Raw genomic sequence first — 43,208 nt, forward strand, 5'->3', positions numbered from 1 at the left:
TGTTCCGTGGAGGAAGGATGATGAATATGAAAAAGAAGATCGTCCTCGGTCTGGGGATCGTGCTGCTGGGGTCTTCGCCCGCATGGGCGGGCAAGCCATGGCATGGTAAAGCTCATGGCCGTCCGGACGTGGTGGTGATCGAACGCCATGACCATGGGCGTCATGTCGGTTGGCGACATCATCGGGATTACCGGCCGGTGACGGTGGTGCGTGAGAAAACGGTGGTCCATCACCATTGGGCCCCGCCGCCTCGGGTAGTCGAATACCGCTATGCCCGACCCTACTATGGGCCGGGCGTGACGATCGACGTCTCGCCGATCTTCATTCCGTTCCGGTGAGGGGTGTCTCGGCCGAGCGTTCGGCCCAATCGCGCGGCTCGAGTACCTCGTAGAGCGCCGCCTCGGGGCTGCCGGGCTCGGGGTGCCAGTCGTAGCGCCAGCGCGCGAGCGGCGGCAGCGACATGAGGATGGCTTCGGTGCGCCCGCCGCTTTGCAGGCCGAAATGGGTGCCGCGGTCCCACACGAGGTTGAATTCCACGTAGCGACCGCGGCGATAGGCTTGGAAGTCGCGCTCGCGCTCGCCGTAAGGGTGGGCGAGCCGCCGCTCGAGGATGGGGAGATAGGCCGGAAGGAAGGCGTCTCCCACGGCTTGGGTGAGTCGCCAGGCCGATTCGAAGGGGATGGTGCCGTCGGCCCCCAGATCGTCGAAGAAGAGCCCGCCCACGCCGCGCGGCTCTTCGCGATGTTTCAGGTAGAAGTACTCATCGCACCAGCGTTTGTAGTGCCGGTACTGCGTTTCGTCGAAGCCCGCGCCCAGCACCGCGTCGCGGCAGGTGCGGTGAAAGTGCACGATGTCTTCGACGAAGGGGTAGTAGGGCGTGAGATCCATGCCGCCGCCGAACCACCACACGGGCGGCAGCCCTTCGGCGGTGGCGACGAAGGCACGCACGTTGAGGTGTACGGTGGGGCAGTAAGGATTGCGGGGGTGCAGCACGAGCGACACGCCCAGCGCCTCGAAGGCGCGCCCGGCGAGCTCGGGGCGCCGTGCGCTCGCCGAAGGCGGCAGGCTCGCGCCGCGCACATGGGAGAAATTGACGCCGCCGCGCTCGAGCACCGGGCCGTCTTCGGTGATGCAGCTCACTCCGTCGCCCACGAGCGCTTCGCCCTCGGGCCGTTGCCAACGATCTTCGCGAAACGGGCGGCCGTCGATTCTGGCGAGCGCCGCCACGATGCGCGCCTGCAGCGCGAGGAAATGATGCCGGATCGCGGCGGTGTCGGGCGTCATGGGTGGTGGCGGTTGAGCGCCCGGTGGCCGATGTCGCGGCGCATCTGTTTGCCGGCGAACTCGATGCGGTCGGCCATGGCGTAGGCGCGCGCGATCGCCTCGCGCAAGGTTTCGCCGAGGGCGGTGACGCACACTACGCGCCCGCCGTTGGTGACGATCTGTCCTTCGCGCTCGGCAGTACCGGCATGAAAGACGAGCACCGGTTCCTTGGGTTCGAGGGGGGTGCATTCCTCGGGCAGCCCCGTGATGACGTCGCCTTTGCGCGGGGCTTCCGGATAGCCGGCGGCAGCGAGCACCATACCCACCGCCGGACGACGGTCCCATTGCGCTTCGATTTCGAGCAGGGAGCCGGCGAGCGCCGCTTCGATGAGCTCGACCAGGTCGGTCTTGAGCCGCGCGAGCAGCGGCTGCGCCTCGGGGTCGCCCAGGCGGCAGTTGAATTCGACCACCCGCGGTTCGCCCTGCGGCGAGATCATGAGGCCCGCGTAGAGAAAGCCGGCGTAGGGCGTGCCCTCGGCGGCCATGCCGGCGAGCGTGGGCTGGATGATCTCGCGCATGACGCGGGCGTGCACGTCGGGGGTGACCACCGGCGCGGGGCTGTAGGCGCCCATGCCGCCGGTGTTGGGGCCATGGTCGCCGTCGAGCAGGCGCTTGTGGTCCTGGCTGGTGGCCAAGGCCAAGGCGTTGCGCCCGTCGGCGATGACGATGAAGCTCGCCTCTTCGCCTTCCATGAATTCCTCGATGACCACGCGCGCGCCGGCGTCCCCCATGGCGTTGGCCACGAGCATGCGGTCGATCGCCTCGTGGGCCTCGGCAAGGGTCTGCGCTACCACCACCCCTTTGCCGGCGGCGAGCCCGTCGGCCTTGACGACGATGGGGGCTCCTTTGGCCTCGACCCAGGCGTGCGCCTGCGCGGCGTCGGCGAAGGTCTGGTACGCGGCGGTGGGAATTCCGTGGCGCTGCATGAAACGCTTGGCGAAATCCTTGCTCGCTTCGAGCTGGGCAGCGGCCTGGGTCGGGCCGAAGATCGCAAGCCCCGCTTCGCGGAAAGCGTCGACGATACCGGCGGCCAAAGGCGCTTCCGGTCCGACGACGGTGAGATCGACGTGTTCTTGGCGGGCGGCGTCGAGCCATTGTTCGATCGTGCTCGCCGGCACGTTGCGGCATTTCTCCGTGCGGGCGGTGCCGGGGTTGCCCGGGGCGACGAGGACGTGCTGCACGCGCGGCGATTGGGCAAGCTTCCAGGCGAGCGCGTGTTCGCGCCCGCCGCTGCCGATGACCATCACGGTGAGGCCGTGTTTATTCATAGGGGGTTTGCTCATTCTGTTCGGACGGTCAATGACGGAAATGGCGGATGCCGGTGAAGACCATGGCCAGGCCATGCTCGTCGGCTGCGGCGATCACCTCTTCGTCGCGCACCGACCCGCCGGGTTGGATGACGGCGGTGGCGCCGGCTTCGGCGAGTACGTCGAGCCCGTCGCGGAAGGGGAAGAAGGCGTCGGAAGCGACCACGCTGCCGCGCACCTCCAGACCGGCGTTGCGCGCCTTGATTACGGCGATGCGCGAGGAGTCGACCCGGCTCATTTGACCCGCGCCGATGCCGACGGTGCGCCGTTCCTTGCCATAGACGATGGCGTTCGACTTGACGTACTTGGCCACGCGCCACACGAAGAGGAGATCGCGCATTTCTTCGGGTGTGGGCAGGCGGCGGGTGACGACGCGCAGCTGGTCCGGGTCGAAGGAGACGGCATCCGGCGTCTGCACCAGGAGCCCCCCGCCGATGCGCTTGTATTCCCATTGGGTGGGATCGACGCCCAGAGGGCAACGCAGCACGCGCACGTTCTTCTTCGCCGCCAGCACTTCGAGTGCCTCGGGGGTATAGCCCGGCGCGATGAGTACTTCGAGGAACTGCCCTGAGACGGCCTGCGCCGCTGCCTCGTCGACGGGTACGTTGAAGGCGATGATGCCGCCGAAGGCGGAGGTGGGGTCGGTGGCAAACGCCCGCTGATAGGCTTCGAGCGGGGTTTCCCCGAGCGCGACGCCGCAGGGATTGGCATGCTTGACGATGACGCAGGCGGGGCCGTCGGCATCCGCGGCGAAGCTCTTGACGCATTCCCAGGCGGCGTCGGCGTCGGCGAGGTTGTTGTAGGAGAGTTCCTTGCCTTGCAATTGCTGCGCCTGGGCGATGCCACCCGCAGCCGCCCTCGGGTCACGATAGAAAGCGGCGCTCTGATGCGGGTTCTCGCCGTAGCGCAGGTCCTGCACCTTGTCGAAGGCCGGCTGGAAGGCGGTGGGAAATGGGCTCGTCTCGCCCGCCGGGGTGCGGGCGGTGAGGTAGTGGGAAATGGCGGCATCGTAGCGCGCCGTGTGCGTGAAGGCTTTGGCGGCGAGGCGGTAACGGGTGGCATGGCTCACACGCCCGCCATTGGCGTGCATCTCGTCGAGCAGCGGCGCATAGTCGGCCGGATCGGTGAGCACGGCCACGCCCCCTTGCTCGTTGCCGTGATTCTTGGCCGCGGCGCGTACCATGGCCGGACCGCCGATGTCGATGTTCTCGATCGCCTCTTCGAGGGTGCAGCCCGGGCGCGCCACGGTCTGCTCGAAGGGGTAGAGGTTGACGGCCACGACGTCGATGAGGGGGATGCCGTGGGCGGCGAGTGCGGCCAGATGGGCTTCGTCGTCGCGCCGCGCGAGGATGCCGCCGTGCACGCGGGGGTGCAGGGTCTTGACGCGACCGTCTAGCATCTCGGGAAATCCCGTGTGTTCGGCCACGTCGGTGACGTTCAACCCGGCTTCACGCAGCACCTGGGCCGTACCGCCGGTGGAGAGCAGCCGCAGGCCCAGCCGTTCGAGCCCTCGGGCGAATTCGACGATGCCGGTCTTGTCCGAGACGCTGAGGAGTGCGTATCTTTCCGTCATGATGATTTCCGTGCGTGAAGGTCAGCCGAGATGGTATTGCTGGATCTTGCGCCGTAGCGTGTTGCGGTTGATGCCGAGCATCTGTGCCGCCAGCGTCTGGTTGCCGTCGGCGCGGGCGAGGATGTAGCGGATGAGTTCGCTCTCGACCCGGTCCATCACCAGCGCGTACAGACCCGTGGGCGTCTGGCCCTCGAGGTCGTGGAAATAGCGCTCGAGCGTGGCGAGCACCGCCCGGCCGAGCTCGTTGCGGCATTCGGGCATCGGTTTCATGCGCAGACCTCGTCGGTCGTTTCCAGGGGTTCGATCCCCCGGCTGGCGAGTTCGCCGAAGAACTCGTCGATCGCCTCGCGCTGTTCGGCCACCATCTCGAGCTGGTTCATGCGCTGGCGGAAAGCCGCCGAGCCGACGAGGCCCTTGGTGTACCAGGAGATGTGCTTGCGCGCGACCTTCACGCCGGTCGTTTCACCGTAGAAGGCATAGAGGTCTTCGAGGTGCTCGAGCAGCAGGGCCCGGATCTCGGCCGGCGAGGGCGGCGGCAGGTGCTTTCCGGTGGCGAGGTAGTGTTCGATCTCGCGAAAGAGCCAGGGGCGCCCCTGGGCGGCGCGGCCGATCATCACACCGTCGGCGCCGGTGTAGTCCAGCACGGCGCGGGCCTTCTCGGGCGTGTTGATGTCGCCGTTGGCGATCACGGGAATGGAGACGAGGGTCTTCACCAGCGCGATGGTGTCGTATTCCGCTTCGCCCATGTATTGATCGGCCCGGGTGCGGCCGTGGATGGCGAGCGCCCGGATACCGCAGGATTCGGCGATGCGCGCCAGGCGCGGGGCGTTCTTGTTGGCGCGGTTCCAGCCGGTGCGCATCTTGAGCGTCACTGGGGTGTCGGGCACGGCGCGCACCACGGCTTCCAGGATGCGGGCGGCGAGCGCTTCGTCTTGCATGAGCGCGGAACCCGCATAGACGTTGCACACTTTCTTCGCCGGGCAGCCCATGTTGATGTCGATGATCTGCGCCCCGCGCTCGACGTTGTAGCGCGCCGCCTGCGCCATCATTTCGGGGTCGGCGCCGGCGATCTGCACGACGATGGGTTCGACTTCGCCCGTGTGGTCGGCCCGGCGCAGGGTCTTGGCGCTGCCATAGAGGAGCGAATTGGAGGTGACCATCTCGGAGACCGCCAATCCCGCGCCCAGGCGTTTGCACAGCTGCCGAAAGGGGCGGTCCGTGACCCCTGCCATCGGGGCGACGAAGAGGTTGTTGCGCAGGCGAAAGCCGAGATAATCCATCGCGGTGGGGTGGGTGTCGATCGTCGGGAACGGGCAAGTATACCGCAGCGCTCGCTGCTTGCCGCTACGCTACGTATAGGAAATCGATGGTTCGCGTCGCTGCAAGGTCGCGGCGTGCGCCAAGGCGTCCTCGAAGGTGCGTCGCACGTTCTCACGGCCGATTTCGTCGAGGAATCCCGCCTTGCGCAGCGTGCGGAACGTTTCGCGGCTCGGTTCGGCGAGCACCAGAGGGATGCCGCGTTTGTCGAGTTCGCGGGCGATGGCGCGTAGGGTGTCCAGGCCCGAAGCGTCGATGCTCACGAGTTTACCCAGGTCGAGCACGACCACGTCGGGCCAATCCTGCGTGTCGAGAATTTCATCGAGCTTGTGGATGGCGCCGAAAAAGAGTGCTCCGGAGATGCGGTAGGCAGCCACGCGCAGGGAGCCGTCGGGGCGAAGGAAACGCGCGGCGTCGGGGCGACGCTCGAGCGGCAAGCGATCCACGTGGGTGAAACGCGCCATCTGGTAGATGAAGGCGAGGCTCGCGAGCACCATGCCGACCTCGACGGCGATGGTGAGGTCGAAGAGCACGGTGAGCGCGAAGGTGGTGAGCAGTATCACGCGGTATTTGGTGCTGAAACGCTTGAGTGCGGTGGGCGACATTTCGTGCCAGTCGCCCATATTGACTGCGACCACCAAGACGATGGCGGCGAGCGTGGTGAGCGGCACGTGCGCGGCGAGCGGCGCGAGCACGAGCACGACGGCGAGCAGGGTGAGTGCATGCACCATGCCGGCCACGGGTGTGCGTCCGCCGGCGCGCACGTTGGTGGCGGTGCGGGCGATGGCGCCGGTGGCGGCGAAGCCGCCGAAGAGCGGGGCGACGACGTTGGCGATGCCCTGCGCCATCAATTCCTGGTTCGGGTCGTGTCGATCATCGATCATGCTGTCGGCCACCCGCGCCGAGAGCAGGCTCTCGATCGCGCCGAGCAGCGCAATGGCGATCGCCGGCGGCAGCAGTTGCCCCAATTTGGTGAGATCGAACGCCGGGAAACTCGGTGTCGGGATCGTTTGCGGAATGCCGCCGAAGCGCGTGCCGATCGTCTCTAGGGGTAAGGAGAAGAGCATGTTGACGGCGGTGGCGACGATCAGCACCGCTAACGGCCCTGGAATGCGACCGAGCCAGGCATGGCGCTTGGCGTAGCGGTTCCAGGTGAGGAGAAAGGCGAGCGAGGCAAGCCCGAAGGTGAGGGTAGGCCAGTGCGCCGTGGGCAGCGCCGTGGCGAGCGCATGCATCTTGCCGAAGAACTCGGCGGGGACTTTCTCGATCGCTAGCCCGAGGAAGTCCTTGATCTGGGAGAGGAAGATCACCACCGCGATGCCGTTGGTGAATCCGATGACCACGGGCAGAGGAATGAAACGCACCAGCGTGCCGAGTCGGGCGGCGCCCAGCGCGAAGAGCATCAGACCGGCGAGCATGGTCGCCACCAGCAGGTTCGCCTCTCCGTGTATGGCGACGATGCCATAGACGATGGGGATGAAGGCGCCGGTGGGGCCGCCGATCTGCACGCGCGAGCCGCCCAGCGCCGAAATGAGGAATCCGGCGACGATGGCCGTCCAGATGCCGGCCGAAGGGGACATGCCGCTGGCGATCGCAAAGGCCATCGCGAGCGGCAGCGCCAGCACGCCGACCGTTAGGCCAGCGGAGACGTCTGCGATCAGTTGTCCGCGGTCATAAGCACGTAGCGTATCGACGAGGCGCGGTTTGAAAAAGATCATTTGATCCTCATGCCGGGGAGGGCGCCCTCGTCGGGGGAAACCAGATAGATTCCTGGATGCGTACCATCCGGGTCGGAAGCGGCGAGCACCATGCCTTCCGAGACGCCGAACTTCATTTTGCGCGGTGCGAGATTGGCCACCAGTACGACCAGGCGGCCGACGAGCGCGGCGGGGTCGTAGGCGGATTTGATGCCGGCGAAGACTTGTCGTACCCGGGCGCTGCCGTCTTCCTCGCGTTCGCCCGCGTCGAGCAAGAGCCGCAGCAGTTTGTCGGCCCCCTCGACCGGCTCGGCGGCGATGACGCGCGCTACGCGCAGGTCGACACCGAGGAACTGCTCGAGCGTGATCGGTGCGGCCGATTCGGGCTTCGCCGCAGCGGGTTTGGTGGGAGGGGTGATCGGGGCGAGCGCTTCGCGGTTGGCTTCGATGAGCGCGTCGATCGCCTTGCGTTCGATACGGGTGAGGAGGTGCTCGTAGGGTTCGATCCGATGCCCGGCCGGCAGCGGCGCCCAGTCTTCCTTCCAGCACAGCGGTTCGATGGCGAGGAATCGCTCGACGCGCGCCGCGGTGCGCGGCAGGACGGGTTTGAGGAGGCGGGTGAGATCGCGAAACATGGTGAGCGCCGTGGAGCAGACGCGGTGCAGCCGATCGAGTTCACCGGTTTTCGCCAGTTCCCAGGGCTTGTGCTCGTTGATGTAGTGGTTGGCGGCGTCGGCGAGCGCCATCGCCTCGCGCAGCGCCCGGCCGTAGTCGGCGTCTTCGAACGCACGATGTAGCCGCTCGTCGCGGTGGGCGGCCTTGAAAGGGGCGAGCGCTTCGGCGTCGACGGGTCCGAGCCGGCCGTCGAAGCGCTCACCGATGAAGCGGGCGGTACGGCTGGCGATGTTGACGTACTTGCCGACGAGGTCGCTATTGACCTTGGCGATGAGGTCGTCGAAGCTGAGATCGATGTCTTCGAAGGTGCCGTTCGATTTGGTGGCGAAGTAGTAGCGCAACCATTCCGGGTCGAGCCCGTGTTCGAGCCAGGAGCGGGCGGTGATGAAGGTGCCGCGGCTCTTGCTCATCTTGGCGCCGTCGACGGTGAGGAACCCATTGACGTACTCGCGCGTGGGCGTGCGATAGCCGGAAAAGTGCAGCATCGCCGGCCAGAAGAGGGCGTGGAAGTAGAGGATGTCCTTGCCGATGAAATGCACCATCTCGGTGCCGGCTTCGGCGGCGCGCCGTGCGTCGATGTACTCGGCCACGTCGATGTCGCCGCGGCGCTTGGCGAGCGCGAGGAAACTCGCCAGATAGCCGATGGGGGCATCCAGCCAGACATAGAAATACTTGCCGGGCGCGCCCGGGATCTCGAAGCCGAAGTAGGGGGCATCGCGCGTGATGTCCCAGTCCGAGAGGCGGTTCTCGCCTTCTTCGCCGAGCCATTCCCGGATCTTGTTGGCGGCCTCGAGGCTCAGGTGGGGTTCGCCGCGCGCGTTGGTGCCGCGCGTCCAGCGGCGCAGGAATTCGACGCAGCGGGGATCCGAGAGTTTGAAGAAGTAGTGCTCGCTCTTCTTGAGGACGGGCTTGGCGCCGGAGACGGCGGAATAGGGGTTCTTGAGTTCGGTGGGCGAGTAGGCCGCGCCGCACGCCTCGCAGTTGTCGCCGTATTGATCCGGCGCGCCGCAGCGAGGGCATTCCCCTTTGAGGAAACGATCCGGCAGGAACATGCCTTTGACCGGGTCGTAGAACTGCTCGATCTCGCGCGCTTCGATCAAGCCTGCCGCCTTGAGCTTGCGGTAGATGTCTTCGGCGAAAAAGCGGTTTTCCTCGCTGTGCGTGCTGTGGTAGTGATCGAAGGCGACGAGGAAATCGGCGAAATCGCGGGCGTGTTCCTGCTGGACGCGGGCGATCAGCGCTTCGGGCGTGATGCCTTCTTTTTCCGCGCGCAGCATCACGGGGGTGCCGTGCGTGTCGTCGGCGCAGACGTAATGGACCGTGTGCCCGCACATGCGTTGGTAGCGCACCCAGACGTCGGCCTGTACGTAGCCCACGAGGTGGCCGAGATGGATGTCGCCGTTGGCATAGGGCAGCGCGTTCGTGACGAGAATCTTGCGGGTCATCTCCGGTCCTGATCGTTGCGGCAGTGAGCTTGGATTATAATGGTTTGGTCAGCCCGGGTGGCGAAATTGGTAGACGCACCAGATTTAGGTTCTGGCGCCGCAAGGCGTGGGGGTTCGAGTCCCTTCCCGGGCACCAAGTCTTCCGATTTTTGCAAGATGCATTTTTGTGGTACGCTGCAACGATCGATCGGCGTTTCCCTTCCCCCAAGAGGAGTCATTCATGCAGACCATCTTCATCGTCGGTGCAGGAACGATGGGCAGCGGCATCGCTCAGGTCGCGGCCCAGAGCGGATTTTCGGTGCAGCTCTTTGACATTTCCGCGCAGCAGCTCGAACGGGCGCGCGCCACGATCTCTGGCAACCTCGACCGCCTCGTGAAAAAAGAGAAACTCACGGCGGCGGATAGAGACGCGGCGCTCGCGCGCATCGAAACGGTGACCCAGCTCGACGGTGTGGCTGCGGCCGACCTGGTGATCGAGGCGGCGAGCGAAAACGAGGCGCTCAAGCTCGAACTCTTCGCCAAACTCGACGCGCTTGCCAAGCCGGAGGCGATCCTCGCATCCAACACGTCTTCCATTTCCATCACCAAGATCGCTGCGGCCACCAAAAATCCGTCGCGCGTGATCGGCATGCACTTCTTCAACCCCGTGCCGGTAATGGCTCTCATTGAGCTCATCCGCGGTCTGCAGACGTCCGACGAGACCTACCAGAAGGCCGAGGCGATCGCCAAGGCGCTGGGCAAGACGCCGGTGGCGGTGAAAAACAGCCCGGGCTTCGTGGTCAATCGCCTGCTGTGCCCCATGATCAACGAGGCGATCTTCGCCCTGCAAGAGGGGCTCGCGAGCGCCGAGGGGATCGACGAGGCGATGAAACTGGGCTGCAATCACCCGATCGGTCCGCTGGCGTTGGCCGACCTGATCGGCCTGGACGTGGAGCTCGCGGTGATGCAGGTGCTCTACGAGGGGTTCAAGGATCCGAAATTCCGCCCGGCGCCGCTGCTCGTCGAGATGGTGGAGGCGGGCAAGCTCGGACGCAAGACGGGCGAAGGGTTCTACCGCTACGACAAGTGAGCGCGACCTTCGCCGAGGGTACATCGTAAAAAAACCGCGGCTCAACGCCGCGGTTTTTTTACGTCCAGGCAGGCAGCAGGGATTACCCTTGGATGCCTCCGCCAGGAATCAGGCCCGGCGCATGGCGTCGAAAAACTCGGCGTTGTTCTTCGTCGCCTTGAGCTTGTCGAGGAGGAATTCGGTGGCCTCCAGATCGTCCATGCCGTAGAGGAGCTTGCGCAGGATCCATACCTTTTGCAGGATGTCGGGTTTCATCAGGAGCTCTTCGCGCCGGGTGCCGGAGCGGTTGACGTTGATCGCCGGATAGACGCGCTTCTCCGCCATGCGCCGGTCGAGGTGCAGCTCCATGTTGCCCGTGCCCTTGAATTCCTCGTAGATCACGTCGTCCATGCGGCTGCCGGTGTCGATGAGCGCCGTGGCGATGATGGTGAGGCTGCCGCCTTCTTCGAGGTTGCGGGCCGCACCGAAGAAGCGCTTGGGCTTTTGCAGGGCGTTGGCATCCACCCCGCCGGTGAGCACCTTGCCCGAGGACGGGACGACGGTGTTGTAGGCGCGCGCCAGGCGCGTGAGCGAGTCGAGCAGCACCACCACGTCGCGCTTGTGCTCGGTGAGGCGCTTGGCCTTCTCGATGACGATCTCGGCGACCTGCACGTGGCGCGAGGCCGGCTCGTCGAAGGTGGAGGCGACCACTTCGCCGCGCACCGAGCGCTGCATTTCGGTGACTTCTTCGGGACGCTCGTCGATCAGGAGTACGATGAGCACGACGTCGGGATGGTTCGAGGTGATGGCATGCGCGATGTGCTGCAGCATCACCGTTTTCCCCGTCTTGGGCGGGGCGACGATGAGGCCACGCTGGCCTTTGCCGATCGGGGCGATGATGTCGATGACCCGACCGGTGAGGTTTTCCTCGCTGCGGATGTCGCGCTCGAGCTTGAAGGCTTCGTTCGGGTGCAGGGGGGTGAGGTTCTCGAAGAGGATCTTGTGCTTGCACTTCTCGGGTGCTTCGCCATTGATGCGATCGAGCTTCACCAGGGCGAAGTAACGCTCTCCTTCCTTGGGGATACGGATCTCACCCTCGATGGTGTCGCCCGTGTGCAGGTTGAAGCGACGGATCTGTGAGGGCGAGACGTAGATGTCGTCGGGGCTGGCGAGATAGGAGGTATCGGGCGAGCGCAGAAAGCCGTAGCCTTCCGGCAGGACCTCCAATACCCCTTCGCCAAAGATGGGTTCGCCTTTCTTGGCGCGGTTCTTCAGCATGGCGAACACGAGTTCGTGTTTGCGCAGGCGGTTGGCGCCTTCGATGCCTTGTTCGGTGGCTAGCGCCAGGAGCTGGCTGACGTGCAGCGACTTGAGCTCGGACAGATGCATGGTTTTTGGTCGATGAAGGTTCTGTAGTCAATGAGATCTGAGAAGGCACGCCGCGAAGATCGACGCGGGCCGCCAGACGGGGAAAGTCTGAAAGTGCGCCGGCACGAAAGGCCGGCCTGAAAAATACGCCGAAATTACGCCGGTCGCGCGGCCGGCGTCAAAGATTGCTGTCGATGAAGGCGACGAGTTGGGATTTGGCCATCGCGCCGACGCGAGTGGCTTCGACGTTGCCGTTCTTGAAGAGCATCAGCGTTGGAATGCCGCGCACGCCGTATTTGGCAGGAGTTTCGGGGTTCTGATCGATGTCGAGCTTGCAGACCTTGAGCTTTCCTGCATACTCTTGGGCGATTTCGTCTAGGATCGGAGCGATCATCTTGCATGGGCCGCACCATTCGGCCCAAAAATCGAGCAGCACAGGCATTTTTGCCTGTAGGACTTCTTGCTCGAAGGTGGAATCGCTCACGTGATGGATGTGTTCGCTCATCGTGTGTCTCGGGGATGGACTGATAGGGGGTGAGAAGGAAAGCCCCGGCCGTATGGCTTCGGGGCAATAGGGCGTAACTTAGGGCATTGGCGACGAGACGTCAAGAGGATCGACGTCGAATCGGGCATGATGGGGCGCAAAATACGGGGAGCGTGGTATAAATGCAAAAAACTCGGGATGTCGTTTGCCCGGTGTTCGCAAGCAAAGGGGTTTTCCCATGACCTATGTCGTGACCGAAGCGTGCATTCGCTGCAAGTATACCGATTGTGTGGATGTCTGTCCCGTCGACTGTTTCCGCGAGGGGCCGAACATGCTGGTGATCGACCCCGATGAGTGCATCGACTGCTCGCTGTGCGTACCAGAATGCCCCGTGGAGGCGATTTATGCGGAGGACGACGTTCCGGCCGATCAGCGCGATTTCATCGCCCTGAACGCCGAACTCGCCAAGCAATGGCCGCCGATCGTGGAGCGCAAGGATCCTTTGCCCGATGCCGACGAATGGGCCAAGGTCCAGAACAAGCGTGACCAGCTGCTGCGCTGAGTCGCTTTCGACCACGTGCGTAGGGAGAGGAAACCATGAAAGTACGGGAGATCTTGGCGATCAAGGGAACGGCGCTCTTCACCATTACCCCCAATCGTTTCCTCTCCGACGCGGTGGCGGTGATGGTGGAGCAGGACATCGGCTCTCTGGTGGTGTTCGACGCGGGGAAAATGGTGGGGCTGCTCACTTTTCGTGAAGTGCTGGTGGCCGTGCATCATGCCTGTGCTTCCTGGGGCATGTTGACGGTCGAGGAGGCGATGCTGCGCCAGCCCATCGTCGCCGATCCCGACATGGAGCTCGATGCCTTGCGCCTGCGCATGGTGCAGACGCGGCAGCGCTATTTTCCCGTGATGGAGGAGGGCACCTTGCTCGGCGTCGTGTCGTTCTACGATGTAGCCAAGGCGGTGCTCGAAGAAAAAGACTTCGAGAATCGGATGTTGAAAGACTACATCCGCAATTGGCCGGAGACCGGCGAAAAAGAAGTTTGATCGAGGGTCCAGGGATATCCATGCCAGTCGCCCGTAAGAGGCGTCGGCGCTACCGGAGGAGGGATCGAGGCCGCGGGAATCAGCCTGCGGCGTGATCCGAGGTGGAGGAGAATCCATGGAAAAAATCTGGCTCAGGAGCTATCCGCCGGGCGTGCCGGCGGAAATCGACCCGACCGAGCATGCCTCGCTGGTCGACTTGTTCGAGCGCAGCGTGGCGCGTTTCGCCGACCTGCCTGCGTTCACCCACATGGGCAGGACGTTGACCTACCGCGAGGTGGACCGTCTTTCGGCCAACTTCGCTTCTTTCCTGCAACATGGGTTGGGTTTGGCGCCAGGCTCGCGGGTGGCGCTGATGCTGCCCAACGTGCTGCAATATCCGGTGGCGATGTTCGGCATCCTGCGGGCCGGCTGCGTGGTGGTCAATGTCAATCCGCTCTACACGCCGCGCGAGGTGTCGCATCAGTTGCGCGACGCCGGTGCCGAGGCGATCGTCGTGCTGGAAAATTTCGCCCATACGCTCGACGAAGTTCCGGAAGTGCGCTCGTTGAAAGCAGTAGTAGTGACTTCCTTGGCGGAGATGCTGGGGGCGCCTCGCTCGTGGGTGGTGGATTTCGTCGTGCGCCGAGTGAAAAAGATGGTGCCGCCGTGGCGTCTGCCCGGGCACATTCGCTGGGGGGAAGCCTTGCGGCGGGGGGCCGTGCGCTCGATGACGCGCGTCGAGCCCGGGCTCGAGGACGTCGCTTTCCTGCAATACACGGGGGGGACCACGGGGGTGGCCAAGGGGGCAGTACTCCTGCACCGCAACCTCATCGCCAACGTGCTGCAAGCGACGGCCTGGGTCGGATCGGTGTTGCGCGAGGCCGAGGAACGCGTCGTGACCGCTCTGCCGCTGTACCACATCTTCGCACTCACGGCCAACTGCCTCGTTTTCTTCCGCCTGGGGGGGCACAACCTGCTCATCACCAACCCCCGGGACATCGACGGCCTGGTGCGGGAATTGAGCAAGTGGCCGTTTACCGCGATCACCGGCGTGAATACCCTCTTCAACGCTTTGGTGCATCACCCCGAGTTTGCCAAGCTCGATTTTTCCCCGCTCAAGCTCACCCTGGGTGGAGGAATGGCGGTGCAGCAAGCGGTGGCGCAGAAGTGGCAGCAAATCACCGGACGACCGCTGCTCGAAGCCTATGGCTTGACCGAAACCTCGCCGGCCGTGACGATCAATCCCTTGGATTTGCCGGCGTTCAATCATTCGATCGGTCTGCCTCTTCCTTCCACGGACGTGAGCCTGCGCGACGATGCCGGAGCCGAGGTGCCGCCGGGTGAGGCGGGTGAGCTGTGCGTGCGCGGGCCGCAAGTGATGCGGGAGTACTGGAACCGCCCGGACGAGACGGCCAAGGTGTTCTTCCCTGATGGATTCTTGCGCACGGGCGACGTCGCGAGAATGGACGAGCGCGGTTTCCTCTTCATCGTCGATCGCAAGAAAGACATGATCCTCGTGTCGGGTTTCAACGTCTATCCCAACGAAGTCGAGGACGTGATCGCTCTGCATCCCGGGGTGTTGGAAGTGGCGGTGGTGGGCGTGCCCGACGAACACAGCGGCGAGGCGGTGAAAGCCTACGTGGTGCGTCGCGATCCCTCGCTCGATGCCGAAGCGATTCGGCAATGGTGCCGCGAACGGCTCACGCCCTACAAGGTGCCGCACCATATCGAATTCCGCGAGGAGCTGCCCAAGACGCAGGTGGGCAAAATCTTGCGTCGTGCCTTGCGTGAAGAGGCGCGAGGGTAGGGATGCAAAAATCGCTTGTCAGCGACCGATTTTCATGTTTTACTTTTTCCTGTGAAGTGAATCGGAGTATTTGGGTGACCCGTTCCGCCCTTTTCCTGGTCGTTCTGCTGTCCGTACGCGTAGGCGTAGGGCCGCATGCGCCCCGGAGGGACTGAAGCCGGATCAAACCGTACGACCGATTCGAACCCGACCCCCTCCGGAGCCAGTCTCCCGAGGGGGTTTTCGTTTTTCAGGCACGAGGAGTAGGGCGATGATGACGATGACCGGCGCCGAGTTGATCGTGCGCTTGTTGGAACAGCAGGAGATAGAGACGATCGTGGGCATTCCCGGCGGGGCGATCCTGCCGCTCTACGATGCCCTGAGTCAGTCGAAACGGATTCGGCACGTGCTCGCGCGCCACGAGCAGGGTGCCGGTTTCATGGCCCAGGGCATGGCGCGGGTGACGGGCAAGCCCGCGGTGTGCTTTGCTTCGAGCGGCCCGGGGGCGACGAACCTGGTGACGGCGATCGCCGATGCACGGCTCGACTCCATTCCGCTGGTGGCGATCACGGGGCAGGTGCCGCTCGCCATGATCGGCACCGACGCGTTCCAGGAGGTCGACATCTACGGCATGACCATCCCCATCACCAAGCACAATTTCCTCGTGCGCTCCGCCGCCGAGCTGCTGGAGGTGATCCCGCAGGCGTTTCGCATCGCCATGTCCGGGCGTCCGGGGCCGGTGCTCGTCGACGTGCCCAAGGACGTGCAGAACCAGCTCGTCACGTTCGAGCGCCTGCCGGCGCCGGCGGTGCCCGATCCGCTGCCGCCGCTGGATGAAACGGCGATCGCGGCGGCAGCGCGTTTGATCGACGAGGCCGAGCGTCCCGTGCTCTATCTGGGCGGCGGGGTGATTCATGCCGATGCCGCCCCGCTCGCGGTGACACTGGCCGAGCAGACGGCGATGCCCACCACCATGACGCTGATGGCGCTGGGGGCGATGCCGGTCGATCATCCCCTTTCGCTGGGGATGCTGGGTATGCACGGCGCGCGCTATACGAACTTCGCCTTGCAGGAATCGGACTTGTTGGTGTGCGTCGGAGCGCGTTTCGACGACCGGGCGATCGGCAAGGCCTCGCAGTTCTGCCCGGAGGCGAAAGTGATCCACATCGACATCGACCGGGCGGAACTGGGCAAGATTCGCCGTCCCGACGTGGCGATCCATGGCGACGTCAAGGCCGTGCTGCAGGCGCTGTTGCCCCGGGTGCGGGCTCAGCTGCGCAAACGCTGGCTGAGCCACGTGGCGAGTCTGAAGTCGCGCTTCCCGCTGGTGCTGGAAGGGCGGGATGACCCACGTAGCCACTATGGGCTCATTCAGGCGGTGGCCAAGGCGCTCGACGACGACGCGGTGGTGGTCACCGACGTTGGCCAGCACCAGATGTGGGTGGCGCAAGCCTACCCCTTGCGCCGGCCGCGGCAGTGGCTCACTTCCGGCGGGCTGGGCACGATGGGTTTCGGACTGCCGGCGGCGATCGGTGCGTCGCTCGCCGAGCCCCAGCGCACGGTGGTGTGTTTCACCGGCGACGGCAGCCTGAAGATGAACATCCAGGAGATGGCCACGCTCGCCGAAGAAGGGGGCAAGGTCAAGATCGTGCTGATGAACAACCAGTCGCTCGGCCTCGTCTACCAACAGCAGAACCTCTTCTATGGCAAGCGCGTGATTGCTTCGAACTACCGTCGACCGACCGATTTCGTCAAGATCGCGGAGGGATTCGGCCTGGAGACGCTCGATCTGGATCACAGTGCGCATCCCGAGGCCGATCTGGCGGCGATCCTGCGCCGCCCCGGCCCGGCGCTGATCCACTGCTCGATCGATCGCGAGCGTTTCGTCTATCCCATGGTGCCGCCGGGCGCCGCCAACACCGAGATGATCGAGGGCTGACAGGAGAGAGAGATGATCGAACAAGTGGCCGAGCCGCTGCCCACGAGCGGTTTCGAGAAAGTGGTGCTGGAGCTGGAAGTCAACAATCATCCCGGGGTGATGAGTCATATTTGCGGGCTCTTTGCCCGGCGCGCTTTCAACGTCGAAGGAATTTTGTGCATGCCCTTGCCCGACGGGCAGCGCAGCCGCATCTGGCTCACCGTCTTTGCTGACCAACGGCTGGAGCAACTCATCCGCCAGCTCGAGCGTCTGGTGGACGTGCTCGAGGTGCGCCGCCACGGGGCTGACCACGAGGTGTTCGTGCAGTTGGAGCGATTCTTCCAGTGAATCGAAGCCGTGTGGAGCGCATGCTAAACTCGTTCCTTTGCGTACGGGCGACAAGGTAAGCGATGGCGGGCAATACCTTCGGCACAGTGTTCACGGTGACTTCCTTCGGAGAATCGCACGGTCCGGCGATCGGCTGCGTGGTCGACGGCTGCCCGCCGGGCTTGGCGCTCACCGAGGCCGACATCCAGCGCGAGCTCGATCGGCGCAAGCCGGGCACCTCGCGCCACGTCACCCAGCGGCGCGAGCCCGACACCGTCGAGATCCTCTCGGGCGTTTATGAGGGTATGACCACGGGCACGCCGATCGCGCTCCTGATCCGCAACGTCGACCAGCGTTCCAAGGATTACGGCAACCTCGTGGAGACGTTTCGCCCGGGGCATGCCGACTACGCCTATACGATGAAATACGGCCGGCGCGACCCGCGCGGCGGCGGGCGCTCTTCGGCGCGTGAGACGGCGGTGCGGGTGGCAGCCGGGGCGATCGCCAAGAAATGGCTGCGCGAGCGCCACGGCGTGGTGATCCGCGGCTTCATGGCGCAATTGGGGCCGATCGAAATCCCCTTCGTCTCCTGGGAACACGTGGAGCACAATCCTTTCTTCGCCCCCAATCTCGAGCTGGTGCCGGAGCTCGAGCGCTTCATGGATGCGCTGCGCAAGGCGGGCGACTCGGTCGGAGCGAAACTCACCGTGGTGGCAAGCGGCGTGCCCCCCGGTTGGGGCGAGCCGGTGTTCGGTCGGCTCGATGCCGAGATCGCCGCGGCGATGATGAGCATCAACGCCGTCAAGGGCGTGGAGATCGGCGACGGTTTTGCCGTCGTGACCCAACGCGGCAGCGAGCATGGCGACGAGCTCACGCCGCAGGGGTTTCTCTCGAACCACGCCGGCGGCATTCTCGGCGGCATCAGCACCGGGCAGGATGTCGTCGTCCATCTGGCGGTGAAACCCACCTCCAGCATCCGGCTCGAGCGACGCTCGATCGATCTGCGCGGGGCGCCGACCACGGTGGCCACGCACGGACGGCACGATCCCTGCGTGGGGATCCGCGCCACGCCCATCGCCGAGGCCATGCTCGCGCTGGTGCTGATGGATCAGGCGTTGCGCCATCGGGCGCAGTGCGGTGACGTGGTGCCTCCCGTTTCCCCTCTCCCCGGGGTGGCGCCGGGCGTGGTGGGTCCGGTTCCCTCGCCCCGCTGACCCCGTGGTGCAACGGGAGGCATTGCCTTATTGGCGCTTGTCGCTCTATAACCTGAGCTATTTCGCCTTCCTGGGTATTTTTGCCCCTTATTTTTCTCTCTACCTCGCCGCGCTCGGTTGGACGGCCGGCGCGATCGCTGCCGCGATGGCGCTGATGCAAGCCATGCGCGTGCTTGCGCCTCCCTTGTGGTCTCTGCCCTTGGAACGAGGGGTGGGCCATGTCGCTCTGTTGCGTCGGGCGGCCGTGATGGCGCTCGCGGCCGGGGGCGTGTTCTTGGTGGCCAGTGAGCCGCGCTGGGTGTTACCCGCCGTGGCAGTGATCGGTTTTTGTTGGAGTGGAGCGCTGCCGGTGTTCGAGGCGCTCACTTTCGCGCACTTGCGCGAAGAGGCACACCGCTATGCGCGGATCCGGCTGTGGGGTTCGATCGGTTTCATCGTCGCGGTGCTCGGTCTCGGTCATTGGCTCGAGCGAGACGGCGTGGAGACGTTACCGGTATGGTTGGCGGCGGCACTGGCCGGCGGGGTCTTGATGGCCTTCGCCTTGCCAGAACCCACTCCGACGCGAGTTTTGGTCCGGACCTTGCCGCCATGGCGTACCGTGTTGGCGCGTCGTGAGGTGACGGCTTTTCTGCTCGCATCTTTCGCCATGTCGGCAGCGCATGGGCCGCTGTATGTTTTCTATTCCATGCACCTCGATCGCTTGGGGTACGGTAAGGAGGCAATCGGCGCGCTCTGGGCGCTGGGTGTGGCTTCCGAGATCGTGTTATTCTGGGCTTTGCCTGGACTACTGCGACGTTTTACCGTGCGCACGCTCTTGTTCGTTGCCTACGGTGCGGCCGTGGTACGTTTCCTCGCAATCGGATGGGGCGGAGCCTGGCCGGTGGTCGTGGTGTTGGCGCAACTGTTGCACGCGGCCACGTTCGGCGTGTTCCACGGCGCGAACGTGCACTTGCTGCGGCAGTGGTTTCCCGGCCCCTTGCTTGCGCGCGGCCAGGCGCTCTATGGCAGCTTGTCCTTCGGGGCCGGCGGAATGCTGGGAGCCATGGTGTCCGGCTGGTCTTGGTCGGCCCTGGGGCCAGAGTGGACCTATACCCTCGGCAGTGCGTTTGCACTGTCCGGAATGGGCTTCGTTGTCATCGCGCTACGCCACGGTGCTAGCGTCGATGACGAGGTTGTGAAATAATTGCGCGCCATGGGCGCGCTCGACCCGGAGAGAACCTTCGATGAACGCCAAGACGTTGTATGACAAATTGTGGAACGCGCATCTGGTGCGCCAAGAGCCCGATGGCACGGCCCTCATCTACATCGATCGCCACCTGATCCATGAGGTAACGAGCCCCCAGGCGTTCGAAGGGCTGCGTTTGGCAGGACGCAAGCCCTGGCGAACGGCTTCCGTCGTCGCCACGGCCGATCACAACGTCCCCACCGACCCCGGCGAGAGCGAGATCCGCGATCCCGTCTCGCGCGAGCAAGTCGTCACCCTCGACCAGAACATCCGTGCCTTCGGGGCGCTGCGTTACTTTCCCTTTCGTGACCCGCGTCAGGGCATCGTGCACGTCATCGGTCCGGAGAGCGGAGCGACGCTGCCGGGGATGACCGTGGTGTGCGGCGATTCGCATACCTCCACGCACGGGGCCTTTGCCTGTCTCGCTCACGGCATCGGCACTTCCGAAGTCGAGCACGTGCTCGCCACCCAGTGCCTCATCCAGAAGAAAGCCAAGAACATGCGCGTGCGCGTCGACGGCAGCCTGCCACCGGGCGTCTACGCCAAGGACGTGATCCTGGCGATCATCGGGAGAATCGGCACCGCCGGCGGCACCGGGCACGCCATCGAATTCGCCGGTGAGGCGATCCGCTCGCTCTCCATGGAAGGGCGCATGACGGTGTGCAACATGGCGATCGAGGCCGGCGCGCGCGTGGGCATGGTCGCGGTCGACGATAAGACCATCGACTACTTTCGCGGCAAGCCGCTCGCGCCCAAGGGCGAGCTGTGGGAGCGGGCGGTCGACTACTGGCGTACCCTGGTGTCCGACGCCGATGCCCGGTTCGATCGCGAGGTGGTGCTCGATGCCTCCACACTCAAACCGCAGGTCACCTGGGGCACTTCGCCGGAGATGGTCACCGACATCGAAGGGCGGGTGCCCGATCCGGCCGCTTTCGCCGATCCGGTCAAGCGGGACGCCGCCGAGCGGGCGCTCGCCTACATGGGGCTGGAGCCGGGCACGCCGATCACCGAAATCCCGGTGGATCAGGTCTTCATCGGCTCGTGCACCAATTCCCGCATCGAGGATCTGCGCGCGGCCGCCGCCGTCGTGCGCGGGCGCAAGAAAGCGCCCAACGTCAAGCGCGTGCTGGTGGTACCCGGTTCGGGTCTGGTGAAGAAACAGGCCGAGGAAGAGGGGCTACACCGCATTTTTCTGGAGGCCGGATTCGAATGGCGCGACCCGGGCTGCTCCATGTGCCTGGCGATGAACGCCGATCGGCTCGAGCCGGGCGAGCGCTGCGCCTCGACCTCCAACCGCAACTTCGAAGGCCGTCAGGGCGCGGGTGGCCGTACCCACCTCGTGAGCCCGGCCATGGCCGCCGCTGCCGCCATCGCCGGACACTTCGTCGACGTGCGCGAACTGCTGCCGGCCGCCGTCTGAAACCCGAGAGAGACAAAGACATGGAACAATTCATCCGCCTCGATGGTCTGGTCGCTCCGCTCGATCGGGCCAACGTCGACACCGACGCCATCATTCCCAAGCAATTTCTCAAGTCCATCCACCGCAGCGGCTTCGGCCCCTACCTCTTCGACGAGTGGCGCTACCTCGACCACGGTGAGCCGGGGATGGACTGCAGCAAACGGCCGAAGAATCCCGATTTCGTGCTCAACCAGCCGCGCTACGAGGGAGCGCAGATCCTGCTCGTGCGCGAGAACTTCGGCTGCGGCAGCTCGCGCGAGCACGCGCCCTGGGCTTTGCTCGATTATGGTTTCCGCGCGCTGATCGGCCCCAGCTTCGCCGACATCTTCTACAACAACTGCTTCAAGAATGGGCTCTTGCCCATCGTGCTGCCGGCCGAGGAAGTCGATCGGCTCTTTCGCGAGTGCGAGGCCACGCCCGGCTACCGTCTGGTGATCGATCTGCCGTCGCAGACCATCACCACGCCCGAAGGGCGGGTGATCTCCTTCGAGATCGACCCCTTCCGCAAGGAGTGTCTGCTCAACGGCTGGGACGACATCGCGCTCACGCTGCGCCACGCCGACGAGATCCGCCGCTTCGAAGCAGCCTATCGCGCGCGCCATCCCTATTACTTCGTCGAGGAGTCCGCGGCATGAAGAAACGAATCTGCGTGCTTCCGGGCGACGGCATCGGCCCGGAGATCGTCGCCGAGGCGGTGAAAGTGCTCGACGCCCTCTCCCTGCCGCTCGAGTATGAATACGCCCTCCTGGGCGGCGCGGCGATCGACGCCACCGGCGAGCCTTACCCCGAGGAAACGCGTTCGGCGGCGCGGCGGGCCGACGCGGTACTGCTCGGTGCCGTGGGCGGGCCGAAGTGGGACGAGCTGCCGCGTGCCCAGCGTCCCGAGCGGGGGCTTTTGGGGATCCGCAAAGATCTGGGGTTGTTTGCCAACCTGCGCCCGGCCGTGCTCTTCCCCGAGCTGGCCTCGGCTTCTTCCCTGAAACCCGAAATCGTCTCGGGGCTAGACCTCGTCATCGTGCGGGAGCTCACCGGGGATATTTATTTCGGCGAGCCGCGCGGCATCGAGGTGCGCGACGGCGAGCGGGTCGGGTTCAACACCATGATCTATCGCGAAAGCGAGATCCGCCGCATCGGCCGCGTGGCTTTCGAAACCGCCCGCCGCCGCGGCAAGAAGCTGTGCTCGGTCGACAAGATGAACGTGCTCGAGACCACCCAGTTGTGGCGCGACGTGATGAACGAGCTCGCGCCGGAGTATCCCGACGTGAGCCTCACGCACATGCTCGTCGACAACGCCGCGATGCAACTCGTGCGCGCGCCCAAACAGTTCGACGTGATCGTCACCGGCAATATGTTCGGCGATATCCTCTCGGACGAGGCGGCCATGCTCACCGGTTCCATCGGCATGCTGCCCTCGGCCTCACTCGACGAGCAGGGCAAGGGGCTCTACGAGCCCTGTCACGGTTCGGCGCCGGACATCGCCGGGCAAGGCGTGGCCAACCCGCTCGCCACCATTTTGTCGGCGGCGATGATGCTGCGCCACAGCTTCGGCTGGGAAGACGCGGCCGCGCGCATCGAAAGCGCCGTGCGCACCGTGCTCGCGCAAGGGCTGCGCACGCGCGACATCTTCGAGCCCGGTACGCGGCTCGTCGGCACCGCCGAGATGGGCGACGCGGTGGTCGCGGCGCTGTAATGACAGAAAAACGAGACGAGGAATAGAGAATGGCAATGCAACAACGAGTCGGATTGGTCGGTTGGCGTGGGATGGTCGGTTCCGTCCTGATGCAGCGCATGGAAGAAGAGAAGGATTTCGCCCTCTTCGAGCCGGTCTATTTTTCCACTTCGGCCGCGGGCAAACCCGCCCCGAGCTTCGGCGGCGTGACTCCGGCCGAGCCGCTCCAGGATGCCTACGACCTGGAAACGCTCGCCCGGATGGACATCATCCTCACCTGCCAGGGTGGCGACTACACCAAGGCCGTCTATCCCAAGCTGCGCGCAGCCGGCTGGAAAGGGCATTGGATCGATGCGGCGAGCGCCCTGCGCATGGAACCGCACACGGTGATCGTCCTCGATCCGGTCAATCGCCCGGTGATCGATGCGGCGCTCGCCAAGGACGGGCGCGATTGGATCGGCGGCAATTGCACCGTCTCGCTCATGCTGATGGCCCTTGGGGGGCTGTTCCGCGAGGAGCTCATCGAGTGGGTCTCCTCGATGACCTACCAGGCGGCCTCCGGTGCCGGAGCGCAGAACATGCGCGAACTGCTCGAGCAGATGGGGCGGCTCCATCAGGCGGTGGCTGCCGAGCTTGCCGATCCGGCCTCTGCCATTTTGGAGATCGACCGTAAGGTGACGGCGGCGATGCGCTCGCCCGATTTTCCCACCAAGAATTTTCGCGGTGTGCCGCTCGCCGGCAGTCTCATTCCCTGGATCGACGTGCCGGTCGAGCATGGACAGTCGAAAGAGGAATGGAAAGGTGGGGCCGAGTGCAACAAGATCCTCGGCAAACCGCCTTTCCGCACGCCGGGCTCGATTCCCATCGACGGCTTGTGCGTGCGCATCGGCGCCATGCGCTGTCATTCGCAGGGGCTGACGGTCAAGCTCAAACGCGACGTACCGCTCGACGAGATCGAGGCGATCATCGCCGGGGCCAACGAGTGGGTGAAAGTGGTACCGAACGAGCGCGAGGCGAGCGAGCGCGAGCTCACGCCGGCGGCCGTGTCGGGGACGTTGACGGTACCCATCGGGCGTTTGCACAAGCTCGCCATGGGGCCGGAGTATCTGGGGGCGTTTACGGTAGGCGACCAACTCCTGTGGGGGGCGGCCGAGCCGTTGCGCCGAATGCTGCGGATCCTGTTGCAGGGCTAGGGATTCACGGTCGAGATTCGATGCTGATGAGGGAGCGCAAAAAATGAAACGAGCAAAGCAGGTGCCCTTGGCCCTGTTGTTGGGCGCTTTGTGGGGAAATGCCTGGAGTGCGGGATTCGGCGAGCTCGTCGTGCGTTCTCGCTTGGGTGAGCCGCTGCGGGCGGAAATCACCGTTCGGGCCACCCCTGAAGAGTTGCGCTCTCTGTCGGCGCGCATCGCGGATCCCGATTATTTTCGCCAGGTCGGTGTGCCCTATAGCAACCTCGTGCAGCAAATCGACGCAAAATTGGTCCGGGATGGATCGCGCGCAAAAATCGTCCTCTCCAGTCGTGTGCCCGTTCGGGAGCCCTTCGTCAACGTGCTGCTCGACATGAGTTGGAGCAGTGGACGCCTCGTTCGCGAATTCCCCATCTTGCTCGACCCACCCGAGGTTGCCGCACCGGCTCGCCCCGTTTCGGCCGCTGGTAGAGATATCGCCCTCGAACCCGGTCGGGGTGCCCCCGTCACGCAGAGGCAACCCGATCGATGGACCGTTCGCCCCGGAGAGACGCTCTACGGGATCGCCCGTCAGGTGGCGCCTGCCGGAACTTCACCGGAACAAACGCTGGTGGCGTTATGGCGGGCCAATCCAGATGCCTTCATCGGAGGCGACGTCAATCGGCTCAAGGCCGGGGTTACGTTGAGGACCCCGTCGGCCGAAGAAATACGGCAGATCTCCTTGGCTGAGGCCCGTGCGCTGTTGCGTTCCCAAGCCCGGCGGGCGGCGCCGGTTGCAGCCCAAGAAAGCACCCAGCAGGCACCAGGTGGGCTCGAGGAGCGGGTGGACAGAGGGGTGGTCGTGGCGCGCGAAGACCTCGGGCAGGGTTCAGCGGCTGAGCCCGAGGATCGTCTGAAAGTAGGCGCGAGCCCTGAGCCGATGGCCGATGGGGAGACGTCTGCACCGCCTTCGCCCGAGGTGTCGGCTTTGCAGGAGACGTTAGCGGCCTCGGAGGCGGCGCTCGGTGAGGCGAACGAGCGCATCGTCAGGCTCGAAGCCGAAATTGCGCGGCTGCAAAAGCTTATCGAAACGCAGAATGCCTCCTTGGCTCGGATGCAGGCGCAAGTCGAACGAATGACAGAAGCCGAACAAGGCTCGATGTTGTCGAGTATCTTGCCCTGGTTTGGCGGGGCGCTCGCTGCCTTGGCTGCGGCCCTGGGATGGTCGGCTTATCGCCGCAGACGCGAAGCGCAAGCGCTTCCTGCGCCTGCACCCGAGCCGCTGCACGCCCCGACCCTGTCGGCAGCCGCAGCCGCTTCGACCCTGGAGCATTCCGGCCCGGCCACCGAGTCTGGCCGTGCCGTCACCTCAGGCCAGAACATCGACACCTCCAGCATTCTCGGGACCGATTTCACCCAGGTGGCTTTCAACGCCCTGCATGCCGACGAAGGGGTCGACCCCGTTGCGGAGGCAGAGGTCTATCTTGCTTATGGACGCGATCCTCAGGCCGAGGAGATCTTGCTCGATGCCCTCAAGCAAACGCCCCGGCGCCCGGCGATTTACCTGAAGCTGCTCGAGGTCTACGCGAAGCGGGGCGATCGAGCCAAATTCGACCAGTATCTGCGCACTCTGTCCGAATTGAGCGGAGAGCAGGGGGCGGATTGGGACATGGCATTGAGTATCGGCAAACGGGCTTGGCCAGACGACGAACGTTTTGCCTCGGTGCTCGCCCATGAGGGACCGAAAACGGAAATTCCGCCTCGCGGATCTTTCCCCGAGGCAGGGGGGGTGGGCGGAGTCGCCGCTGCGTCCGGGCCGGCTCGTCCCGACGTCCGCTCCGAGCCCTCGGCCGCCGTCCCTGCCGAGACGGGCGAATCCTTCGAGACGACACGCCCGGATTCGGCGCAGGAATTCGTCGAACTCGATTTCGACTTGGACAAGTTGAGCCAACGGATGGCGGAAGAGCCCGTGTCGCCCGCCTATGCTGCGCCCGAAAAGACCCCGCCAGCTGGAGGGGGGGGCGATCTCCTCGAGTTCGATCTCGAACTCCCCGTCGCGGAACCGGAGCAGACGAAGTCGACGGAAAACGTGTCCCTCGACGAATCGCAGACAACGAAAAGTGATCGTACGGCGGCTGCCGAGAAAGAAGAAGCGAGCGATTTTCCGGAGCTGATCCTCGAAGAAGATGAAGTGCAAGTGCAAAAAGCCGGCGCGAAACCCGATGCGACGGATTCGCCAAGCACGGGGGTCGGCGATCTGAAAGAAATGCTGGACGAAATCGACTTCGATCTGGCCGAAGTCTCCCCCGAATCGGAAGAACCCACTCGCTCTCTGGCCGAGGACGGAGCGGAGTCCCTGTCTGCTCCGGCTACGGCGGAAGCACAGAAAATCGCCGAGTCCGGTCCTCCCACCGATGTCATGGACATCGACCTCGAACGGTTTGCAGCAGAAGGTAGTGGTGAAGATCATGCCACCCGGCTTCAGCTCGCACAGGCGTATCTCGAGATGGGTGACCTCGAAGGAGCGCGCGAGCTGCTCGAAGAAGTGCTACGCGACGGTAGCGAGGCGCAACGTGCGACGGCGCAGCAGCTCATGGACAGGATCCAGGCAGGCAAGGCATGACCGCCCATTGCCGGCAGAGGTGAGGTAATGCGCTGGGCATTGCTCGTCGAATACGCCGGGCAAGGCTTTCACGGCTGGCAGACGCAGGCGGGTGGGCGCACGGTGCAGGGAGTGCTGGAAGCGGCGGTCTCTGCACTTGCCGCTCACCCCGTCCGTCTGCATTGCGCAGGCCGCACCGATGCGGGGGTTCATGCGCTTGCCCAGGTGGTGCATTTCGATACTTCGGCCGAACGTCCCGCCTCTGCCTGGGTGCGGGGGGTGAATGCCCGTTTGCCCGAAGACGTCGCCGTACGGGCGGCTTGGTCCGTATCCGAGGCGTTTCACGCGCGCTATCGCGCCACTTCCCGCCACTACCGCTACGTACTCTACAACGCGCCGGTGCGCCCGGCAGCGCTCGCCGGCCTGGTCGGCTGGGAGATGCGGCCGCTCGCGCTCGAACCGATGCGCGCGGCTGCGGCGCTCTTTCTCGGTACGCATGACTTCTCGGCCTTTCGTGCCGCCCAATGCCAGGCGCGCTCGCCCGTGAAGACGCTCCATCGTCTCGAGATCACGCGCCGCGGTCCCTTCCTGCATTTCGATGCGCACGCCGATGCCTTCCTGCATCACATGGTGCGCAATCTCGTCGGCGCCCTCGTCTACGTGGGCAAAGGGCGTTTCCCGCCTGAATGGGTCGGCGAAGTGCTCGAACGGCGCGAGCGTGCGCTTGCCGCCCCCACGTTCGCTGCCGCCGGGCTCTATTTCTGCGGCGTCGAGTATCCTCCGGGTTTGGGGCTGCCCGAGCGTATCGTGCGCCGACCCGAATTCGGTCTATACGAGGAAACGGATGTCCCATAATCCTACCTGGCGCGTACGGGTGAAGATCTGCGGCCTGACGCGGCCCGAAGACGTGCGCGAGGCGTGCCGTTTGGGCGCCGATGCGCTCGGTTTCGTCTTCTATCCGCCCAGCCCCCGGGCGGTGACGCCCACGCAGGCCGAAGCCCTGCTCGCCGAAGTGCCTCCTTTCGTCACCACGGTGGGGCTCTTCGTCAATCCGGCACCGGACGAGGTGGAAGCGGTGCTCGAGCGTGTGCCGCTCGATCTGCTGCAGTTCCACGGCGACGAGCCGCCCGAGTTGTGCCGGCGTTTCGCTCGGCCTTATCTCAAGGCGCTGCGGGTGCGCCCGGGGCTCGATCTGCTAGAATTGGCGCGATGCTATCCCGACGCGAAGGGGCTGCTGCTCGATGCCGACTCCGCCGTTTGGGGCGGCAGCGGCCGTGCCTTCGACTGGAACCTGATCCCGCCCGGGCTGCCGCGCCCGGTGGTGCTCGCCGGGGGCCTTACGCCCGAGACGGTGGCCGAGGCGATCGCCCGGGTGCGGCCGTGGGCCGTCGACGTCTCGAGCGGGGTCGAGGCAGCCAAAGGGATCAAATGCCCGCAGAGGATGGCGGCGTTCTTCGCCGCCATGACCCAAGGAATGCGCTGATGGATTATCACTACCCGGATGCCCGGGGCCATTTCGGTCCCTACGGAGGCGTCTACGTGGCCGAGACGCTCGTGCCGGCGCTCGAGGCGCTCGCCCAGGCCTATGAGGAGGCCAAGCGCGACGCGTCTTTTCGTGCCGAGTTCGAGGATGAGCTCAAACACTACGTCGGCCGGCCCAGCCCCATCTACCACGCCAAACGCTGGTCGGAGACGTTGGGCGGGGCTCAGATCTACCTCAAGCGCGAGGACCTGAACCACACCGGCGCGCACAAGATCAACAACTGCATCGGCCAGGCGCTGCTCGCCCGGCGCATGGGCAAACCGCGCGTGATCGCCGAGACCGGCGCGGGGCAGCACGGCGTGGCCACCGCTACGGTGGCGGCGCGCTACGGCATGCGCTGCATCGTCTATATGGGCGAGGAGGACGTGCACCGGCAGGCGGCCAACGTCTATCGCATGAAGCTGCTGGGGGCCGAAGTGGTGCCGGTCTCCTCCGGTTCGCGCACGCTCAAGGATGCCCTCAACGAGGCCATGCGCGACTGGGTCACCAACGTCCATGACACCTTCTACATCCTCGGCACCGTGGCCGGGCCGCATCCCTATCCGGAGATGGTGCGCGACTTTCAGTCCGTCATCGGCAAGGAATGCCTGTGGCAGATGCCCGAGCTCATCGGCCGTCAGCCCGACTACGTGATCGCTTGTGTCGGCGGGGGTTCCAACGCCATCGGGATCTTCTACCCCTATCTGGAGCACGAATCGGTGCGTCTGATCGGGGTGGAGGCGGCCGGTGAGGGGGTCGAAACGGGGCGGCACGCGGCCACGCTCGTGGCCGGTCGTCCCGGCGTGCTGCACGGCAATCGCACCTACCTGCTGCAGGACGAGCACGGCCAGATCCGCGAGACGCATTCCATCTCCGCCGGTCTGGACTATCCCGGCGTGGGGCCGGAGCATGCGCTCCTCAAGGATCTGGGGCGCGCCGAGTACGTGGCCGTGACCGACGACGAGGCGCTGGCGGCCTTCCACGCGCTGTGCCGTTACGAAGGCATCATCCCCGCGCTCGAATCCTCGCACGCGCTCGCCTACGCGGCCAAGCTCGCGCCGAGCCTGCCGCGCGAGACGGTGCTGCTCGTCAACCTCTCGGGGCGTGGCGACAAGGACATGCACACCGTGGCCGAACGCTCGGGCATTCGCTGGTGAACGAGGAGCGTCCCATGAACCGTATCGATCGTACCTTCGCCCGCCTGCGCGAGCAGGGGCGCAAGGCGCTCATCCCTTTCGTGACGGCGGGTTTTCCCTCGGTCGAAACAACGCGGGCGCTCTTGCCGGCGTTGGTGCGCGCCGGCGCCGACCTGATCGAACTGGGGATCCCTTTCTCCGACCCCATGGCCGATGGGCCGACCATCCAGCGTGCGAGCGAACGGGCTTTGGCACAGGGTATGACGCTTGCTCGGGTGCTCGACTTGGTGCGCGACTTTCGCCGCACAGATGCCGATACGCCCGTGGTGCTGATGGGCTACGCCAATCCGATCGAGGCGATGGGTGAGGCGCGTTTCGTGGAGGCGGCGCGCGAAGCCGGCGTCGACGGCGTGCTCACCGTCGATTATCCGCCGCAGGAGGCCGAACCGTTCGCCGCGCGGTTGCGCGAAGCAGGACTGCATCCGATCTTTCTGCTCGCGCCCACTTCCAGACCAGAGCGGGCCGACGAGGTGGCGCGGCTCGGCGGCGGGTACGTCTATTACGTCTCGCTCACCGGTGTGACGGGAGCGGGCTCACTCGACGTCGCCTCGGTGCTCGCGCGCATTCCCGGTTTGCGCGAACGCACGGGCCTGCCCATCGCCGTGGGGTTTGGCATCCGGGATGCCCAAACGGCCGCCGAGATCGGCGCCGTGGCCGACGCGGTGGTCATCGGCAGCCGGCTGCTCGAAACCCTGGAAGGCGCATCGGATGCCGACGAGGCGTGCCGCCGGGTGGAATCATTTCTGCGTCCGATCCGCCGGACGCTCGATGAAGGGGTGACTCGATGAGCTGGCTCGACAAGATCCTGCCGCCGCGTATCCGGCGTGAAGTGAGCGGCGCGCGCCACAACGTCCCCGAGGGGTTGTGGACCAAGTGCGAAGCCTGCGACGAGGTGCTCTATGCCGCCGACCTCGATCGCGAGTTGCGCGTCTGTCCCAAATGCGGCCATCACCATCGCATCCGCGCCCGTGCCCGGCTCGAGGCGCTGCTCGACCCCGAAGGGCGAGTGGAGATCGGCGCTGAAGTACGGCCGGTGGATGCGTTGAAATTCAAGGACAGCAAACGCTACACCGACCGACTCAAGGAGGCGACCAAGGCCACGGGCGAGAGCGAGGCGCTCATCGTGCTCGCCGGGCGTCTCGAGACCCTGCCGGTGGTGGCGGCCTGCTTCGAGTTCGAATTCATGGGCGGCTCCATGGGTTCGGTCGTGGGTGAGCGCTTCGTGCGTGGGGTACGCCACGCCATCGAACATCGCTGCGGTTTCGTGTGCATCGCGGCGAGCGGCGGCGCGCGCATGCAGGAAGGGGTGCTGTCGCTCATGCAGATGGCCAAGACCAATGCCGCGCTCACGCAGCTCGCCCAGGCGCGGCTGCCCTTCGTCTCGGTGCTCACCGACCCGACGATGGGGGGCGTGTCGGCCAGTTTCGCTTTCATGGGGGACGTGGTCGTGGCCGAACCCGGAGCGCTCATCGGTTTTGCCGGGCCGCGCGTCATCGAGCAGACGGTGCGCCAAACGTTGCCGGAAGGGTTTCAGCGCGCCGAGTTTCTGCTGGAGAAAGGCGCATTGGATGCCATCGTCGACCGGCGTCGGCTGCGGCCGTGGCTCGCGCGCACCTTCTCCCTGCTGGGGCTGCGCCCGCACGAGGTGGCATGACGCAGACCTCCGCCCTGGATCGCTGGCTGGCGCAGCTCGAAGCGCGCGCGGCGAGCCACGTGATCGCCCTGGGGCTCGAGCGGGTGCGGGCGGTGCGCGAGCGTCTGCCTTTTACCCACGATGCGTTCGTCATCACGGTGACCGGTACCAACGGCAAAGGCTCGACCTGTGCGCTGCTCGAAGCCATGCTGCGCGCCGGCGGCTATCGGGTGGGCTGCTACACCTCACCCCACCTCTTGCGCTACAACGAGCGCGTACGCCTCGACGGCCAGCCGATCGGCGACGAAGCCCTGCTTGCCGCCTTCGAAGCGGTAGAGGCGGCGCGCGGCGACGTGCCGCTCACCTATTTCGAGCATGGCACGCTGGCGGCCTGGGTGGCCTTCTGCCGCGAACCGCTCGATGCCATCATCTTGGAAGTCGGCATGGGCGGGCGGCTGGACGCGACCAACGTGTTCGATGCGGATGCTGCGATCCTCACCGGCGTGGCGCTCGACCATCAAGCCTGGCTCGGGCCGGACCGGGAGGCGATCGGGCGCGAAAAAGCCGGTATCTTCCGCCCCGGCCGGCCGGCCATCGTCGCCGATCCGGTGCCGCCGCGCTCGGTGCTGGAGACGGCCGCCGCGCTCGGTGCCGAGCTCTACCGCCTCGGCGTGGACTTCGGCTACGATGGCGACCGCCAGCAGTGGCGCTGGTGGTCGCGCACGGCGGGTAACCGCGGCGGTCTGCCCTATCCGGCGCTACGCGGAGTCAATCAGCTGATGAACGCCTCCGCGGCGCTGATGGCGCTCACCTGCCTGCGCGATCGTCTGCCGCTGGCGATGCAGGCGGTGCGCGAGGGTTTGATGACGGTGGAACTCCCGGGGCGTTTTCAGGTGTTGCCGGGCCGTCCGAGCGTGATCCTCGACGTCGCGCACAATCCCCAGGCCGCGGCGGTGCTCGCCGAGAATCTCGCCGCGATGCCGGGGTACCGCTGCACCTTGGCCGTGGTCGGCATGCTCGCCGACAAGGACGTAGAAGGGGTGGCACGGGTGCTCGCTCCCCGGGTCGATGCGTGGTTTGCCGCCGGCCTGCCAGGACCTCGCGCGCTCACGGCCGAAGCGCTCGCCGCGAGGTTGGAGTCCGCGGGGGTGGCGCCCCGGGAAACGTGCGCCTCGGTGGCCGAGGCGCTTGCTGCGGCTAAGGCACAGGCCAAGGACGATGATAGAATCGTCGTGTTCGGCTCTTTCCTCACGGTGGCCGATGCGCTGCGTGCGCTGCACGTCCAGGACACGGAAGCACGGTGACGACCCAGGAAGAAACTCTCGAGCGGTTGCGCAGGATACGGCGGCGTTTCGTCGGAGCCCTCGTCCTGCTGTTGGCCGCGCTCATCACGCTGCCTCTGGTGATGGAGCAGGAGCCTCGAGGACCGAGGGATCCGGTCGAGGTACGGATTCCTTCCCGCGAGCAAGCGCCCGATTCTTTGCCGCCGCCCGAGGCTAGTCCCGATGCGATATCGGAACGTGTTTCCGAACCCTCTCGGCTGCCGGAAGTCGAGCGCGCCGAGGTGTCCATCCCGCTGCCAACGCCTCCGATCGGGCAAGAACCTCCTTCCGCCCGAGATCCTCTGTCGCAGCAGACGACATCCGCTCCTGCGCTCCCGCAAACGGAGGGGGGGGCACTTCGATCCACTGCGCCGCCCGAGCCGCCCAAGCCGGTGACCGAATCCAGTCCGGTGCCAACCGTCAAATCCGATACCTTGCAGGAAAAGGCGCGTGCACTCGCCGCCTTGGAGGGCGTATTGAAACCAGGACAAAAGCTGCCTGGGTATTGGGTGGTGCAGGCGGGTGCTTTTCGCGATGGAAACAAGGCGAAGCAGGTGGCCGGGCAGCTGCGCGCTGCCGGGCTCGAAGCCTTCGTCGAAAACGGCGCCGATGGCTGGTATCGTGTGCGCATCGGTCCTTTCGTGCACGAATCCAAAGCCCATTCTGCCAAGGCGATCGCCGAGCAGCAACACTTGAGCCCTCGCGTGGTGTACGTCGCCTCGCCATGAACGGTTTCGATTACGCGGTAGTCGCAGTGATCGGTATTTCACTGCTCGTGGGCGCTTGGCGTGGCGGCGTCTCCGAGCTGCTGTCGGTGATGGCATGGGTCGTGGCGATCGTCTTGGGGTGGGTGTTCTGTTGGCCGATCGGTCAGGTGTTCTATGCGCGCTGGTTCAGTGATCCTTTGTTGCAGCGCGTCTTGGGCTTTGCCACGATCTTTCTCGCCGTGTTCATGCTGGCGGCACTGATGCGCTACGCCCTGCGCGAACTGTTGCGTGCCGTCGGCCTAGGGGGGATAGACCGCGTGTTCGGTGCGGTTTTCGGGGTGGTGCGAGGTGTGGCGGTGGTGTTGTTGTGTACGGCGGCGCTGCTGGCGGTCGGCGTCCAGGAAGCCCCGTGGTGGCGACAATCGAGCACCGCGCCGTGGATCGTTGCAGCCTTGCAACGCCTGGAGCCGTGGTTGCCGCGAGGCTTGATCGAGAAATTGCCTTTGCCTAGGGAGATCATTTGAATGTGCGGAATCCTCGGGGTGGTTGCCCATCAGCCGGTCAACCAGCTCCTGTATGATGGATTGATGGTGCTGCAGCACCGAGGGCAGGATGCGGCGGGCATCGCCACCGGCAGTGACGACCGCTTCTACATGCACAAGGGGCCGGGACTGGTGCGCGACGTCTTTCGCACGCGCAACATGCGCAGTCTCGTGGGCAACTGGGGTATCGGCCACGTGCGCTACCCCACGGCGGGCGATGCCTGCAATCCGGCCGAAGCGCAGCCCTTCTACGTCAATTCGCCTTTTGGTCTGCTGCTCGCGCACAACGGCAACCTCACCAACGGCGAGGCGCTCAAGCGAGAGATCTTCGAGACCGACTTGCGTCACATCAACACCAATTCCGACTCCGAGATTCTGCTCAACGTCTTCGCCCACGAGCTCGCGGCCGCCTCCAAGGGGGCGCGCCCCGACGACGAGGCGGTATTCGCGGCGGTGCGGGGGGTGCATCGGCGCTGCCGCGGCGCCTATGCGGTGGTGGTGATGATCGCGGGCTATGGTCTGCTCGCCTTTCGTGACCCCTACGGCATCCGTCCGCTCGTCTTCGGCCGCAACGACACGCCTTCAGGGACGGAGTGGCTCGTGGCTTCCGAGTCGGTCGCGCTCGATACGCTGGGGTTTCGGCTGGTGCGCGACGTCGCGCCGGGCGAGGCGATCCTCTTCGGCATCGACGGCACGATGCGCGCGCGCCAGTGCGCCGATGACCCGTTGCTCGCGCCCTGTCTCTTCGAATTCGTCTATCTGGCCCGCCCCGATTCGGTGATCGACGGGGTGTCGGTCTATGAGGCGCGCGTGAAGATGGGCGAATACCTCGCCGAGCGTTTCCGCACCCGCTTTCCGCACACGCGCATCGACGTGGTGATCCCCATTCCCGATTCCAGCCGTCCGGCGGCGTTGGAGATGGCTACTCGCCTGGGGCTGCCCTACCGCGAGGGGTTCGTCAAGAACCGCTACATCGGCCGCACCTTCATCATGCCGGGGCAGACGGTGCGCAAGAATTCCGTGCGCAAGAAGCTCAACGCCGTGCATCAGGAATTCCGCGGTAAGCGCGTGTTGCTCGTCGACGACTCCATCGTGCGGGGTACCACCAGTCGCGAGATCATCCAGATGGCGCGCGACGCCGGTGCCGTGGAAGTCTTTCTCGCTTCGGCGGCTCCGCCCGTGCGCTACGCCAACGTCTACGGGATCGACATGCCGAGCCGCCGCGAGCTCATCGCCGCCTACTGCGACGAGGAAGAAGTCCGCCGCCAGATCGGCGCCGACGGGCTGCTCTATCAGGAACTCGAAGACCTCAAACGCGCCATCCAAAGCGTCAATCCGGCGATCCGGCGTTTCGAGTCTTCCTGCTTCGACGGCCGCTACATCACGGGCGACGTCACGCCCGAATACCTCGAACGGATCGAACGGCGCGGCGACGCACCGGCTGCTCTGTCCGAGCGCGAAGACAGCGAGGGAGCGGCCCAGCTCGATCTCAACCTGCCCCTCGACCAGGACGCATGAAAGGACGGTCATGAACGACGACAAGGGCCTGGGCACGCGCGCGGTGCGCGATGGCGTGCTGCGTAGCCAATTCGGCGAGCATGCCGAAGGGCTCTATCTCACTTCGAGTTTCGTTTTCGCCGACGCAGCGCAAGCGGCGGCGCGCTTCCTCGAGCAGGAAGAGGGCTATACCTATAGCCGCTTTACCAACCCGACGGTGAGCATGTTCCAGGAGCGGCTCGCAAGCCTCGAAGGGGCCGAATCCTGCATCGCCGCCGCCTCGGGCATGGCGGCGATCCTGTGCGCGGCCATGACTTTCGTCTCCCAGGGCGAGGAGATCGTGGCCGGCCAGGGGCTCTTCGGCGCCACGCACCAGCTCTTCTCGGCGATCCTGCCGCGCTTTGGCATCACCACGCGCTTCGTCGATCTGGGCGATGCCGCGGCACTGGAGGCGGCGCTCACCCCGCGCACCCGGCTCGTCTTCTGCGAGACGCCCAGCAACCCGCTCATGGAGCTCGTCGATTTGGCCTCGCTTGCCGAACGGGCACACCGGGTCGGTGCCTTGCTCGCGGTCGATAACACCTTTTGCACGCCCATCGGACAGCAGCCGCTCGCCCTGGGGGCGGATCTGGTCATCCATTCGGCCACCAAATACCTCGATGGTCAGGGCCGGGTGCTCGGTGGGGCAGTGCTCGGCAGCCGCTCGCTCGTCGATTCGGTCTACCGCTTCCTGCGCACGGCAGGGCCCAGCCTTTCGCCCTTCAACGCCTGGGTGCTGGTGAAGAGCCTGGAAACGCTGCCGCTGCGGGTGCGGGCGCAGAGTGAGGCGGCGCTCGCGCTCGCGCGCTGGCTCGAGGGGCATCCGAACGTGGTGCAGGTGCGCTATCCCTGGCTCGAATCCCACCCGCAGTACGCGCTCGCGCGGCGCCAGCAGAAACTGGGGGGCGGTGTGGTGAGTTTTCGCGTGCGAGGCGGACGCAGCGAGGCCTGGCGCGTGATCGATTCCACCCGGATATTCTCCATCACCGGCAACCTCGGCGACGTCAAATCCACCATCACGCACCCGGCGAGCACCACGCACGGGCGGCTGGCCCCGGAAGTGCGGCAGGCGATGGGCGTGGGCGAAGACCTGCTGCGCGTCTCGGTCGGCCTGGAAGAGGTCGAAGACCTGAAAGCCGACCTCGCGCGCGGGTTGGACGCGATCGGGGGGTAGGATTCAGCCGGTGGCGAGATTCAGAGGTTCCCCGGATGCGAGCGGCACCGATTTGTCGTAGAGCGTCTCCGGGGCGATGTCCAGTCCTCCAGGCCAGCAGACGGTGCCGAGCCCCACGTGGGCCAGCCGAAATTCGTCCCACCGTTTCAGGCGGGTAAAAATGCCACGTTCGAGATAGGGGCGGGCATCGAAGAGGCGATGACTTCCGTCGTCGAACCAGAGCTCGAGCGTGAAGTTCTCGTGCGGGATGACGCGGACGACCGATTCCATGGCAAAACCTCAACGCAAGGGGTCGATGGGAAAAAGCGCTTGGCCGTTGATGGCGAGTTCCCAATCGGCCAAGAGATCCTCTCGATGGATTTCGATCCATGCTTGGACGAGCCGGGCTTTCGTTGCCGGGAAATCTCCGCTCAACAATGAGCCGTCGAGGATGGAGAAAGCGGCTTCCATCCCCTGGTATCTTGCGTGAATGTGGGGAAGTTTGTGCCGCTCGTCGTCGAAAAAGTACATGTTGATGAGGATGCCGTAAAAGAGGCTGATCGTCGGCATGGCATCCTCAACGGTGCTCGACCCTGGCCGGTGTCACGCCGTGCCAAGTGGCGCCTTCGGGGCCGATCTCCAGCCAGCGGGCGGTGTCGTGCCATTCGGGCAGCACCCAGCGCTCGCGCTGCTCGTCGGCGATCGAGTAACGATGCACGGCGCAGCGGTGGGTGTGACCATGGAGCAACACCGCTGAAGGGTAGGTTTCGAGCCAACGGCGCACCTCGTCCTCATTGACGTCGATCGGCGCTTCCAGCGCGCCCTGGTAGGCGCGGCTCTGTTCGCGTGAGCGCTGGGCGAAGGCGATGCGCGCCGGCAGCGGCTGGGCGAGGAAGGCGGCTTGGGCGGCCGGTTGCCGCGCCTGGGCACGCCAGGCTTGATAGGCGTGATCGTCGGTACATAGGAGGTCGCCGTGGGTGAGCACGAAGGCTCGCCCGGCGATCTCCACGGCCACCGGATCGGGCAGCATCGCCCAGCCGGCGCGCGCGGCAAAGGTCTCGCCCACGAGGAAATCGCGGTTGCCGGTAAGGAAGTGGAACGAGACGCCGCGTGCGCGGGCCGCGGCGCAGGCGGCGACGAGGGATTCCATCACCGGGTGCGTCCAGTCGTCGCCGATCCAGAATTCGAAGATGTCGCCCAGGAGGAAGACGGGCTCTTCTGCCGGGCGCTGGGCGAGCCATTCGCAGAAGGCGTGCAGGCGCGGTGTGTCACGATCGATGTCGAGGTGCAGGTCGGAGACGAACGCGGCGCGCGGCAGGCGCAGGCGCGGCGCCTCGAATGCCGGCAGCGCCGTCATCGCAGCACCTCGGCGTGCTCGATCACCACCGGTTCGAGCGGTACGTCTCGCCAAGGACCGACGGTGCCGGTCTTCACCGACTTGATGGCGTCGACCACGTCCATGCCCTGCACGACCTTGCCGAAGACGCAGTAGCCCCAACCCTGGGTGGTGGGGGCACGGTAGTCGAGGAAGTCATTGTCGGCGACGTTGATGAAGAATTGCGCCGTGGCCGAATTCGGGTCCTGAGTGCGGGCCATGGCGACGGTGCCGCGCCGGTTCTTGAGGCCGTTGTCGGCTTCATTGGGAATCGGCGCGCGTGTCGGTTTCTGCTTCATGTCGGCGGTGAGCCCGCCGCCCTGGATCATGAATCCGTCGATGACGCGATGAAAAATGGTGCCGTCGTAGTGGCCGCTCTCGACGTAGGCGAGAAAATTCTCCACCGTCTTGGGGGCTTTGACGGGATCGAGTTCGAGCACGATGTCACCGCGGTTGGTGGTGAGTTTGACTTGCACGGCTTGGGCTCCTTGAGCGAAGGAAAGGGTGGGGAAGGTGCAGGCGAGAAGCGCCGTGAGCAGGGCACGGCGCACCCGGTTCATGGAGGAGGTCTGCGGCATGGACGGATTCCTGGGATAGGGTAAGACGATGCGTACGGCCTGGCGCGCGGGTGCATGACGGCGTTTTCCGTTTTCCGAATGCACGTGCCGTCGATGTGGTGGATCGCACTTTTTACACCGCGCACGCCGCGTTCCGTGGCCGGTTGCAGGATTTTTTCGTGTGCTCCGCGTTCATTGTGCTTCACCGGTGAAGAATTCGCGCATGCGGTCGAACCAGGATTTGCTGCGCGGGTTGTGCCGTTCGGCGTTTTCATGGGCGATCTCTTCGAATTCGCGCAAGAGCTCTTTCTGCCGCTCGGTGAGATTGACCGGCGTTTCTACCACCACGTGGCAGAGCAGGTCGCCCACGCCCTGGTTGCGCACGTTGCGGATGCCCTTGCCGCGCAGGCGGAAGACCTTGCCCGTCTGCGTGCCCGGGGGAATGCGCAACTTGGCGATGCCATCGAGCGTGGGAACGTCGATCTCGCCGCCCAGCGCGGCCGTGGTGATGGAGATGGGCATCTCGCAGTGCAGATCGTCGCCCTCGCGCTGGAAAATGGGGTGGGGCTTGATGCGGATCTCGACGTAGAGATCGCCCGGCGGACCGCCGTTGATGCCCGCCTCGCCGTAGCCGCTCTGGCGCAGGCGCATGCCGGTGTCGATGCCGGCCGGGATCTTCACTTCCAGCGTGCGCGTGCGCCGCACCCGCCCCGCGCCGCCGCAGTCCGGGCAGGGGTCGGCGACGATACTGCCGCTGCCATGGCATTCGGGGCAGGTCTGCTGGATGGAGAAGAATCCCTGCTGCATGCGCACTTGGCCGATGCCGCCGCAGGTGGGGCACACCCGCGGCTGCGTACCGGGGCGCGCGCCGGTGCCGTGGCAGGTGTCGCAGGTCTCGGCCGTGGGAATGCGGATGGTCTTGGTGGTGCCGTGCGCGGCCTCTTCGAGCGAGATCTCGAGCTGGTAGCGCAGATCGGCGCCGCGATAGACCTGGGAGCGGCCGCGCCGGCTACCGCCGAAGAGATCGCCGAAGATGTCGGAGAAGGCTTCGGCGAAGTCGTCGAACCCGGCTGCCCCGGCGCCGGCCGCGGCTCCATCTACGCCGGCATGCCCGTAGCGATCGTAGGCGGCGCGCTTTTGCTCGTCGCTCAGCACGTCGTAGGCGCGCTGGATTTCCTTGAATTTCTCTTCGGCCGCCTTGTCGCCCGGATTGCGGTCCGGATGGTATTTCATCGCCAGACGCCGGTAGGCTTTTTTGATCTCGGCCGCCGTCGCTTCGCGGCTCACTTCGAGGATCGCGTAATAATCTTTTTGTGTCATCGTCTCGCCAGTGTGGGGTCATGACGCAGCCGAGCCCGGGCCGGGAGTGTCCGGCGCGGGCTCGGCTTTCAGGGTGCGGGGCAGGGCCGATCAGTGTTTCTTGTCGTCCTTGACCTCGGTGAACTCGGCGTCGACCACGTCGCTGTCGCCGGCGCGTTGTCCCGCGGACGTTCCCGCACCACCGGGCGCAGCACCTGCTTCACCAGCACCATAGAGATGCTGGGACATCTCGGCGCTCGCCTGCCCGAGCTTGCGCATCGCGGCCTCGATTTTACCCTTGTCGTCGGATTTCATCGCTTCTTCGGCTTCCTTGATGGCCGCTTCGATTTTTTCCTTGTCGTCGGCCTTCACCTTGTCGCCGAGCTCTTCGAGGCTCTTGCGCACCGAGTGGATGAGTGCATCGCACTGGTTGCGCGCCTCGATCAGCTCGCGCATGCGGCGGTCTTCCTCTGCGTGCGCTTCGGCGTCGCGGATCATCTGCTGGATCTGCTCTTCGGTGAGACCGGAGTTCGCCTTGATGGTGATCTTGTTCTCCTTGCCGGTGGCTTTGTCGCGGGCCGACACGTGCAGGATGCCGTTGGCGTCGATGTCGAAGGTGACCTCGATCTGCGGCACGCCGCGCGGCGCGGGCGGAATCCCCTCGAGGTTGAATTCCCCGAGCAGTTTGTTGTCGCGCGCCAGTTCCCGCTCGCCCTGGAAGACGCGGATGGTGACGGCCGTTTGATTGTCCTCGGCGGTGGAGAAGACCTGCGTCGCCTTGGTCGGGATGGTGGTGTTCTTCGGGATGAGCTTGGTCATCACGCCACCGAGCGTCTCGATGCCCAGCGACAGGGGCGTGACGTCCAGGAGCAGCACGTCCTTGACTTCGCCTTGCAACACGCCGGCCTGGATGGCGGCACCGATGGCGACGGCTTCGTCGGGGTTGACGTCGCGCCGCGGCTCCTTGCCGAAGAATTCCTTGACCTTTTGCTGCACCTTGGGCATGCGGGTCTGACCGCCGACGAGGATGACGTCGTCGATGTCCGAGACTTTGAGCCCGGCGTCCTTGAGGGCGATGCGGCAGGGTTCGAGCGTCTTCTCGATGAGGTCGTCGACGAGCGCTTCGAACTTCGCCCGGGTGATCTTCATGGCGAGGTGTTTGGGGCCGCTCGCATCCGCGGTGATGTAGGGGAGGTTCACCTCGGTCTGCTGGCTCGAGGAGAGCTCGATCTTGGCTTTTTCGGCTGCTTCCTTGAGCCGCTGCATCGCCAGTGGGTCTTTCTTGAGATCGACGCCCTGTTCCTTCTTGAACTCGTCGACGATGTAGTCCATCAGGCGGTTGTCGAAGTCTTCGCCGCCGAGGAAGGTGTCGCCGTTGGTGGAGAGCACTTCGAATTGGTGCTCGCCGTCGACTTCGGCGATCTCGATGATGGAGATGTCGAAGGTGCCGCCGCCGAGGTCATAGACGGCGATCTTGGAGTCGCCCGGTTTCTTGTCCATGCCGTAGGCGAGCGCCGCGGCGGTGGGTTCGTTGATGATGCGCTTGACGTCGAGCCCGGCGATGCGACCGGCATCCTTGGTGGCCTGGCGCTGGGCGTCGTTGAAGTAGGCCGGCACCGTGATGACCGCTTCGGTGACTTCCTCGCCGAGGTAGTCTTCGGCGGTCTTCTTCATCTTGCGCAGGATCTCGGCCGAGACCTGCTGCGGCGAGATTTTCTTGCCGCGCACTTCGACCCAGGCGTCGCCATTGTCGGCGCGTACGATCTTGTAGGGCATCAGTTTGATGTCCTTCTGCACTTCCGGGTCGTCGAACTTGCGGCCGATGAGGCGCTTGACGGCGTAGATGGTGTTGGCGGCGTTGGTGATGGCCTGGCGTTTGGCCGGGGCACCCACCAGGATTTCGCCGTCTTCGAGATAGGCGACCACCGAGGGCGTGGTGCGTGCGCCCTCGGAGTTCTCGATCACCTTCGGCTTGCCGTTTTCCATCACGGCCACGCAGCTATTGGTGGTGCCGAGGTCGATACCGATGATTTTTCCCATGATGCGTTCCTCTCGTTTGAATGCGGTTGGTGTTCAGATGGCGGCGAGGCGGCGGTTTTTCAAGAGGAGGCGTTGCCGTCGCCGCCTTCGGCGCTTGCCGCTTCGGACTTGGGCTTGGCGACCATGACGAGCGCCGGCCGCAGGACCCGGTCGTGCAGCAGGTAGCCTTTCTGCAGCACCTGCACGACGGTGTTGGGTTCGGCGTCGCTCTCGAGCATGCCCACCGCCTGATGCAGGTGGGGGTCGAATTTTTCGCCCTGCGGATCGATCTGGCGCACGTTGGCGCTCTCGAAGGCATTCTCGAGCTGGCGCAGGGTGAGCTCCACGCCCTGGCGCAGGGTTTCCAGCGTCTGGTTGGGCGTGCCGAGCGCGGCCTCGAGGCTGTCCTTGACCGGCAGCATGGAGGCGGCAAAGCGCTCGCTGGCGAACTTGCTCGCCTTGGCGATTTCTTCCTGGGCGCGGCGGCGGATGTTCTCCGCTTCGGCCTTGGCCCGCAGCCAGGCGTCGTGGTGTTCGGCGGCCTTCTGCTCGGCGATGCGCAGCATCTCTTCGAGGCTGGGCATCACTTCGGCATCCGCTTGGGGGTCGGGCGTGGTGGGATTCTCCCGAGGAGTTTGTTCCCCGCCCTGCGGGGTGTCGTGCTTGGGTTTGGTTCCTTCGGTCATAACCTCATGCTCCGCCGATTCGTGATCGTGGAGTCATTATGGGGGTGGGTGGAGGGTAATTCAAGGGGCAGAGGTCGAAATCGTTCGATACGGATCCGTCCGAGCATGTCGCAGGGCAATCGCATCAAACCAAGGGTCCTGTCTAAAAAATAGTTTTTAACCTCCACGGGGTTGCCCAGAGGGTCTGTTCACAGTGCCCTGATTCGTGTAGTTTTCTGTCTTTTTGGGGGCGGCGCATGAAGACAGAGAAAACAAACGCAGACGGCGAGCCATCCCGCTCGTTGCTGCTCGAAGTATTTTCGGAGATCCCGGATCCGCGCGTTGTGGGACGTGCGAAGCACGATCTGGTCGAGATGCTGGTGATTTCGGTATGCGCTCTGCTGTGCGGGGTCGATGACTTCGTCGGCATCGAGGCGTGGGCCAAGGAGCGCATCGACTGGCTGCGCCGCTTTCTGGTGCTGGAGAACGGGATCCCGTCGCACGACACGTTGGGGCGCCTTTTTGGCCTACTCGATCGCAGGGCACTGGAGAAGAGTTTTCGCCGCTGGGTCGGTGGGGTGCTGCCGGCGCTGGCCGAAGGCGAGGTCGTCGCGATCGATGGCAAGAGCAGCCGGCGTAGCCGTAGCGCCGGGCGCTCGGCCCTACACTTGGTGAGCGCCTTTGCCGCCCAGGCAGGCTTGGTCCTGGGGCAGGAAGCCTGTGCCGAGAAATCCAACGAATTGACGGCCATTCCGGTTCTGCTGGAGACTCTGATGCTCAAGGGAGCAATCGTCACCATCGATGCCATGGGCACGCACGCTAATATCGCCCGAGCGATGCGGGACAAGGACGCCAACTATGTGCTCGCGGTCAAAAACAACCAGCCCCGTCTTGCCGAGTCAATCCAAACCTTCTTCGACATCGGCCAGGGTTGTGTACCATCCTTTCTGTAAATTCCGTTTAGCGCTTCTGGCAGAAAGTGCGCGGCGGTAGGTCTGACGCCATGACTTCGAGAAAGGAGTACGCCCATCATGGCGATGCGTGTCG

General features: G+C 65.1%; 40 protein-coding genes, 1 tRNA gene and 1 pseudogene. 26 read left to right on the forward strand and 16 right to left on the reverse strand.

Annotated features, from left to right (window positions below; genetic code table 11):
• Positions 1 to 26: 26 nt before the first annotated feature.
• Positions 27 to 338 (forward strand): hypothetical protein, encoded by a 312-nt coding sequence (locus tag EPD81_RS08105; protein WP_142804936.1) that lies wholly within the window; start codon positions 27 to 29, stop codon positions 336 to 338.
• On the opposite strand, the gene hemF is transcribed toward EPD81_RS08105, so the two are convergent.
• The 7 genes from hemF to metG all read right to left on the reverse strand — a co-directional run bounded on the left by hemF (position 322) and on the right by metG (position 9,337).
• Positions 322 to 1,284, reverse strand: coding sequence for an oxygen-dependent coproporphyrinogen oxidase (gene hemF, locus EPD81_RS08110; RefSeq protein ID WP_142804937.1), 963 nt, complete (start codon positions 1,282 to 1,284; stop codon positions 322 to 324). The genes EPD81_RS08105 and hemF overlap by 17 nt on opposite strands.
• The gene (purD, locus tag EPD81_RS08115) at positions 1,281 to 2,591 is read right to left on the reverse strand and encodes a phosphoribosylamine--glycine ligase (RefSeq protein WP_142804938.1); all 1,311 of its coding nucleotides are present in this window, start codon (positions 2,589 to 2,591) and stop codon (positions 1,281 to 1,283) included. Before purD ends, hemF begins: the two co-directional genes overlap by 4 nt.
• Before the next feature lie 28 nt (positions 2,592 to 2,619).
• Entirely contained in the window at positions 2,620 to 4,203 is a 1,584-nt protein-coding gene (gene purH / locus EPD81_RS08120; RefSeq protein ID WP_142804939.1) for a bifunctional phosphoribosylaminoimidazolecarboxamide formyltransferase/IMP cyclohydrolase, read from the reverse strand.
• Positions 4,204 to 4,224: 21 nt separating this feature from the next.
• A complete protein-coding gene (locus EPD81_RS08125; RefSeq protein WP_221929275.1) occupies positions 4,225 to 4,473 on the reverse strand; it encodes a helix-turn-helix domain-containing protein in 249 nt (82 codons plus the stop codon).
• Positions 4,470 to 5,483, reverse strand: a complete 1,014-nt coding sequence (dusB, locus tag EPD81_RS08130) for a tRNA dihydrouridine synthase DusB (RefSeq protein ID WP_142804940.1) — start codon at positions 5,481 to 5,483, stop codon at positions 4,470 to 4,472. Before dusB ends, EPD81_RS08125 begins: the two co-directional genes overlap by 4 nt.
• 69 nt (positions 5,484 to 5,552) lie before the next feature.
• A complete protein-coding gene (locus EPD81_RS08135; RefSeq protein ID WP_142804941.1) occupies positions 5,553 to 7,238 on the reverse strand; it encodes a SulP family inorganic anion transporter in 1,686 nt (561 codons plus the stop codon).
• Positions 7,235 to 9,337 (reverse strand): methionine--tRNA ligase, encoded by a 2,103-nt coding sequence (metG, locus tag EPD81_RS08140; protein ID WP_142804942.1) that lies wholly within the window; start codon positions 9,335 to 9,337, stop codon positions 7,235 to 7,237. Before metG ends, EPD81_RS08135 begins: the two co-directional genes overlap by 4 nt.
• A gap of 51 nt (positions 9,338 to 9,388) precedes the next feature.
• Here metG and EPD81_RS08145 point away from each other — a divergent pair.
• Positions 9,389 to 9,473, forward strand: a tRNA-Leu gene (locus tag EPD81_RS08145).
• An 84-nt stretch (positions 9,474 to 9,557) separates the two neighbouring features.
• The gene (locus tag EPD81_RS08150; RefSeq protein WP_142804943.1) at positions 9,558 to 10,406 is read left to right on the forward strand and encodes a 3-hydroxybutyryl-CoA dehydrogenase; all 849 of its coding nucleotides are present in this window, start codon (positions 9,558 to 9,560) and stop codon (positions 10,404 to 10,406) included.
• A gap of 108 nt (positions 10,407 to 10,514) precedes the next feature.
• Here the strand turns inward: EPD81_RS08150 and rho are convergent, their stop codons facing one another.
• Positions 10,515 to 11,774, reverse strand: a complete 1,260-nt coding sequence (rho, locus tag EPD81_RS08155; protein ID WP_142804944.1) for a transcription termination factor Rho — start codon at positions 11,772 to 11,774, stop codon at positions 10,515 to 10,517.
• A gap of 157 nt (positions 11,775 to 11,931) precedes the next feature.
• The gene (gene trxA / locus EPD81_RS08160; RefSeq protein ID WP_142804945.1) at positions 11,932 to 12,258 is read right to left on the reverse strand and encodes a thioredoxin TrxA; all 327 of its coding nucleotides are present in this window, start codon (positions 12,256 to 12,258) and stop codon (positions 11,932 to 11,934) included.
• Positions 12,259 to 12,475: 217 nt separating this feature from the next.
• On the opposite strand from trxA, the gene fdxA reads away from it, so the two are divergent.
• From fdxA to EPD81_RS08270, 22 genes are all read left to right on the forward strand, one after another.
• Positions 12,476 to 12,799: a ferredoxin FdxA gene (gene fdxA / locus EPD81_RS08165; RefSeq protein WP_142804946.1), complete on the forward strand. Its 324-nt coding sequence runs from the start codon at positions 12,476 to 12,478 to the stop codon at positions 12,797 to 12,799.
• A gap of 35 nt (positions 12,800 to 12,834) precedes the next feature.
• Positions 12,835 to 13,287, forward strand: a complete 453-nt coding sequence (locus EPD81_RS08170) for a CBS domain-containing protein (RefSeq protein WP_142804947.1) — start codon at positions 12,835 to 12,837, stop codon at positions 13,285 to 13,287.
• A 115-nt stretch (positions 13,288 to 13,402) separates the two neighbouring features.
• Positions 13,403 to 15,073 (forward strand): AMP-binding protein, encoded by a 1,671-nt coding sequence (locus tag EPD81_RS08175; RefSeq protein ID WP_142804948.1) that lies wholly within the window; start codon positions 13,403 to 13,405, stop codon positions 15,071 to 15,073.
• A gap of 250 nt (positions 15,074 to 15,323) precedes the next feature.
• Positions 15,324 to 16,991 (forward strand): acetolactate synthase large subunit, encoded by a 1,668-nt coding sequence (gene ilvB / locus EPD81_RS08180; protein ID WP_142804949.1) that lies wholly within the window; start codon positions 15,324 to 15,326, stop codon positions 16,989 to 16,991.
• 12 nt (positions 16,992 to 17,003) lie between these two features.
• On the forward strand, positions 17,004 to 17,318 hold the full coding sequence (ilvN, locus tag EPD81_RS08185; RefSeq protein ID WP_142804950.1) for an acetolactate synthase small subunit: 315 nt from the start codon (positions 17,004 to 17,006) through the stop codon (positions 17,316 to 17,318).
• A 62-nt stretch (positions 17,319 to 17,380) separates the two neighbouring features.
• On the forward strand, positions 17,381 to 18,511 hold the full coding sequence (gene aroC / locus EPD81_RS08190; protein ID WP_142804951.1) for a chorismate synthase: 1,131 nt from the start codon (positions 17,381 to 17,383) through the stop codon (positions 18,509 to 18,511).
• Positions 18,512 to 18,533: 22 nt separating this feature from the next.
• A complete protein-coding gene (locus EPD81_RS08195) occupies positions 18,534 to 19,694 on the forward strand; it encodes an MFS transporter (protein ID WP_142804952.1) in 1,161 nt (386 codons plus the stop codon).
• A 40-nt stretch (positions 19,695 to 19,734) separates the two neighbouring features.
• Positions 19,735 to 21,156, forward strand: a complete 1,422-nt coding sequence (gene leuC / locus EPD81_RS08200) for a 3-isopropylmalate dehydratase large subunit (protein WP_142804953.1) — start codon at positions 19,735 to 19,737, stop codon at positions 21,154 to 21,156.
• Positions 21,157 to 21,176: 20 nt separating this feature from the next.
• Positions 21,177 to 21,830 carry a 3-isopropylmalate dehydratase small subunit gene (gene leuD / locus EPD81_RS08205; RefSeq protein WP_142804954.1) on the forward strand — a complete coding sequence of 218 codons (654 nt, stop codon included), beginning with the start codon at positions 21,177 to 21,179 and terminating at the stop codon, positions 21,828 to 21,830.
• A complete protein-coding gene (gene leuB, locus EPD81_RS08210; protein ID WP_142804955.1) occupies positions 21,827 to 22,885 on the forward strand; it encodes a 3-isopropylmalate dehydrogenase in 1,059 nt (352 codons plus the stop codon). The genes leuD and leuB overlap by 4 nt, the downstream gene beginning before the upstream one ends.
• A 29-nt stretch (positions 22,886 to 22,914) precedes the next feature.
• The gene (gene asd, locus EPD81_RS08215; protein ID WP_185955401.1) at positions 22,915 to 24,057 is read left to right on the forward strand and encodes an aspartate-semialdehyde dehydrogenase; all 1,143 of its coding nucleotides are present in this window, start codon (positions 22,915 to 22,917) and stop codon (positions 24,055 to 24,057) included.
• A gap of 43 nt (positions 24,058 to 24,100) precedes the next feature.
• Entirely contained in the window at positions 24,101 to 26,656 is a 2,556-nt protein-coding gene (locus EPD81_RS08220) for a FimV/HubP family polar landmark protein (protein WP_142804956.1), read from the forward strand.
• Positions 26,657 to 26,683: 27 nt separating this feature from the next.
• The gene (truA, locus tag EPD81_RS08225; RefSeq protein WP_142804957.1) at positions 26,684 to 27,490 is read left to right on the forward strand and encodes a tRNA pseudouridine(38-40) synthase TruA; all 807 of its coding nucleotides are present in this window, start codon (positions 26,684 to 26,686) and stop codon (positions 27,488 to 27,490) included.
• Positions 27,480 to 28,118, forward strand: coding sequence for a phosphoribosylanthranilate isomerase (locus EPD81_RS08230; RefSeq protein WP_142804958.1), 639 nt, complete (start codon positions 27,480 to 27,482; stop codon positions 28,116 to 28,118). Before truA ends, EPD81_RS08230 begins: the two co-directional genes overlap by 11 nt.
• On the forward strand, positions 28,118 to 29,314 hold the full coding sequence (gene trpB / locus EPD81_RS08235; protein WP_142804959.1) for a tryptophan synthase subunit beta: 1,197 nt from the start codon (positions 28,118 to 28,120) through the stop codon (positions 29,312 to 29,314). Before EPD81_RS08230 ends, trpB begins: the two co-directional genes overlap by 1 nt.
• 14 nt (positions 29,315 to 29,328) lie before the next feature.
• On the forward strand, positions 29,329 to 30,141 hold the full coding sequence (gene trpA, locus EPD81_RS08240) for a tryptophan synthase subunit alpha (protein ID WP_142804960.1): 813 nt from the start codon (positions 29,329 to 29,331) through the stop codon (positions 30,139 to 30,141).
• Positions 30,138 to 31,007, forward strand: a complete 870-nt coding sequence (gene accD, locus EPD81_RS08245) for an acetyl-CoA carboxylase, carboxyltransferase subunit beta (RefSeq protein WP_142804961.1) — start codon at positions 30,138 to 30,140, stop codon at positions 31,005 to 31,007. The genes trpA and accD overlap by 4 nt, the downstream gene beginning before the upstream one ends.
• Entirely contained in the window at positions 31,004 to 32,290 is a 1,287-nt protein-coding gene (gene folC, locus EPD81_RS08250; RefSeq protein WP_142804962.1) for a bifunctional tetrahydrofolate synthase/dihydrofolate synthase, read from the forward strand. The genes accD and folC overlap by 4 nt, the downstream gene beginning before the upstream one ends.
• Positions 32,287 to 33,036: an SPOR domain-containing protein gene (locus EPD81_RS08255; protein WP_142804963.1), complete on the forward strand. Its 750-nt coding sequence runs from the start codon at positions 32,287 to 32,289 to the stop codon at positions 33,034 to 33,036. Before folC ends, EPD81_RS08255 begins: the two co-directional genes overlap by 4 nt.
• A complete protein-coding gene (locus EPD81_RS08260) occupies positions 33,033 to 33,539 on the forward strand; it encodes a CvpA family protein (RefSeq protein WP_142804964.1) in 507 nt (168 codons plus the stop codon). The genes EPD81_RS08255 and EPD81_RS08260 overlap by 4 nt, the downstream gene beginning before the upstream one ends.
• Positions 33,540 to 35,075 carry an amidophosphoribosyltransferase gene (gene purF, locus EPD81_RS08265; RefSeq protein WP_142804965.1) on the forward strand — a complete coding sequence of 512 codons (1,536 nt, stop codon included), beginning with the start codon at positions 33,540 to 33,542 and terminating at the stop codon, positions 35,073 to 35,075.
• A gap of 10 nt (positions 35,076 to 35,085) precedes the next feature.
• A complete protein-coding gene (locus tag EPD81_RS08270; protein ID WP_142804966.1) occupies positions 35,086 to 36,267 on the forward strand; it encodes an O-succinylhomoserine sulfhydrylase in 1,182 nt (393 codons plus the stop codon).
• 3 nt (positions 36,268 to 36,270) lie between these two features.
• Here EPD81_RS08270 and EPD81_RS08275 read toward each other — a convergent pair whose 3' ends face one another.
• From EPD81_RS08275 to grpE, 7 genes are all read right to left on the reverse strand, one after another.
• On the reverse strand, positions 36,271 to 36,537 hold the full coding sequence (locus EPD81_RS08275; RefSeq protein ID WP_055422667.1) for a DUF2442 domain-containing protein: 267 nt from the start codon (positions 36,535 to 36,537) through the stop codon (positions 36,271 to 36,273).
• A 9-nt stretch (positions 36,538 to 36,546) separates the two neighbouring features.
• The gene (locus EPD81_RS08280; protein WP_142804967.1) at positions 36,547 to 36,816 is read right to left on the reverse strand and encodes a DUF4160 domain-containing protein; all 270 of its coding nucleotides are present in this window, start codon (positions 36,814 to 36,816) and stop codon (positions 36,547 to 36,549) included.
• A gap of 7 nt (positions 36,817 to 36,823) precedes the next feature.
• Positions 36,824 to 37,603 (reverse strand): UDP-2,3-diacylglucosamine diphosphatase, encoded by a 780-nt coding sequence (locus EPD81_RS08285; RefSeq protein ID WP_142804968.1) that lies wholly within the window; start codon positions 37,601 to 37,603, stop codon positions 36,824 to 36,826.
• Entirely contained in the window at positions 37,600 to 38,199 is a 600-nt protein-coding gene (locus EPD81_RS08290; protein ID WP_255446502.1) for a peptidylprolyl isomerase, read from the reverse strand. The genes EPD81_RS08285 and EPD81_RS08290 overlap by 4 nt, the downstream gene beginning before the upstream one ends.
• 171 nt (positions 38,200 to 38,370) lie before the next feature.
• The gene (gene dnaJ, locus EPD81_RS08295) at positions 38,371 to 39,498 is read right to left on the reverse strand and encodes a molecular chaperone DnaJ (RefSeq protein ID WP_142804969.1); all 1,128 of its coding nucleotides are present in this window, start codon (positions 39,496 to 39,498) and stop codon (positions 38,371 to 38,373) included.
• Positions 39,499 to 39,588: 90 nt separating this feature from the next.
• Positions 39,589 to 41,517: a molecular chaperone DnaK gene (dnaK, locus tag EPD81_RS08300; protein ID WP_142804970.1), complete on the reverse strand. Its 1,929-nt coding sequence runs from the start codon at positions 41,515 to 41,517 to the stop codon at positions 39,589 to 39,591.
• A gap of 59 nt (positions 41,518 to 41,576) precedes the next feature.
• Entirely contained in the window at positions 41,577 to 42,182 is a 606-nt protein-coding gene (grpE, locus tag EPD81_RS08305) for a nucleotide exchange factor GrpE (protein WP_142804971.1), read from the reverse strand.
• A 236-nt stretch (positions 42,183 to 42,418) separates the two neighbouring features.
• Here grpE and EPD81_RS08310 point away from each other — a divergent pair.
• A pseudogene (locus tag EPD81_RS08310) lies at positions 42,419 to 43,084 on the forward strand (ISAs1 family transposase); the annotation flags it as partial.
• Positions 43,085 to 43,208 lie beyond the last annotated feature (124 nt).

Source organism: Tepidiphilus sp. J10 (assembly GCF_006980785.1).
In the GTDB taxonomy this organism is placed as follows: Bacteria; Pseudomonadota; Gammaproteobacteria; order Burkholderiales; family Rhodocyclaceae; genus Tepidiphilus; species Tepidiphilus olei.

Bases quoted from the DNA above. Each gene is read 5' to 3' on its own strand.
- EPD81_RS08105 (WP_142804936.1), top strand. From the start codon at position 27: ATGAAAAAGAAGATCGTCCTCGGTCTGGGGATCGTGCTGCTGGGGTCT.
- hemF (WP_142804937.1), bottom strand. From the start codon at position 1,284: ATGACGCCCGACACCGCCGCGATCCGGCATCATTTCCTCGCGCTGCAG.
- purD (WP_142804938.1), bottom strand. From the start codon at position 2,591: ATGAATAAACACGGCCTCACCGTGATGGTCATCGGCAGCGGCGGGCGC.
- purH (WP_142804939.1), bottom strand. From the start codon at position 4,203: ATGACGGAAAGATACGCACTCCTCAGCGTCTCGGACAAGACCGGCATC.
- EPD81_RS08125 (WP_221929275.1), bottom strand. From the start codon at position 4,473: ATGAAACCGATGCCCGAATGCCGCAACGAGCTCGGCCGGGCGGTGCTC.
- dusB (WP_142804940.1), bottom strand. From the start codon at position 5,483: ATGGATTATCTCGGCTTTCGCCTGCGCAACAACCTCTTCGTCGCCCCG.
- EPD81_RS08135 (WP_142804941.1), bottom strand. From the start codon at position 7,238: ATGATCTTTTTCAAACCGCGCCTCGTCGATACGCTACGTGCTTATGAC.
- metG (WP_142804942.1), bottom strand. From the start codon at position 9,337: ATGACCCGCAAGATTCTCGTCACGAACGCGCTGCCCTATGCCAACGGC.
- EPD81_RS08150 (WP_142804943.1), top strand. From the start codon at position 9,558: ATGCAGACCATCTTCATCGTCGGTGCAGGAACGATGGGCAGCGGCATC.
- rho (WP_142804944.1), bottom strand. From the start codon at position 11,774: ATGCATCTGTCCGAGCTCAAGTCGCTGCACGTCAGCCAGCTCCTGGCG.
- trxA (WP_142804945.1), bottom strand. From the start codon at position 12,258: ATGAGCGAACACATCCATCACGTGAGCGATTCCACCTTCGAGCAAGAA.
- fdxA (WP_142804946.1), top strand. From the start codon at position 12,476: ATGACCTATGTCGTGACCGAAGCGTGCATTCGCTGCAAGTATACCGAT.
- EPD81_RS08170 (WP_142804947.1), top strand. From the start codon at position 12,835: ATGAAAGTACGGGAGATCTTGGCGATCAAGGGAACGGCGCTCTTCACC.
- EPD81_RS08175 (WP_142804948.1), top strand. From the start codon at position 13,403: ATGGAAAAAATCTGGCTCAGGAGCTATCCGCCGGGCGTGCCGGCGGAA.
- ilvB (WP_142804949.1), top strand. From the start codon at position 15,324: ATGATGACGATGACCGGCGCCGAGTTGATCGTGCGCTTGTTGGAACAG.
- ilvN (WP_142804950.1), top strand. From the start codon at position 17,004: ATGATCGAACAAGTGGCCGAGCCGCTGCCCACGAGCGGTTTCGAGAAA.
- aroC (WP_142804951.1), top strand. From the start codon at position 17,381: ATGGCGGGCAATACCTTCGGCACAGTGTTCACGGTGACTTCCTTCGGA.
- leuC (WP_142804953.1), top strand. From the start codon at position 19,735: ATGAACGCCAAGACGTTGTATGACAAATTGTGGAACGCGCATCTGGTG.
- leuD (WP_142804954.1), top strand. From the start codon at position 21,177: ATGGAACAATTCATCCGCCTCGATGGTCTGGTCGCTCCGCTCGATCGG.
- leuB (WP_142804955.1), top strand. From the start codon at position 21,827: ATGAAGAAACGAATCTGCGTGCTTCCGGGCGACGGCATCGGCCCGGAG.
- asd (WP_185955401.1), top strand. From the start codon at position 22,915: ATGGCAATGCAACAACGAGTCGGATTGGTCGGTTGGCGTGGGATGGTC.
- EPD81_RS08220 (WP_142804956.1), top strand. From the start codon at position 24,101: ATGAAACGAGCAAAGCAGGTGCCCTTGGCCCTGTTGTTGGGCGCTTTG.
- truA (WP_142804957.1), top strand. From the start codon at position 26,684: ATGCGCTGGGCATTGCTCGTCGAATACGCCGGGCAAGGCTTTCACGGC.
- EPD81_RS08230 (WP_142804958.1), top strand. From the start codon at position 27,480: ATGTCCCATAATCCTACCTGGCGCGTACGGGTGAAGATCTGCGGCCTG.
- trpB (WP_142804959.1), top strand. From the start codon at position 28,118: ATGGATTATCACTACCCGGATGCCCGGGGCCATTTCGGTCCCTACGGA.
- trpA (WP_142804960.1), top strand. From the start codon at position 29,329: ATGAACCGTATCGATCGTACCTTCGCCCGCCTGCGCGAGCAGGGGCGC.
- accD (WP_142804961.1), top strand. From the start codon at position 30,138: ATGAGCTGGCTCGACAAGATCCTGCCGCCGCGTATCCGGCGTGAAGTG.
- folC (WP_142804962.1), top strand. From the start codon at position 31,004: ATGACGCAGACCTCCGCCCTGGATCGCTGGCTGGCGCAGCTCGAAGCG.
- EPD81_RS08260 (WP_142804964.1), top strand. From the start codon at position 33,033: ATGAACGGTTTCGATTACGCGGTAGTCGCAGTGATCGGTATTTCACTG.
- purF (WP_142804965.1), top strand. From the start codon at position 33,540: ATGTGCGGAATCCTCGGGGTGGTTGCCCATCAGCCGGTCAACCAGCTC.
- EPD81_RS08270 (WP_142804966.1), top strand. From the start codon at position 35,086: ATGAACGACGACAAGGGCCTGGGCACGCGCGCGGTGCGCGATGGCGTG.
- EPD81_RS08275 (WP_055422667.1), bottom strand. From the start codon at position 36,537: ATGGAATCGGTCGTCCGCGTCATCCCGCACGAGAACTTCACGCTCGAG.
- EPD81_RS08280 (WP_142804967.1), bottom strand. From the start codon at position 36,816: ATGCCGACGATCAGCCTCTTTTACGGCATCCTCATCAACATGTACTTT.
- EPD81_RS08285 (WP_142804968.1), bottom strand. From the start codon at position 37,603: ATGACGGCGCTGCCGGCATTCGAGGCGCCGCGCCTGCGCCTGCCGCGC.
- EPD81_RS08290 (WP_255446502.1), bottom strand. From the start codon at position 38,199: ATGCCGCAGACCTCCTCCATGAACCGGGTGCGCCGTGCCCTGCTCACG.
- dnaJ (WP_142804969.1), bottom strand. From the start codon at position 39,498: ATGACACAAAAAGATTATTACGCGATCCTCGAAGTGAGCCGCGAAGCG.
- dnaK (WP_142804970.1), bottom strand. From the start codon at position 41,517: ATGGGAAAAATCATCGGTATCGACCTCGGCACCACCAATAGCTGCGTG.
- grpE (WP_142804971.1), bottom strand. From the start codon at position 42,182: ATGACCGAAGGAACCAAACCCAAGCACGACACCCCGCAGGGCGGGGAA.